This window comes from Amycolatopsis sp. NPDC023774, from assembly GCF_040639695.1.
In the GTDB taxonomy this organism is placed as follows: Bacteria; Actinomycetota; Actinomycetes; order Mycobacteriales; family Pseudonocardiaceae; genus Amycolatopsis.
Genome location: NZ_JBFAAJ010000039.1, coordinates 1 through 55,977 on the forward strand (window position 1 = coordinate 1; position 55,977 = coordinate 55,977).

54 protein-coding genes and 5 pseudogenes (1 of these 59 only partly in view) are annotated in these 55,977 nt (G+C 69.5%); 28 read left to right on the forward strand and 31 right to left on the reverse strand.

The window, feature by feature from the left end; translation table 11 throughout:
* Positions 1–247 (forward strand): annotated as a pseudogene (locus tag AB0F91_RS41365) (transposase); the annotation flags it as partial.
* 804 nt (positions 248–1,051) lie between these two features.
* Here AB0F91_RS41365 and AB0F91_RS41370 read toward each other — a convergent pair.
* Positions 1,052–2,704: an FAD-dependent oxidoreductase gene (locus AB0F91_RS41370; RefSeq protein ID WP_360607005.1), complete on the reverse strand. Its 1,653-nt coding sequence runs from the start codon at positions 2,702–2,704 to the stop codon at positions 1,052–1,054.
* A 143-nt stretch (positions 2,705–2,847) separates the two neighbouring features.
* On the opposite strand from AB0F91_RS41370, the gene AB0F91_RS41375 reads away from it, so the two are divergent.
* Together AB0F91_RS41375 and AB0F91_RS41380 are read left to right on the forward strand one after the other, a co-directional pair.
* Positions 2,848–4,542 (forward strand): helix-turn-helix domain-containing protein, encoded by a 1,695-nt coding sequence (locus tag AB0F91_RS41375; protein WP_360607007.1) that lies wholly within the window; start codon positions 2,848–2,850, stop codon positions 4,540–4,542.
* Positions 4,543–5,019: 477 nt separating this feature from the next.
* The gene (locus AB0F91_RS41380; RefSeq protein WP_360607009.1) at positions 5,020–5,205 is read left to right on the forward strand and encodes a hypothetical protein; all 186 of its coding nucleotides are present in this window, start codon (positions 5,020–5,022) and stop codon (positions 5,203–5,205) included.
* A 702-nt stretch (positions 5,206–5,907) separates the two neighbouring features.
* Here the strand turns inward: AB0F91_RS41380 and AB0F91_RS41385 are convergent.
* The 9 genes and pseudogenes from AB0F91_RS41385 to AB0F91_RS41425 all read right to left on the reverse strand — a co-directional run bounded on the left by AB0F91_RS41385 (position 5,908) and on the right by AB0F91_RS41425 (position 12,613).
* Positions 5,908–7,692, reverse strand: coding sequence for an FUSC family protein (locus AB0F91_RS41385; RefSeq protein WP_360607011.1), 1,785 nt, complete (start codon positions 7,690–7,692; stop codon positions 5,908–5,910).
* A gap of 65 nt (positions 7,693–7,757) precedes the next feature.
* Positions 7,758–8,501, reverse strand: coding sequence for a hypothetical protein (locus AB0F91_RS41390; protein WP_360607013.1), 744 nt, complete (start codon positions 8,499–8,501; stop codon positions 7,758–7,760).
* 75 nt (positions 8,502–8,576) lie between these two features.
* Positions 8,577–8,963 (reverse strand): annotated as a pseudogene (locus tag AB0F91_RS41395) (recombinase family protein); the annotation flags it as partial.
* Between the two features lie 18 nt (positions 8,964–8,981).
* Positions 8,982–9,113: a hypothetical protein gene (locus AB0F91_RS41400; RefSeq protein WP_360607015.1), complete on the reverse strand. Its 132-nt coding sequence runs from the start codon at positions 9,111–9,113 to the stop codon at positions 8,982–8,984.
* Between the two features lie 253 nt (positions 9,114–9,366).
* Entirely contained in the window at positions 9,367–9,546 is a 180-nt protein-coding gene (locus AB0F91_RS41405; RefSeq protein ID WP_285967472.1) for a hypothetical protein, read from the reverse strand.
* Positions 9,547–10,229: 683 nt separating this feature from the next.
* A complete protein-coding gene (locus AB0F91_RS41410) occupies positions 10,230–10,574 on the reverse strand; it encodes a hypothetical protein (protein ID WP_360607017.1) in 345 nt (114 codons plus the stop codon).
* A 346-nt stretch (positions 10,575–10,920) separates the two neighbouring features.
* Positions 10,921–11,544, reverse strand: coding sequence for an ANTAR domain-containing protein (locus AB0F91_RS41415; RefSeq protein ID WP_360607018.1), 624 nt, complete (start codon positions 11,542–11,544; stop codon positions 10,921–10,923).
* Positions 11,541–11,717: a hypothetical protein gene (locus AB0F91_RS41420; protein WP_360607102.1), complete on the reverse strand. Its 177-nt coding sequence runs from the start codon at positions 11,715–11,717 to the stop codon at positions 11,541–11,543. Before AB0F91_RS41420 ends, AB0F91_RS41415 begins: the two co-directional genes overlap by 4 nt.
* Before the next feature lie 275 nt (positions 11,718–11,992).
* Positions 11,993–12,613: a TetR/AcrR family transcriptional regulator gene (locus AB0F91_RS41425; RefSeq protein ID WP_360607020.1), complete on the reverse strand. Its 621-nt coding sequence runs from the start codon at positions 12,611–12,613 to the stop codon at positions 11,993–11,995.
* 170 nt (positions 12,614–12,783) lie between these two features.
* On the opposite strand from AB0F91_RS41425, the gene AB0F91_RS41430 reads away from it, so the two are divergent.
* Both AB0F91_RS41430 and AB0F91_RS41435 read left to right on the forward strand, forming a co-directional pair.
* Complete coding sequence (locus tag AB0F91_RS41430) at positions 12,784–13,965, forward strand: erythromycin esterase family protein (RefSeq protein ID WP_360607022.1); 1,182 nt, start codon at positions 12,784–12,786, stop codon at positions 13,963–13,965.
* A 139-nt stretch (positions 13,966–14,104) separates the two neighbouring features.
* The gene (locus AB0F91_RS41435; protein ID WP_360607024.1) at positions 14,105–14,602 is read left to right on the forward strand and encodes a nitroreductase family deazaflavin-dependent oxidoreductase; all 498 of its coding nucleotides are present in this window, start codon (positions 14,105–14,107) and stop codon (positions 14,600–14,602) included.
* A 192-nt stretch (positions 14,603–14,794) separates the two neighbouring features.
* On the opposite strand, the gene AB0F91_RS41440 is transcribed toward AB0F91_RS41435, so the two are convergent.
* On the reverse strand, positions 14,795–15,463 hold the full coding sequence (locus tag AB0F91_RS41440) for a hypothetical protein (protein WP_360607026.1): 669 nt from the start codon (positions 15,461–15,463) through the stop codon (positions 14,795–14,797).
* 441 nt (positions 15,464–15,904) lie between these two features.
* Positions 15,905–17,479 carry a hypothetical protein gene (locus tag AB0F91_RS41445; protein ID WP_360607028.1) on the reverse strand — a complete coding sequence of 525 codons (1,575 nt, stop codon included), beginning with the start codon at positions 17,477–17,479 and terminating at the stop codon, positions 15,905–15,907.
* A 159-nt stretch (positions 17,480–17,638) separates the two neighbouring features.
* Between AB0F91_RS41445 and AB0F91_RS41450 the strand changes: the two genes are divergently transcribed.
* The 3 genes from AB0F91_RS41450 (at position 17,639) to pip (ending at position 20,221) form a co-directional block, all read left to right on the forward strand.
* Positions 17,639–18,088, forward strand: coding sequence for a group II truncated hemoglobin (locus AB0F91_RS41450; RefSeq protein ID WP_360607030.1), 450 nt, complete (start codon positions 17,639–17,641; stop codon positions 18,086–18,088).
* 352 nt (positions 18,089–18,440) lie between these two features.
* Entirely contained in the window at positions 18,441–18,917 is a 477-nt protein-coding gene (locus AB0F91_RS41455; protein ID WP_360607031.1) for a DIP1984 family protein, read from the forward strand.
* A gap of 356 nt (positions 18,918–19,273) precedes the next feature.
* Positions 19,274–20,221, forward strand: coding sequence for a prolyl aminopeptidase (gene pip / locus AB0F91_RS41460; RefSeq protein WP_360607033.1), 948 nt, complete (start codon positions 19,274–19,276; stop codon positions 20,219–20,221).
* 60 nt (positions 20,222–20,281) lie between these two features.
* Here the strand turns inward: pip and AB0F91_RS41465 are convergent, their stop codons facing one another.
* Entirely contained in the window at positions 20,282–21,361 is a 1,080-nt protein-coding gene (locus AB0F91_RS41465; protein ID WP_360607035.1) for a D-alanine--D-alanine ligase family protein, read from the reverse strand.
* Positions 21,354–22,502, reverse strand: coding sequence for an alanine racemase (gene alr / locus AB0F91_RS41470; protein WP_360607037.1), 1,149 nt, complete (start codon positions 22,500–22,502; stop codon positions 21,354–21,356). Before alr ends, AB0F91_RS41465 begins: the two co-directional genes overlap by 8 nt.
* Before the next feature lie 274 nt (positions 22,503–22,776).
* On the opposite strand from alr, the gene AB0F91_RS41475 reads away from it, so the two are divergent.
* Entirely contained in the window at positions 22,777–23,406 is a 630-nt protein-coding gene (locus AB0F91_RS41475) for a TylF/MycF/NovP-related O-methyltransferase (RefSeq protein WP_360607038.1), read from the forward strand.
* Between the two features lie 848 nt (positions 23,407–24,254).
* On the opposite strand, the gene AB0F91_RS41480 is transcribed toward AB0F91_RS41475, so the two are convergent.
* The 8 genes from AB0F91_RS41480 to AB0F91_RS41515 all read right to left on the reverse strand — a co-directional run bounded on the left by AB0F91_RS41480 (position 24,255) and on the right by AB0F91_RS41515 (position 31,329).
* Complete coding sequence (locus tag AB0F91_RS41480; RefSeq protein WP_360607040.1) at positions 24,255–24,470, reverse strand: hypothetical protein; 216 nt, start codon at positions 24,468–24,470, stop codon at positions 24,255–24,257.
* Between the two features lie 376 nt (positions 24,471–24,846).
* Positions 24,847–26,388, reverse strand: a complete 1,542-nt coding sequence (locus tag AB0F91_RS41485) for an FAD-dependent oxidoreductase (RefSeq protein ID WP_360607042.1) — start codon at positions 26,386–26,388, stop codon at positions 24,847–24,849.
* Positions 26,385–27,122, reverse strand: coding sequence for a class I SAM-dependent methyltransferase (locus tag AB0F91_RS41490; protein ID WP_360607044.1), 738 nt, complete (start codon positions 27,120–27,122; stop codon positions 26,385–26,387). The genes AB0F91_RS41485 and AB0F91_RS41490 overlap by 4 nt, the downstream gene beginning before the upstream one ends.
* Positions 27,119–27,439: a lycopene cyclase domain-containing protein gene (locus tag AB0F91_RS41495; RefSeq protein WP_360607046.1), complete on the reverse strand. Its 321-nt coding sequence runs from the start codon at positions 27,437–27,439 to the stop codon at positions 27,119–27,121. The genes AB0F91_RS41490 and AB0F91_RS41495 overlap by 4 nt, the downstream gene beginning before the upstream one ends.
* Positions 27,436–27,777: a lycopene cyclase domain-containing protein gene (locus tag AB0F91_RS41500; RefSeq protein WP_285967628.1), complete on the reverse strand. Its 342-nt coding sequence runs from the start codon at positions 27,775–27,777 to the stop codon at positions 27,436–27,438. Before AB0F91_RS41500 ends, AB0F91_RS41495 begins: the two co-directional genes overlap by 4 nt.
* Positions 27,778–27,779: 2 nt before the next feature.
* Positions 27,780–28,739 (reverse strand): phytoene/squalene synthase family protein, encoded by a 960-nt coding sequence (locus tag AB0F91_RS41505; RefSeq protein ID WP_360607048.1) that lies wholly within the window; start codon positions 28,737–28,739, stop codon positions 27,780–27,782.
* Positions 28,736–30,235, reverse strand: coding sequence for a phytoene desaturase family protein (crtI, locus tag AB0F91_RS41510; protein WP_360607050.1), 1,500 nt, complete (start codon positions 30,233–30,235; stop codon positions 28,736–28,738). Before crtI ends, AB0F91_RS41505 begins: the two co-directional genes overlap by 4 nt.
* The gene (locus AB0F91_RS41515; RefSeq protein WP_360607052.1) at positions 30,232–31,329 is read right to left on the reverse strand and encodes a polyprenyl synthetase family protein; all 1,098 of its coding nucleotides are present in this window, start codon (positions 31,327–31,329) and stop codon (positions 30,232–30,234) included. Before AB0F91_RS41515 ends, crtI begins: the two co-directional genes overlap by 4 nt.
* A 155-nt stretch (positions 31,330–31,484) precedes the next feature.
* On the opposite strand from AB0F91_RS41515, the gene AB0F91_RS41520 reads away from it, so the two are divergent.
* The 6 genes from AB0F91_RS41520 to AB0F91_RS41545 all read left to right on the forward strand — a co-directional run bounded on the left by AB0F91_RS41520 (position 31,485) and on the right by AB0F91_RS41545 (position 37,578).
* A complete protein-coding gene (locus AB0F91_RS41520; RefSeq protein ID WP_360607054.1) occupies positions 31,485–32,534 on the forward strand; it encodes a DUF5914 domain-containing protein in 1,050 nt (349 codons plus the stop codon).
* A gap of 733 nt (positions 32,535–33,267) precedes the next feature.
* A complete protein-coding gene (locus AB0F91_RS41525; protein WP_360607056.1) occupies positions 33,268–33,615 on the forward strand; it encodes a TraR/DksA C4-type zinc finger protein in 348 nt (115 codons plus the stop codon).
* Positions 33,616–33,761: 146 nt separating this feature from the next.
* On the forward strand, positions 33,762–33,890 hold the full coding sequence (locus AB0F91_RS41530) for a hypothetical protein (RefSeq protein WP_360607058.1): 129 nt from the start codon (positions 33,762–33,764) through the stop codon (positions 33,888–33,890).
* Positions 33,845–34,012, forward strand: coding sequence for a hypothetical protein (locus AB0F91_RS41535; RefSeq protein WP_360607108.1), 168 nt, complete (start codon positions 33,845–33,847; stop codon positions 34,010–34,012). Before AB0F91_RS41530 ends, AB0F91_RS41535 begins: the two co-directional genes overlap by 46 nt.
* Before the next feature lie 180 nt (positions 34,013–34,192).
* Positions 34,193–36,694, forward strand: a complete 2,502-nt coding sequence (locus tag AB0F91_RS41540) for an alkaline phosphatase D family protein (RefSeq protein WP_360607060.1) — start codon at positions 34,193–34,195, stop codon at positions 36,692–36,694.
* A gap of 413 nt (positions 36,695–37,107) precedes the next feature.
* Positions 37,108–37,578: a hypothetical protein gene (locus AB0F91_RS41545; RefSeq protein ID WP_360607062.1), complete on the forward strand. Its 471-nt coding sequence runs from the start codon at positions 37,108–37,110 to the stop codon at positions 37,576–37,578.
* Between the two features lie 636 nt (positions 37,579–38,214).
* On the opposite strand, the gene AB0F91_RS41550 is transcribed toward AB0F91_RS41545, so the two are convergent.
* On the reverse strand, positions 38,215–38,496 hold the full coding sequence (locus AB0F91_RS41550; RefSeq protein ID WP_360607063.1) for a hypothetical protein: 282 nt from the start codon (positions 38,494–38,496) through the stop codon (positions 38,215–38,217).
* 303 nt (positions 38,497–38,799) lie between these two features.
* On the opposite strand from AB0F91_RS41550, the gene AB0F91_RS41555 reads away from it, so the two are divergent.
* On the forward strand, positions 38,800–38,982 hold the full coding sequence (locus tag AB0F91_RS41555) for a hypothetical protein (RefSeq protein ID WP_360607065.1): 183 nt from the start codon (positions 38,800–38,802) through the stop codon (positions 38,980–38,982).
* A 488-nt stretch (positions 38,983–39,470) separates the two neighbouring features.
* On the opposite strand, the pseudogene AB0F91_RS41560 reads toward AB0F91_RS41555, so the two are convergent.
* Positions 39,471–39,829, reverse strand: a pseudogene (locus tag AB0F91_RS41560) (error-prone DNA polymerase); the annotation flags it as partial.
* Positions 39,830–40,329: 500 nt separating this feature from the next.
* Between AB0F91_RS41560 and AB0F91_RS41565 the strand changes: the two are divergent.
* Positions 40,330–40,719, forward strand: a pseudogene (locus AB0F91_RS41565) (alpha/beta hydrolase); the annotation flags it as partial.
* 580 nt (positions 40,720–41,299) lie between these two features.
* Here the strand turns inward: AB0F91_RS41565 and AB0F91_RS41570 are convergent.
* The 3 genes from AB0F91_RS41570 to AB0F91_RS41580 form a co-directional block, all read right to left on the reverse strand.
* The gene (locus AB0F91_RS41570; RefSeq protein WP_360607067.1) at positions 41,300–41,932 is read right to left on the reverse strand and encodes a GAP family protein; all 633 of its coding nucleotides are present in this window, start codon (positions 41,930–41,932) and stop codon (positions 41,300–41,302) included.
* Between the two features lie 357 nt (positions 41,933–42,289).
* Positions 42,290–43,843, reverse strand: a complete 1,554-nt coding sequence (locus AB0F91_RS41575; protein ID WP_360607069.1) for a GMC family oxidoreductase — start codon at positions 43,841–43,843, stop codon at positions 42,290–42,292.
* Between the two features lie 37 nt (positions 43,844–43,880).
* Complete coding sequence (locus AB0F91_RS41580) at positions 43,881–44,273, reverse strand: cytochrome d ubiquinol oxidase subunit II (RefSeq protein ID WP_360607104.1); 393 nt, start codon at positions 44,271–44,273, stop codon at positions 43,881–43,883.
* A 354-nt stretch (positions 44,274–44,627) separates the two neighbouring features.
* On the opposite strand from AB0F91_RS41580, the gene AB0F91_RS41585 reads away from it, so the two are divergent.
* The 3 genes from AB0F91_RS41585 to AB0F91_RS41595 all read left to right on the forward strand — a co-directional run bounded on the left by AB0F91_RS41585 (position 44,628) and on the right by AB0F91_RS41595 (position 46,014).
* Positions 44,628–45,056, forward strand: a complete 429-nt coding sequence (locus AB0F91_RS41585) for a hypothetical protein (RefSeq protein WP_360607071.1) — start codon at positions 44,628–44,630, stop codon at positions 45,054–45,056.
* 215 nt (positions 45,057–45,271) lie between these two features.
* The gene (locus tag AB0F91_RS41590) at positions 45,272–45,769 is read left to right on the forward strand and encodes a cupin domain-containing protein (RefSeq protein ID WP_360607073.1); all 498 of its coding nucleotides are present in this window, start codon (positions 45,272–45,274) and stop codon (positions 45,767–45,769) included.
* Between the two features lie 113 nt (positions 45,770–45,882).
* Positions 45,883–46,014 carry a hypothetical protein gene (locus AB0F91_RS41595; protein WP_360607075.1) on the forward strand — a complete coding sequence of 44 codons (132 nt, stop codon included), beginning with the start codon at positions 45,883–45,885 and terminating at the stop codon, positions 46,012–46,014.
* Here the strand turns inward: AB0F91_RS41595 and AB0F91_RS41600 are convergent.
* Positions 46,007–47,590, reverse strand: a complete 1,584-nt coding sequence (locus AB0F91_RS41600) for a glycosyl hydrolase family 65 protein (RefSeq protein ID WP_360607077.1) — start codon at positions 47,588–47,590, stop codon at positions 46,007–46,009. The genes AB0F91_RS41595 and AB0F91_RS41600 overlap by 8 nt on opposite strands.
* A 306-nt stretch (positions 47,591–47,896) precedes the next feature.
* On the opposite strand from AB0F91_RS41600, the gene AB0F91_RS41605 reads away from it, so the two are divergent.
* Complete coding sequence (locus tag AB0F91_RS41605; protein WP_360607079.1) at positions 47,897–48,538, forward strand: hemerythrin domain-containing protein; 642 nt, start codon at positions 47,897–47,899, stop codon at positions 48,536–48,538.
* Positions 48,539–48,687: 149 nt separating this feature from the next.
* Here AB0F91_RS41605 and AB0F91_RS41610 read toward each other — a convergent pair.
* Together AB0F91_RS41610 and AB0F91_RS41615 are read right to left on the reverse strand one after the other, a co-directional pair.
* Positions 48,688–49,107, reverse strand: a pseudogene (locus AB0F91_RS41610) (DUF418 domain-containing protein); the annotation flags it as partial.
* A gap of 193 nt (positions 49,108–49,300) precedes the next feature.
* A complete protein-coding gene (locus AB0F91_RS41615) occupies positions 49,301–49,519 on the reverse strand; it encodes a hypothetical protein (protein WP_360607081.1) in 219 nt (72 codons plus the stop codon).
* Positions 49,520–49,650: 131 nt separating this feature from the next.
* Here AB0F91_RS41615 and AB0F91_RS41620 point away from each other — a divergent pair, with 131 nt between their 5' ends.
* From AB0F91_RS41620 to AB0F91_RS41630, 3 genes are all read left to right on the forward strand, one after another.
* On the forward strand, positions 49,651–50,577 hold the full coding sequence (locus AB0F91_RS41620) for a helix-turn-helix domain-containing protein (protein WP_360607083.1): 927 nt from the start codon (positions 49,651–49,653) through the stop codon (positions 50,575–50,577).
* 97 nt (positions 50,578–50,674) lie between these two features.
* Positions 50,675–51,556 (forward strand): dioxygenase, encoded by an 882-nt coding sequence (locus AB0F91_RS41625; protein WP_360607085.1) that lies wholly within the window; start codon positions 50,675–50,677, stop codon positions 51,554–51,556.
* A gap of 232 nt (positions 51,557–51,788) precedes the next feature.
* Positions 51,789–52,406, forward strand: a complete 618-nt coding sequence (locus AB0F91_RS41630; protein ID WP_360607087.1) for a hypothetical protein — start codon at positions 51,789–51,791, stop codon at positions 52,404–52,406.
* 42 nt (positions 52,407–52,448) lie between these two features.
* On the opposite strand, the gene AB0F91_RS41635 is transcribed toward AB0F91_RS41630, so the two are convergent.
* On the reverse strand, positions 52,449–53,066 hold the full coding sequence (locus tag AB0F91_RS41635) for a TetR/AcrR family transcriptional regulator (protein WP_360607089.1): 618 nt from the start codon (positions 53,064–53,066) through the stop codon (positions 52,449–52,451).
* 96 nt (positions 53,067–53,162) lie between these two features.
* Here AB0F91_RS41635 and AB0F91_RS41640 point away from each other — a divergent pair, with 96 nt between their 5' ends.
* From AB0F91_RS41640 to AB0F91_RS41655, 4 genes are all read left to right on the forward strand, one after another.
* Entirely contained in the window at positions 53,163–53,831 is a 669-nt protein-coding gene (locus AB0F91_RS41640; protein ID WP_360607091.1) for a nitroreductase family protein, read from the forward strand.
* A gap of 54 nt (positions 53,832–53,885) precedes the next feature.
* Entirely contained in the window at positions 53,886–55,112 is a 1,227-nt protein-coding gene (locus AB0F91_RS41645; RefSeq protein ID WP_360607093.1) for an MFS transporter, read from the forward strand.
* A gap of 132 nt (positions 55,113–55,244) precedes the next feature.
* Positions 55,245–55,478: a hypothetical protein gene (locus AB0F91_RS41650; protein ID WP_360607094.1), complete on the forward strand. Its 234-nt coding sequence runs from the start codon at positions 55,245–55,247 to the stop codon at positions 55,476–55,478.
* A gap of 278 nt (positions 55,479–55,756) precedes the next feature.
* A protein-coding gene (locus AB0F91_RS41655) for a hypothetical protein (RefSeq protein WP_360607096.1) crosses the window boundary here: on the forward strand, positions 55,757–55,977 show its 5' portion. It continues 70 nt past the right edge of the window; the window shows 221 of its 291 coding nt (coding positions 1–221); its start codon is at positions 55,757–55,759; its stop codon lies off the right edge, out of view.

The following is a 55,977-nucleotide window of genomic DNA, read 5'->3' on the forward strand; positions in this document are numbered from 1 at the left end:
CCGGAGATCCGGCGGGTGATCTGCTCGACCAACGCGATCGAAAGCGTCAACGCCCGCATCCGCCGCGCCGTCAAGGCCCGCGGTCATTTCCCCAAACGAGCAGGCCGCGCTCAAGTGCGTCTACCTGGCAATCATGAGCCTGGACCCCACCGGCGCCGGCCGCAAACGCTGGACCATGCGCTGGAAACCCGCATTGAACGCCTTCGAGATCGCCTTCGACGGCCGCCTCGCCGCCGGACGCAAGTAGTTCACTCAACCCGAGTTACACCGCTCGTTTGACAGACCCGGATCCACGGGCTGTTCGGACCTGGGAAGCCCGCCGATCACGAGAGGGTAGGGTCGATCACGAGCTCCTTCACTAGTTTCTCGTCGATGGTGCCCCGCCATCCACCGTGTCCAGTGCCTCTTGTTCATGTGATAGCCCGGGATAAGTGACCTTGAGATCGCGGACAACGGCGCGCTGACGTTGTTCGTTTCGAAGCTGTAGGCATGACGAACCTCTTGAAGGTGGTCTCGGTGCGGGCTGACCACACGTGGGGACACAGCCCGGAGGACGTGCTGGGGTCCAGCGCGGACGATGACCTCAACGCGACGACGGCCAGTACCGCCGAGTGCCGCGAACGTCCCGGAGCCGTGACCCACCGCTTGATGTACCGCTTGTTCCGTGCGCTCGGGACCGCCGGCCTGTCCCCTGAGGTCTTGCGGCGGAAGGCACAGGGTGGCAGCGAGCAAAAAACTCGAATATCTGGAGTAGAACCATTCTTCCAGTCAGGGGATCCCGGGCTTGAGGAATCTCGCGAACGCGCTCGGGTAATAGGTTTAGCAATCGTCGGCGGTCCGCCCGTTTTGAACAGGTGAGGGCGGACTGTTTCACGTCGGAGAGGGAAACACTTGAATCGAACTCAAGTGATGCAATTCTTCGAAGTGGAAGATTCGGTAACCTCAAGGTGGGTATGAGTCCAGCTGCAGTGCTGAAAATTCTGGCGGCGGAGAATCCTGCGCGAGTGACGAGTTAGCGGGTATCGGTGTGAACGAGGACGTGGCGGGTGGGTCAGGATCGCACGTCGGACCGGTCGACGGCGCGGGCTGCGCGGTACGCGAACGCGATGATCGGGCCGAGGGTTGCGCCGCCCGCCCAGTAGGCGCGCCCCGATGCGGAGGCCACGCAGTTGCCGACGCCGTAGAGGCCGGGGATCGGCGCGCCGAGGTCGTCGAGCACCTGCCCGTCTGGGTTGGTCCGTGGGCCGCCCTTGGTGTCCAGGGTGCCGCCGGTGACGAGTGCCGCGTAGTAGGGGCCGGTGTCGCTGATCGGCCACATCGTCGGGTTGATGCGGCCGGGTTCTTCTCTCACCGGTCCGTTGAACACCAGCTGGATCGCGGTATCTCCCCGGGCGAAATCCTCATCCTTGCCGTTCGCGGCGAAGCCGTTGAACCGGTCGATCGTCCCTGGCAGGTTTTCTTCGAAATCGTCGGCGAGCGCGAAGCCGCCCGTTTTGGCAGCGAGGGCCGAAAGCCGCTCGCGGATTTTCACCGTCAGCTCGGCGAGCGTCTGAGCCTTGATGACGTGGGCGTCGTCGGTTCCGGGCGGGACGATCAGCCGGCCGTACTCGTCGCTGGCGGAGTGGTCCTGGCTGCGTTGGTCCCACAGCTGCACGAGCACCAGGTTCGGGTAGCTGCCGGTAGCCGGGTCCCAGCGGAAGAACGTGCGCGCGGCTTCGTTGTAGGGCTGCTTCTCGTTGGTGACGCGCTCGCCGTGACGGTTCACGAGGATCATCGAATCGCCGGCCACCGAGAACATGCCGACCAGATCGGATCGCCCAGCCTTCTCCAACGGCACCGGGCACATCCAGGCGTGGTTCATGGTGCCGAGCTGCGTGCCCAGCGGCGAAGCGATGCGCACGAAATCGCCTTCGTTCGTCACGGCCGCGCACCCCGGGTAGGCCGGCACGCCGAGGTGGTCACGGCGCAGCTGGTCGTCGTGGGTGAACCCACCGGTCGCGAACACCACGCCCTTGCGCGCGAGCACCCGGACGGTGTCCCCGGCGTCGGTCGTGGCCTCGACCCCGGCGACACGTCCGGCGTCGAGGATGACCCGCTGGACCCGGTGCCCGGTGCGCACGTCCACTCCGTCACGCTCGGCGGCGGCGGACATCTGCTCGACCGCGCGCGCACCGCCGTCGGACATCGACTCCCGCGCATCCGCCGGTACCAGCACGCGCCCCTTGGGCGCCTTGTCCTCCGGCAGTTCCGACCAGTAGTCCGGCACGTCCGGGCAATGCCGGTAGGTCAGCGCGCCGCGTTCGGCGAGGAGCTCGGCGGCGGGGCTCGCGCTCTCGTGGAAGGCGCGCACCATGTCGGCCTCCCACTCGGTCAGGCCGGCCGTCGGGCTTTCCGGGTCGTACCTGGTCGGCTGGGAAAGGCGCGCGACGTAGCGGAGGAAGTCCTCGAACCGGTCTTCGATTCCGAGGGCGCGCATGGGCTCGTTGTTCGGCACCCAGTACCAGAACGCGGCCTTCTTGACCGTGCCGCCAAGCTCAGGCGCCTTCTCGAGTAGGACCACCTCGTTGCCGAGCCACCTGCCGAACAGGGCGGCGGGCAGGCCGCCCCCACCGCCGCCGACCACGACCACATCGGTTTCGACGTCCGCGGACGTGAGAGGTGCGGGCCGGGCGCTCTCCCTCGGGGCAACTGAATCGATCGTCATGCGCCCACTGTGGGGCGGCCCCGCGTTGCGCGGTTGTCTCACAATGAGACACCAGGGACACGGGGTCCGTGGAAGAGGATGGGAAGAGCGCGGAGCGCCGGTACGGTGAACGAAATCCGGTGAACACAATGGAGTGACTACGGATGGGCTACGAGATCGAAACCCGGGACGGGCTGGCCCGCCTGCGCCAGGCCAGGGAGCTCTTCCTGACCGAGCGGCGGTTGCCGGAAGACCTGCCGACGTGGTTGTCCGCCGCGTGGCGCCGTTCGTGGTTCGCCGAGCTGGACGTCACCCGCGACCACGTGCCCGCTTTGCCCGTCTCGCTGGACACCCCGCTGGTGCGCGCCGCGACCCCGGTTCTGGCCAAGCTCGCCGACGACCTCGCCGGGCTCGGGGCCGCGCTGGTGCTCAGCGACCGTCACGCTCGCGTTGTCGGCTGTTGGGCCGACGACGAAGCAGTGGGTGCCCACCTCGCCCGGATCGACACCCGTCTCGGCACGGACCTGTCGGAACGCTCCACCGGGACCAACGGGATCAGCCACGTCCTGAACACCGGCGGTCCGTGCGTGATCGGGGGGCCTGAGCACCTGTTCGGGCTGTACCAGAACACGGTGTGCGCGGGCGCGCCGGTGACCGACCCGGTCACGAGGAAGGTCAGCGGCGCCGTCGCGGTGGTGTGCGAGCTCGACGCGCCGTTGCGGGTGCTGCACGCGGTCGTGGCCACGGCGACCGGTGCGATCGAGACGGAGCTCGTGCACGCGGCGTCGGCGCACGAGCACCGCCTGCTCGAGGCTTACCTGCGAGCCGGGCCGGCCCAGTACCCGATCGCCGTGCTGGACGGTCGGACCAGGCTCGTCAGCGACTCCGCCGCCGGCTTGCTGCGGCCTCGCGACATCGACACCCTGGAGTCATACGCGATCGAGGCGGCGCGCGACGGCGCGCTGCCCACCACCGAACTGATCCTCGACGACGGGGTGAAGGTCCGGCTCAGGCTCGCGATACCCGGCGACAGCAGGGGTGTGCTGATTGTCGTCGAGCCGCCGCGGCCCCGCGCGGGGCGCCGGCGCGGCAGGCTTTCGCTGTTCGCGGACGCGGGGCTGGCGGGTACCTCGCCGGCCTGGCGCTCGCTCGAACGTTCCGTGGCGCGGGCCGGCACCCGGCCGATGTTGCTGCTCGGCGAGCCGGGGGTGGGCAAATCCGGCGTCGCGCGAGCGGTCCTCGGCGATTCTGCTGTCCTCGAGGCAGCGGACGACGACGCTTGGCTGGAGGACGTCGCCGACGCGCTGGCGACACCCGCCGTGCTGTTGCGTCATGTCGAGCGCTTGCGGCGCAGCCGAGCCACCCTGCTCGCCGCCCTTCTCGCCGAGGAGCATCCCGCGCGGGTGATCGCGACGTTCACCACCGGCACCGGTTCGGGCTCCCCGGAAGTGCTTCGTACCGGCTGGTCGCCGGTTGAGATCCTGGTTCCGAGCTTGCGTGAGCGGACGGCCGACATCCCCGAACTCGCGCAGCGGTTCGCCGCGGGCGTGTACTTCACGCAGGACGCGCGCTCGACGCTGCAGCGCCACGACTGGCCGGGCAACCTCGCCGAACTGAAGGCCGTGGTCGCGTCGGCGGAGGCGGAAGCCGGTGGGCCGACCGTCGGCGCACGCCACCTGCCGGGACGCCTGCGCTCTTCACCGGCCCACCCACGCCTGACAGAGCTGGAAAAAGCCGAGCGGCTGGCCATCTCGGACGCGCTGCGCACGGCGAACGGCAACCGCGTCCAGGCGGCCGCACTGCTCGGCATCGGTCGCGCGACGCTCTACCGCAAGCTGCGCCGCTACGGACTGGGGTGAACACGCGCCGGCCTCGTCCTCCTACGGATCCCCTCAGCACCGCGGCTGCCGTCTTTCACGAGGGCTGGGTTCCTCCCGAAAGGTCCGTCCGTAAGCGGTCCTGGGCATACGAAGCCTTGTCGACACCTTCCCGAGCGACCTCAGGCTCCAAGCCGCGCTGGTCTCGGCCCGGCGTCAGGCGCAGGCACGGGCGACCGTTTTGCTGAAGCCACCACAGATGATCGAACTGCTGGCCGATCCGGGGCGACGGGTGATCCGGACTCCGCTGCAGCTGGCCGAACCGCTCAGCGACGGACTGACCGAGATCGAACGCGACTTGCCGACCCACTCGAACCTCTTGTGGGACTGCGGACGTGAGCCGGTGCCTCCCGGATCTCCGAGGGGTACGTGCCGCCAACTGGTCTGGCGACCCAACTCGAAGGGACACTTGCTGCCTACCTCGTTCACGAGTTCACCATCCGGCTGGTCTGCCGAGCCGTGGTGATCAACCGCGAGGTCGTCGTCAAGCCCACCGACGCGGGTGACTCAGGGGAACGACCGGACCTCCTCGGGCAAGCGATTGCCTTCGAAGGCGAACTCGACGCTGCCGAGACTGTGAGCGTCCCGGTGGAGATCAAGGGCTCGTGGCACACAGGCCAACGCAAGGAAGCACGTCGGCCCTGAACCCCTTTTGGAGACTCTGCGCAGTCAGGCAGGCGAGATCTTCGAAGAGCACGTCCTGACGATCACGAGAGCGGCCCCAAGCTAGTCCACCAAGAATTATCCGGCCAAGGCCGTTCTCAAGCTGACCTGGGGCGACGTGGACGCTGACGCCCGATATGGCGTCGGGGGAGTCGGCGGTCTACGTGTGAAGTGCGGTTTGGAGCAGCCGTTCGTTGATTCGGGCTGTCTCGGCGAGCGTGCGGACCGCCGCCGGGAGAGGGCGGATGTGTCTTGCCACCGGAGGGCAGCCCTTCATCGCCGGTGAGTAGAGAGAAGGGTGTACTCATCGGAGATAGCGGGTAGACACGCCAGCGCGGGGCGGTCGACTCAGCGATCGCGAGCGTCCGGCCTTCGCGCAGGACAATGGTCGTCTTTGATGCCCCGCAAGGAAACTCTCTACTGGCTCCGCCGCAAAACCGGGCGCGCTGACCTGGCGGGGCCGCTGATCGACGCGGGTAATCCGGAGTTCGCGAAGAGGGTGCGCGGCTACCAGAGTCAGCTGTCGCTGCCAGCCGAGGCGAGGGAACGGCGAGCTGAGTGGTGCGCAACGACATCGCCGCAGGTCCCGTCGTAGAACCGCACGCGCGTTCGAAGCTCGACGACCGTCTGGCGAGTTTTTCGTGGATCGGGGGGTCGCACCGGCGATCACCCGCGATCCGGGTTCTAGGGGGTCGCGCCGAGGGCGGTGACCAGCACATGGTTCGCCGCGCTGAGCCGCGGAAAGCCGGGGATCGGGCCGTGGTCCGCCACTGGTGCTCGGGTCCCCCGCTCGAGTGCCTCGGCGAACCGGTCGAGCCCGCACAGGAACTCGTACCCGCGATCCAGTGGCGGGGCGGGCCGGTCGAGGGGGATCGCGAGCGCGAGCAGCGCCATTTCGTCGGCGGCGTAGGTGACCTGGGCGGCACGTTCGGCTCGCCGGTCCGGCAGCCGGTCGGCTCGCGCGTCTTCGGCGATACTGCGCAGGTCCAGTACGGTTTCACGCAATCGGCCGCGGGGTTCCTCCGCGTCGCCGACGTCGAGCCAGCGCCGGCGGAACACGTCCGCCACGATCCGGAGGGTCCGGGCCTGCACCTGGGGCAGCCGGGCGGCGGTGGCGCGCGGCCACAGCACCATGCGCAGCACGACGGCGAGCGCCGCACCGATCGCGGTGTCCAGCAGCCGCGCGCCGAGGGCGCTGCCGAACTCGGCACCCGGCACGGCCAGCTCGTACTGGAACAGCGGCATGAGCGTCACGAAGGCGACGCCGACGCCGTAGACCACGGGCAGGAACAGCTCGGCGACGAACTGCGCGACGATCGCCACCAGCACGATCACCAGCGGCGACGGCGCGCCCGCGAACACCGCGGCCGCCAGCGCGACACCGCCGGCCGTGCCCAAAGTCCGGTGCAGGGATCGGCGCAGCAGCAGCGTCACGTTCGTCGCCTGCAGCACCGCCGCCACCGTCAGCCCCACCCAGTAACCGTGGGCGAGACCCAGCAGCCGGCCCACCAGCACCCCGATGGCGACCGCCAAGCCGATGCGCACCGCGGCAGGCAGCGCGACCGCACGCGGAGTCAGCGCTTGTTTGAGCTTTGCACCGGCACCGGGTTCGGTCACTGTCGTGTCACCGACGCCGTGGCCGGCGAGCACCAGGTTCGCGTCGTCGAACGCCCGCGCGAGGCCGGCGTGGCCGGGCGGGGAAGCCGGATGTCCCCGGCGGAGGTCGGCGAGCTGCGGCCGCCACGACTGCGCGGCGAGCGGCGTGCCGGCGTCGAACGAGACCGACAGGGCGGCGGCGAGCATCAGGTCCGCCGCCGCGAGCGAACGTACTATCTCGTCGGAGCCGACCCCGGCCTGGCGGGAGGTTTCGAGCCCGCGGCCGAGCACGCCGACGGCCTTGGCCCGGGTGTCCGCCGCCGCAGGGGTGCCTGCCGTCCGGAGGACGTCCGCGACCGCGTCCCATGCCTCCTCCACAACGTGCCCGACGCCGGCGCCGGGCCCGACCACACTGGACACGACCAGCCCGGTCAGGGCGCCGGCCGCGACGAGCGCGCCGTGCACCAGCGCTTCTCCCGGAGCGACCGGCTCGCCGGAGGCGACGAGCACGGCCAGCACGATCAAGTACTCCCGCGGCGGCGGCACGCGCAGCGCCAGGCACACGAAACTCGCGCCCGCCGCGACCAGGCCGGCGAACGCGATCGACACCCACGGCACCCAGGCCGCCAGCCCGCTCAGCGGCACCAGCAGCGTCAACGCGAGCCCCACGGTGGCGACCACCCGCAATCGGTGCCGCCTGGGCGCGTTCCCTGCGTACGCCCCCGCCATCCCGCCGAGCGACGCGATCGCACCCAGATCCGCCCGGCCGGCGAGCACCCCGACCAACAGCGGCACGCCGACGCTGGCCGCCCCGCGCACCCCCAGAGGCCACCTGGTCACGAACGCCTCCGGCAACGCGCGCAGTGTCGGCATGGCAGGGTCCTCGGCGGTCCGGCGGGTTCGTCGCAGCCACCGTAATCGCACACGGCGCCGCATCCTCAGCAGGTAGCCGCTGGCCGTCGAGCACGGCGAGCTTCTGGAGCTCGTCGTGCTCGCTGCCGACCGCAGACCGCTCGGCCCGTCGAGGTGCCGCGGGTGTGCGGGATGGAAACTCCGGCCCGCGCAGGGGGTGGCTCTGCGCGGGCCGGGGGTTCGGCCAAGGGCATCGTGCCCGCTGGTGATGGCGATCGACGTCGACGGCCAGGACGTGCTGGGGTGCCGATCGTCGTGGGGCGGTGAACACGCGCCCGTGGCTGCCGTTCGGCGAGGTGTCCTCCATGACGGTCGTTCGGCGACGTAGCGGCTGCGGGCTGGCCCGGGTGCCGCTCGGCGAACTGGGTGACGTGGCAGGCCAGGGCTTGCCGGGCGCGGTCCGCGGCTGCGGCGACCTGGTTGCGCTGGGCTCGCCAGGCCGCCAGCTCGGTGACCAGGGCGGCCACGGCGAGCAGGAGTGCCAGCACCGCGGCCGCGCTGGTGACGCGGCTGGGGCGTGCCCGCGCGAGTGGCGAGGCCGCGGTCCGCAGGTCGAGGGCCGCGCGGCTCCAGATGGCGGGCCGGCGGGCGGCGCGTTCGAACTCGGCGGCCGTGGTGTCCAGCGGCGACCGGCCTGTCGGGTCGGTGACGTGGGCCAGGACCAGCAGCAGGTCGCCGGTGGCGTGGGCGATGCCGGCGGAGTCGGTGGCCAGCTCGGCGCGGGCCTGCTCGGCCGCGGCGTTCCACGCGCCGCTGCGCCGCTCCTCCAACCGGCGGACCGGGGCCGGCGGAGGCAGGGCGCTGGCCCACCGCTCGGCCAGCTGGACCGCGCTGGGTGAGGTCGATCAGTACCGCCTCGCCCTTGCGGTAAATCGGTGCTGCGGAACATCAAGAGCGGCGTCGGGCGCGGGCGGAGTCGAGGCCGTTGCGGGTCTTGCGGGCGATGTCGCGTCGGCGATCTTCGGCCAGCGCGAGCGCCAGGTCGAGGATGAGGTTGCGTTCGGTGTGCTCACCGGCGGCGATGCCTTCGAGGACCTTGACGGCGATGCCGCGGGGAGAGCAGGTAGGAGGCCTTCGAGGAGGTCGCGGGCGAGCCGGTCGACTTCCTGCACGGTGAGCATGTCCCCGGAGCGCATATAGTCGAGCGCGGCCGTCAGCGCGGGCCGGGCGTCGACGGCGAGCTTGCCGGAGATCTTCTCCTCGAACACGCGCTCGCAGATCGAGTCGAGCGCGTCGTGCTGCCGAACGGTCTACCAGTGCAGACAGTCGTCGACGGGGTAGGGCGCCGCGATCGCGGCGCGCAGATCGCGCCCGAGGCCGGCGGCGGTTCGTCGGCCGCGCGGCGGGTGGCCCAGAGCGAGGATGAGGTGGCCCTGGGGCACCCATCGCGGACCTGGCCTATGGGGCGGAGGAGGTGTCGGCGCCGCGGACGATGTGGTTCGGGCCGATGTCGATCTGAAAGACGTCCATCGTGCGCAACACCGCGATGATCAGCCCGGCTGCGACCGTGGCAACCGTCGCTGTGAACTGTGGAGGTGGCGCTGCCGGCCGCTGCTTGACCGGCAGCGCCCTCGCGCGCCGCGCGTGCGACGCACGGTCCTCGGGCCGCCCAGGGCTCCGTCCGGTTTCCGTCGGCTACTTCCTAAGTTCGGTTGCCTTGCGGTGTGCCGCTGCGGCGGAGGCAGCTGCCAGCGTGCTGCCTTCGGCGGCCAGGGCGTCCAGCACGAGCGCGCGGCGCTCGTGCCAGGCGGCCCAGGTGTCCGGCGCGGCGGCGGTACCTGGGCGGGTCAGGTGCAGCGCGCCGAGCTCACTCAAGGTGTTCGTCGGTTTTCCTTCCTCGTGCGGGGGTGTTTCGTACCCATTCAGAGTGGCTGGCGGCTTCGGGGTTCGCTTCGGAAGAACTACGGAAGAGTTACGTACGCAGCGTCAGAGGGGTCTCAACCCCGTGCGTGTGGATCAGGCCGATCCGGCGGGGAGATCGGCACGGCGCTGGGAATAAGCGAGAAGCGGGGCCCAAGACGAGCGGGGCGGCGGGGCCGCCCCGCTCGTCCTTGTTTCGGCGGCCGTCGACGATGCGGAACACGGCAGCGCAGTGCGTCTGGGACGGCATCGTGTGTTCGCAGTCCGCGACGTCCACTCAGGAGCGCCCAGCGCGCACCGCCCGCACTGTGGCTTGAATGATCTCCGCCAAGAAGGCCAGGACGTCATCGCACTGGGAGCGGACCGCCCCCAGCCCACGAAGGCGCCGCGTCGACGTTCCTGAGCCCGTGGCATCGACCAAGTCCAGTGCGTGAACGATCTCCGTGCGGGCAGTGAAAAACGAGCGAAGGTCGTCGACAACCTTGTCGCTGACCGCTGATCGGTGAGGTCGAGAGCATCGCGGACGGCAAGCAGGTCGCTCGTCGCTTGCAAGCTGGGCGTGGAGATCGCCTACACGTACAACTCCACGCGCCTGCTGCGCGGATCGCGATCAAGTACCGCCTGTCGCAGTTCACCGGTCACTTTGCCGTTCGCGTCCAACCGTAGGCCGACGCACTTCTTGAATTGTTCGGCAGCGCTGTCCGTCGCGACGAGTATCGGCAGGTGTCGCGGAGCAGCCTCGTCAGGCATGCGTCCAAACCGCTGGAGGTGAAGACCAGCGCCGCCCGCAGCAGGTCCTGTTGGTCCGCTGACAGCTTTCCCGGAGTCTCTTCCTTCGCCTGCTGTCCCTTCGCCAGCAGAACGTGCAGCGCGTCCAAAGGCCGCTGACGCTTTGATGCGCGGCAACGCGTCGGCTGCGAGCGTGCAATCAGCCCCAGCTGGGCGCTGAGGCGGTTCAGCTCTTTGTGGAAGCTCTCGCGCATGTCCCGACCGTGTCCCTCGTCGGGCAGCCGAATGCCGGCCTTGCGGTGTTGTGGCGACACTCGCGTAGTGCGGCCCACCGGCAGGTGCGGGGGAGATCCCTGCCGGCGGGTCCGCCGCGCGCCATGCCGCCGCGCCGCGGGTCCATGATTGTCGTCGCGGCGCGGGGTACCGGCGTCGTGGTGTTACAAGATCTTTTGTGGTGGATCGTCTGCGTCCGCGCGTTGCACCTGCGCCGCTCGGTGTGTTTCGCGCGGGAATGTTTGGGTAGGCCCGGGGCGGCGCGCCGGCGAAGACCACAGTGCGGTCTGCGGTCTGGAGGGGGCGTGTCCGCAGGTGGCCTCGCGGTCAAGCGGAGGCTGTGGGGCCGCCGTGCGGTTCGGCGGGCAGGGTGGCGCGGAATTCGTCCAGGAATGCTCGCGCGACGTCGCGGAGCTTGACGTTGGTGTCCTGAGACAGCGTCACGAGCACGCCGAATGCCTCCTGCGGGCTGCAGCGGCGCTGGGCCATCAGCGCGCCTTTGGCCTGCTCGATCACCACGCGGTTCTCCAGAGCCTCCTGCAGCTGCCGGTTTTCCTCGGCGAGCACCTCCGAGGGATCAACGTCCTCGGCCGCGTGCCGAGGAGCTGACACCGACCAGGCTGTTTGCTGAGGCTGTGACTCCACCATGGACATCGTCGCTCCCCTCGCTCCGCTGATCACCCCGCCACGCAAGGACGCCTCGAATTTACCCCGTCGGGTGGTCGCGTCAAACCGACGTTCCCGCTGGTGGAGGTTCGGGTATTCATCCGGAAGGAGGTCGCGTTGGGCGCGCCCGACGAAGAGGGAGGAAGGCGCGTGAAGGGTGCCGTCGAGAGCTACTACGAGGCCGGCCAGCGGAAGACCAAGATCAAAAATCCGCCACATGGCAACATCCCTGGCTGACACGCCGCTGCGAGGTTGCCCGGCCTCGCGGTGCGGGCCGGCGGTCATCGACCGGGCAATGCCACCCGGGTGTCGGGCAGCTCGTCGACAAGGTCGCCGTGCTCGTCGACGCGGTGCAGCACGTCGTCGGCGGTGAAGGTCAGCTCGGCCGGGATGCGGCAGGCGCGAACTTCGTCCCAGGTGAAGGGGGTGGAGGCGGTCCGGGTGTCGCGGCCGCGCAGCGACTACGGAGCGATCGTGGTCTTCGCGGCGTGATCCTGGGACCAGTCGATGAACACCTAGTTCACGCGCATGTCCTTCGCCAACTTCACCACCACCAGCTCAGGCTTTTCGCTGTCGAGCTGCTCGGCGATCGCTTTGGCGTAGGCGGAGGTGCGGTTGAGCCGGCGGGTGCTGACGCCGCAGCAGACTTTACCGGACTACCGGGTGTCGCGACGCATGTAGCCGCGTGTCGATCGAGACTCTAGCGTCGCGTTTGGTTGAGATGTCGGAGTGATCAATCCATATCTGGCGCGGCGGCGAGGTGGTCGACGCCGAGGACGCGGCTGAGGGAGCGGCGGAGTGCGCGGAGAGCGTCGTCTGCGTTCATCCGATTGGCCCTGACTTCGTCGCCTGCAGCGTGGGCGAGGGCGAGGAAGGTCGCTACCAGCCAGGTGGCTGGTAGCCGGGGGTCGAACGCGCCCTCGTCTTGGCCCAGGGTGATCAACTGCTTCAGGCGGTCGACGATCGGCTGGTGCTGCTTGCGGGTGGCCTCGCCGGTGGCTTGCGTGGACGGGATCTCGGGCAGGGTGTGGCGATTCCCGGTCTGCCACGCGACGGTGAGCAGGCGGTCGAGCGCCGCCGCGGGGGAACCGTGGTCGATGTCGGCGGCGTCGATGGCTGCGACAACATCGGTCAGGGCGCGCTGCTCGACAGCGTGGATCAGGGCCGCTCGGGATGGGTAGTGCGTGTAGACGGTCTGACGGGTGACGCCGGCGGCGGTCGCGATCTCGGTCATGCTGGCGCGGGGTCGGTCGCGCAGGATGATCGCCGCCGCGTCGAGGATCGCCGCGCTACTGCGCTCGGCGTCTGCCCGGCGATGCTGGCGCGGTGAATGAGGAACTCCGTTTGTGGACATCACTGTCAATGTTAGCAGGCTGCCGCGCGTTTTCGGCGAGTCGGGCTCGCACGACAGGATCAAGCTGAAGACGCTACTTGTCTGTACAGGTACCGGGATGGCACGCGTCGAAGAGCAAGGACGAAGAATTCGGGGTGACAGCAACTTTGACAGCTATGTAAGCTATCAAGATGAAGCTCGACAGCATGGGGTTCGCCGACTGGGTGCGTTCGCACGCGTTGTCACTGGACACCCTCGATCCCGACGCCGGCCTGGACGACCTCGAACCTGTGCGTGAGCTCATCGGCAATGCCCGCGTCGTCGCCATCGGTGAGGCCGCGCACCGTGTCCGGGAATTCTCCCTGGTGCGGCACCGGTTGCTGCGCTTCCTGGCGGAACGCTGCGGTTTCACCGTGCTTGCGTTCGAGGCCCCCACCGTCGGGTCAGGCGCAATCGACGCCTGGCTGCACGGCGGAGCCGGAACCGTGGCCGAGATCGCCTCCCGCGCCAGCATGGTGGGTCTGCTGGAGTGCCGCGAGGTGCACGACCTGCTGGCCTGGAGCCGCGCGCACGACCGCACGGCGTCCCGTCCACTGCGGTGGCTCGGTACCGTGCCGGGCGGAGGATCGCCGCTGCCCGGGCTTGAGGCGGTCGCGGGCCATCTGCGGTCAGCCGACCCCGATGCGTTGCCGCTGCTGGAGCAGCCGGCCGAACGGGCGCGGAAGTATCACGACAGCGAGATCTTCACGACGCTGAGCCGCTACGCGGCCCTGGAACCGGGCGACCAGGACGTCCAGACCGCCACGCTGAGCCGCCTGCGGTTTCGGCTTGAGACGATGGCCGTCAGCCAGCGCGGCACGCATCGCGAGCAGGAGCACGCCGCGGCGCTGCGGCATCTCGGCTTCGCGTGGCGTCTGGACCACTTCCACCGCGACGTCGCTGGACGTGGCCTACCCGTTGGCTCAGCCGCCCTCGACGAATGCATGGCCGAGGAGGTCCTGCAGCTCATCGAGGACGAGCCGGAGACCCGAGTCGTGCTTGCCCTGCACAACGTGCACATCCGCAAGGTGCCCCTTGCAGGTCCCGCCGGGCTGTTCCCGCCGGCTACCACCTCGCCCAAGCTCTCGGCGACGACTACCGGGCCATCGCCGTCACCGGCAGCCACGGTCGAACCGTCCGCGTCCGCCGCGCCCCTGAACGCTTCCCCGGGTTCGAGGTCTCCGATGTCCCGCTGCCGTCGCTCACCGAGCACGCCATCGAGAACGCGTTCGAGAGTCAAACCGCACTCACCATCGCCATCCTCAGCGCCGCCCGCCGCGACATCAACGACGCCGAATCCGTCCAACAGACACGAATGGAGGACTACTGCATGAACGTCCCCGTCTTCGACGCCTTCGACGCGGTCGCCCATACCCCCCGCACCAGCTGCACCGACTACGTCGCCACCCACTCAGCACGCCGGGCCGCGGCCGAGCCACCACCCCACAATCGACCCATCCTCGAGGAGTCCCGATGAGTACTGCGTCTACCCACCCGACATCCGCGTCGTCGCGGCTGAAGCATGTGTTCTACAAAGCGGCGACGAAGATGCATGCGGCCGTGTTCATGAGGTCCAGAGGACGGGTGCTCGGCCACGCCATGGGCATGCCGGTGGTCGGATTGGTGACGATCGGCAAGAACACAGGTGAGCGGCGGATCACGACACTCGCTGCGCCGATCGTCGACGACGACCGCGTCGTCCTGGTGGCCTCCTTCGGAGGGGACGACCGGCACCCGGCCTGGTACCACAACCTGCGCGCCAACCCCCGGGTCGAGGTCACCCTGCGCGGCACGACGCGGCCGATGGTCGCGCGCACCGCCGCGGGAGACGAGAGGACCACGCTCTGGGAGAGGAGCGTCGCGGTGTACTCCGGGTACGGACGGTACCAACAGCGCACCGATCGCCGGATCCCTGTCGTCATCCTGGAACCGGTGGACGCGTCGGGTCGGCCTCGTGCCGGATCGCGGTGACGTCCCGCTCAGCCTCGTCGAAAACCTGCGTCCTCGTCCCAGCCGAGAACGGCGTCTTGTGGCGCCATCGTGTGTACCTCGCTTCGCGGTGCAGGGCCCGGTCCAGGAGGGATGCCGGCGGGTCGGCGGGCGGTTACAACAGGAGCTCTGGAACGCCTTAACGGCGGCCGGATCACCCTCGGCCGCGTCACCTCACCTGCGGCCGTTGATAACCGAGTCCTCGATCAGCGCCCGCAATGACCACCGCCGAGGCCTACGCCGCCTTTTCCTACGCCGCGGTCGCGAGTGGCCAGTAGTCCTCACACCATCGCTGATCGATCCGTTGTAGTGGAAGAGTCCAGTGCCAGGAAGCACGGGGTACAGCGGCTCCCAGCTCGAGACCGTGGCCACCACCGCGGGGTCGGTGAGGTGATCGCGCATCTCGAGGCCGAGCCTGACGAGCTGATTCCACCGCCGCAGACCGCGGATGTCCGACCGGGGCAGCGAAGTCCAGTTCGGACTCAGCCGTTCGGCCTCCGCGAGCCGGTCCGGCGCGACGTCGGCCAGGATCAAGCCGATGACCCGCTGGGGCGCGAACGCCGCGTCCGGCACGGAAAACCCGGCCTCCGCGAGCGCGAGGGCCAGTACCACCCGCCGCCCCAGCAGCTCCTCCTCGTCCATCAGCCCGCGCCGTGCCAGAGGGGAGAACAGTTCGTCGGCCGCACCCACGTACCGGCGGACCTCGGTGGCCGACAACCGGTCCTGATCGGAGTCCGGCTGCTTCAGCCGCGTGGTCACTGCTGGTATGAGCAACTGCACCAATCCTCGCCAGTTGCGCGTGTCGTCCTCGAGGCGCCCGCCGGCGAGCCACCACTGACTCATACAGGCAGGCGCGTGCGGGCCGGCCGCTACATCGCGAAGCGCACCTACGTTCCGGCGCGCACGGCGTTACCCGAAAAAAGCTTGGCGACGCCGAGGTTGCTGAGTGCGGCCATGGAACGTCCCCCTGTACGGAGAAGTGGACATCACTGCGACCGCGAAAGAACTGGCGCACTTGGCAAGAGCGGCTATGCGAGAAGGCTGCGCGCCTGCTCGGCGAAGACCCGAACCGGGAACCATTGGAATTGAGAAAACAGACGGTGACGGCTGTCCGCCATGATCGATCCGGCGTCGAGTCCCCGGTTGAGCGAGTCTCAGAAACGATCGTTCGCGAGACACACGTGGCTGATCGACGTTTCGCAGGAGAGATCTGTAACGCATGCCGCGTCCGCGCCAATGTCACGTTCTCGGTGGTTTGCGATACGGTCTGGACCATTCTGCGGGTCAGCCTGTTACGTTCCACCAGGCATTCGGTTGCTCGCCGGGCTGCTCGACTGTCGCCCGGTCGGCCGCGCCCGCGGTGGCGGGGGCGGCCGGTGTGGTCGGGAGGTCGAACAGCTTTGGAAGTCGGGCGTTCACCAGCTCGTCGTCCGCCCGTTCGTGCTGTATCACGCGGACCACGCGCGCTTGCTGCGCCGGGTCGTGCAGGTTCGCCCGCCGGCGGGCGCGGCGCACCTTGCGCGTCCACCGCGCCGCGGCCGACCACCGGCGCTTGCCATCGCCCTGAGGTTTGCCCTCGCTCAGCAGCCGGGCGTACCGGTCGGCGGCCCGCTCGCGGCGACGTTGCAGCGCGTCCCGCTCCGGCTCGCCCAGCCCCGTCCAGGACAGTGCTGCATCGCGCAGCTCGCGCAGCAGGCGGCCAAGGTAGGACAGCTCGGTGGTTGTGCCGCTGTGGCGGCGGGCTTCGCGGACGTCGACGCCGAGGGCCTGATGGATCGCCAGCAGGCCGAACACGGCGAAGACCAGACGCACGACCAGCTCTCGCGGATCGATGTTCAGCGCCACCGCGACAACCGCCTGGCCGCCGAACAGCATCCACAGCAGCGCCCGGGCCTTACCGAGGCCGGACCGCCCACCCTCAGGCCGGGTGAGGATGTCGCGCATCTCCAGAGCCGCTGACAGCAGACCGATCTCGATGAGCAGGAAGACCACGGCGGTCTCCCACGGGTGGAAGTGCAGCACCTGGGTGAAGTACCGGGCGGACGTGTCGCCAGACAGGAACAGCGCCCCGGCGAACATCGCGTACCAACCCTTGGCGTGCAGCGGCGACCCCGCCTGCACCTCGACGGTCCGCTTCGGCGCGAGCGCCACCAGCACACTGCCGGCTGCGAGCAACACGACCACCGCGCCACCGGCCGCGATCAGACCGAGCCGCCAACCCGGGCCCTCGATGAACCACGCGAGCCAGCCCGGTGCCGCGTTGAGCAGCCGGAGCGCGATCACCAGCGCCAGCGCCACGAAAGCCACCAGGCCCAACGTGACCATGGCCCCGCCAACGGAGGCGCGCCAGCCCGTCCGACGCGCGCGAGTCTCCACGGGGACGGCTGCGAGCGAGGGCTCGGTGGGCACCTCTGCAGTCGGCTGCCCGGCGGGCTGGTCATCGGTCGACACGGCAGGCGCCCGGTCAGCTAGGGCGGTCGGCGCGACCCTGGGAGCCTCGACGTCCTCCTGGTGGAGCGGCAACTGGGGGTCTGTGTGCGGCTTTGACGGGGCGACCCGCGCGTCGAACAGCGGATGGGGCCGGTCAAGGCTGGTCGGGTCGGCCCGACCGGCGACAGGATCGGCCTCAACCTGCGGAGACGTCATGCGCAGCTCCTCGTTCCTCTCGATGCCTGCGGTTTGCTCACCCACCAGGGACCTCGGCTCCGGGCGGGCCGGTCGATTGTGGCCGGACTCCCCGCCCGCGTCCGGTCGGGGTAGGGCTTTGCCGGCTGGTTCAGCCTCGACGACGCGGTAAAAGCCGTGCAGTGGGATTTCAACCGCACCGCACTGTGGGAACTGGACCACCGACTGCGCCACAGCCTCGTTCGCCGCCTCCCCTGAGCGACAGGCGTGGCCGGACGGAAGCGGCACGCAGGACTGAGCTTGCCCACGGCAACCGGAGCAAGGTGGTTCATCACGGGCTAAGCCGACAGCGAACGTGTCCGTTATGCGGCGTGTGGACCCTACGCTGGACGCATGCCCTCACTGTTCGAGCACGCCGGCGGGGAAGCCGCCCTGCACCGGTTGGAGCAGGTTTTCTATGACAGCGTTCTGGCGGACCCGCTGCTGCAACCCTTGTTCGGCGCGGGACAGCCGCGCCACGTCGACCACCTGACCTCGTTCACGGCCGAGTCGTTCGGCGGGCCGGGCCGCTTTTCGCGCGAGCTGGGGTTCGCGCACCTGATCTCGGTCCACCGCGGACTGAAGATCACCGAGGACCAACGGCAACGGTTCGTGCAGCTGTACCTCGCGGCCCTCGACTCGGCGGACCTGCCCCGCGACCCCGCCTTCCGCGAGGCCGTCCGTGAGCACGTCGAGTTCGGCTCCCGGGTGGCACTGCAGAACTCCCACGCCGAATCCGACGACGACCTCCACCCCCTGCGCGAGGTGCCCCGGTGGACCTGGGCGGGCGACGATCCGCGGTAGCCAGGCAGGAACTCACCGGGCCAGGCTGGTGGCGTGGCATCATCGCGCCGCTGTGACCACACCACCACGACGGCGAGATCAGCGAGCTGACCGCGAAGCCGGTCCGGGCGTATCTCCGACATCGCTCGGGGTGGGCCTGAACCCGGCGTCTCCGGCCGCGAGAACATCCTCATCCGCGGTCTGTTCGATCGACGACCGCATGACGTGATGCTTGCCGCATGGCTCCGCGAAGTTGACTCCGAGCCACTCGCGCCATCGCTGGACATCGCCACGACGCGCCGCCGCTGGCTGCGCCTCACGATGCCGCCAGGCCGGAGTGGGAACCGAAGTTGATCACCGTTACCCTCGCGGCATGAGCGAGGAGATGAAGCTCGCGGAGGCGCTGGCGCTGCGTGCCGACGCGGCGAAGCGGATCGAGCAGCTGCGCACGCGGATCGTCGCGAACGCCCGCTACCAGGAAGGCGAGCCACCGTCTGAGGACGCGGCCGAGCTGCTCACTGAGGCCGGGACCGTCCTGACCGAACTCGAAACGTTGATCCGGCGCATCAACCGGACCAACGCGCAGACCCCGCTCGGCGACGGCACCGTCACCGACGCCCTCGCCCGCCGCGACGTGCTGCGCCTGCGCCACTCCGTGCTCACCGCCGCGGCCGATGCCGCGGCTGGGCGCGGGCAGGGTGTCGGGCGCCAGCTGCGGTCCGAGCTCAGGCAGCTGGCCGCCCTCCCGGTGGCCGAGCTGCGCGAGCAGGCCGACCGCGTCGCCCTCGAGCTGCGCCACCTCGACATCGACATCCAGCGCACCAACTGGGAGGCCGACCTCCTGCACTGACCGGCGGCACGGAAGCAGGTAACCGCCCGGGGAAAGCGAGCACAAGCCGAGCCGGCGGCCAATCCGGCTCCTGGTGCGTGGCGGGCAACGCAGGGGTTCGATTCCCCAGTGGACAGCGCAGCCCAGCACCGCGCACAGGTGACCGCGCACGCGGCACACTTCACCACCACGTGCTGGTTCCCCGGGAAGGTGAGGGCGGGCAAGGGGTTTTCCGTGTCAGGGCAGGGGGCAAGCTCGCCCTCCGGCCCGCGCAGTTGTGAGAGGAACCTGGGTGCTGAGCCGAAAAGGCCATGCGTGAGCGTTCCGTTGGCCGCTAATGTGACAGCGCTGTTGTATCCCGGTGTAAGGACGCGCTGATGGCTGGGCTGTGCCCCGAGATCGAACCGTACGAGCACGGCCTGCTCGACGTCGGCGACGGGCACGAGATCTACTGGGAGACCTGTGGGAACCCGGCCGGGAAGCCCGCGCTCGTCGTGCACGGCGGCCCGGGCTCGGGCTGCTCGGCAAACCTCCGGCGCTACTTCGACCCCGAGCGGTACCGGGTCGTGCTTGTCGACCAGCGCGGCTGCGGCCGCAGTACCCCCCACGCCGGCGCCCCGGTCGCCGACCTCTCGACTAACACCACCGACCACCTGATCGCGGACTTCGAACTCCTCCGGACCCGGCTCGGCATTGAGAAGTGGCTGCTATTCGGCGGTTCCTGGGGCTCGGTGCTCGGCCTGACTTACGCTCTGCGCCACACCGAGCGGATCAGCGAGATCGTCCTGATGGGCCTGGCGACCGACCGCCACCTCGAGATCGAAATGCTCATCCGCGGCCTTGGCGCCTACTTCCCGGAAGCCTTCGCCAAGTTCCGCGAGGGCGTTTCCGAGAACGAGCGCGAGGGCGACCTGTCCGCCGCCTACCACCGACTGGTGATGGACCCGGACCCCGCGGTCCACCACAAAGCGGCCGCGGATTGGTGTGCCTGGGAAGACGCGATGCTGCCGGGCGTGCCGCCACACGACGTCTACGAGGACCCGACGTACCGGCTCTGCTTCGTCCGGCTCGTCACGCACTACTTCAGCAATCGGGCGTTCCTCGAGGACGGCGTCATCCTGCGTGAAGCGGGCAAGTTGGCGGGGATCCCAGCCGTGCTGGCGCAGGGTGTGCTCGACACCGACAACATCGTCGGCACACCGTGGCTGCTGCACCACGCCTGGTCCGGCAGCGAGCTGGTGATGCTGGACAACGTCGGACACACGACGACCGCCGCGTCGATGCAGGACGTGCTGGTCAGCGCGACGGACCGGTTCGCCCAGTGACGGACGGCCTGCGCGGCACCCCGGGCGCACGTGCCGGCGCAGGTTGTGCTTCAGGCTGCGTCACCGGTGTGCTGTGGAGGTCTGGGCCGCGCGCGAGCGAGCGGTGGCGATCAGCTCGTCCAGCAGGTCGCTGTAGCTCAGTCCGGCAGCCTGCCACATGCGCGGGTACTGAGACGCGCTGGTGAATCCCGGAAGTGTGTTGACCTCGTTGACGACCCGGCGGCCGTCAGGGCGGAGGAAGAAGTCGATCCGCAGCAGCCCGGAGCAGTCCAGCGCGCGGAAGAGGCGCACCGCGTCCTCGGCCAGCCCCGCGCCGGTGGCCGGGTCGACGGTCGCCGGTACCTCGAGCACCGTCGCGCTGTCAGCGTATTTGGCCGTGTAGTCGAAGAAGGAGCGGCTGTCGGCCAGCCGGATCTCCAGGGGTGGGCTTACCTCGAGTTCCCCATCAGGATGCTCGAGAACCCCGAGATCGATTTCTCGGCCGGCGACCGCCGCCTCGACGAGTACCTTCTCATCACTCTTGCGGGCAGTCTCCACAGCCGCGGGGAGCTCGGCCCAGTCGTCGACCCGGGACACGCCGATGCTGGAGCCGTCCCGCGCCGGTTTGACGAACACCGGGAGTCCCAGTCGTTCGCGGTCCACCGGCGCCACGTCGACCTCGCCCCGGCGGAGCACCACCGAGTCACTGACCTCAAGGCCGATGCCGGCCGCGATCTTCTTGGTGTATTCCTTGTCCATGGACAGAGCGCTGGCCGCTACGCCGTTGCCCACAAAGGGAATGCCCAGCGCGTCGAGAAGCGCTTGAAGCTTGCCATCCTCGCCGAAGGGGCCGTGCAGAACGGGGAATACCACGTCGCACCGGCTGAGCTCGTGAAGCGTAGCGAGGATGCTGGCGGCCGGCGTCGTGTCGCCGGCATCGAGGAAGTGGTTGTGCTGCCAATCCAGGACCGCGTCGATCGTGCCCAGCTCGGGCAGTGGTGCGGTGGTCCAGACACCGTCGTGGTTGATACGGACGGGCATGATGTCGTATCGCGACCGATCCAGGCTGGTCAGAATGCCGGCGGCCGAGCGGACCGACACATCGTGTTCTCCGCTCTGCCCGCCGAAGAGAACAGCCACTCGGATTTTCTGGTCAAGCACGGGATGGCTCCTTCATGTTCCGGGGAGCGCACGAGATGTAGTGACGTCGTACCCGAAGGCCAATGCCGGTCACGATCTCATGCGGGAGTGTTCCTGCCCATCGGGCCCATTCTGCGACGGTCGGTTCGCCGTCTGTGCCCGGTCCGAACAGAACGACCTCGTTGCCGGTCTGTGCGGTTGTGTCGCCGAGGTCGACGACGAACTGGTCCATGGCGATGCGGCCCGCAGCCGGGTGGCGGCGTCCGGCGAACCACACTTCTGCCCTCCGGGCCGCGGCCCACGGCACGCCGTCCGCGTAACCCAGCGGCACCAGCCCAAGGTTGCCTTCGCGTTCGGTCACGTACTCGTGCTCGTAGGAGACACCGCTGCCCGCGGGCACCCGCTTCACGAGAATCAAGTTGGCGCGCAGCGTCATCGCGCCGCGTAGCCCGTAGACGCGGTTCGGGTGTGGCTCCACGCCGTACAGCCCGATGCCGGGGCGAACGAGGTCGTAGTGCGTGTCCGGCGCGCCGAGAGTTGCCGCGGAGCCGGCGAGATGGCGGAACTGCGGCCGTAGCCCGGCGCGGCGCGCGCACGTGACGGCTTCGTCGAAGAGCCGTAGCTGCGTGTGGACCGAGGCTGCGGCCGCATTTGTGCCGCTGATCAGGTGTGACCAGACGCCACGGACGTGGACGTGCCCTGCCTTCTCGAGTGCCCGGGCCAATCGCACGAGTCCGGGCCACTCGTCACTCGGCGCGCCGTTGCGGCGCAACCCGGTGTCCACCTTCAGGTGAACGGCGGCGGTGATCCGGAGCGTCTCCGCACTGGTAGCCACGGCGCGCAGGTGGTCCGACGACGACACCGACACGTCGATATCGGAGAGCAGGGCAGGACCGAAGTCGTCCTGCGGGGTGTGCAGCCAAGTGAGGATCGGGGCCGTGATGCCGTCGGCACGCAAGTGCAGTGCCTCGGCAGTGGTGGTTACCCCGAGCCAGGTCGCGCCGGACGAGAGCGCGGTGGTCGCCACTGGGACAGCTCCGTGGCCGAACCCGTCGGCCTTGACGACTGCCATCACCTGGGCCGTGGTGCTGTCGGCGAGAAGCGCAGTGTTGTGCGCCACAGCATCAAGGTCGATGGCGGCATGCGCGTGTGGCGACACCATAGAACATTCGAGTGACATCAACGGCGATCTTCACTCATATGGAGGACATGCGGGGCCTACGGTGCGCAACTATGACCGCAAGTCCCTGCTTCGCTTGTACTAACGGGCTCCGGTCCAGCGAGACCTCGACCTGGGCGTGGTGACTCGGCATCCTGCACAGGTGGAACCATCCAACTCCGTGCAGGCCCTTGCCTCCTTGACGTCCATGCTGACCGGCTCTGCCGGGGACTGGACCTCGGCGCGTGACCGCGTCACCTTTCCGTCCCGGGCGCAGGTGCTGGCGCTCGCCGTCTCGGTGTCTCGCGCCGTGCCCGGCAACATCATCGAATTCGGCACGTGGAACGGCGCATCCACCAGGGTCCTTCGCGACGAGCTCTGGCAGGCCAAGATCTGGGACCACCGCCAGCGCCGCAAGCAGATCTTCGCATGTGACTCGTTCGAAGGCCTGGCCGAGAACTACGAACACCTCGCGAAGGGTACGTTCGCGACGATCGTGCCCAAATTGCGCGGGGTCCGGATCGTCAAGGGCTTCTTCGAGAACTCGCTGACGCCGCAGCTCGCGAGCGAAGTCGGACGGATCAGCCTGGCCCACTTGGACGCGGACCTCTACGGCTCGACCGTGACTGCGCTGAACTGGATGACCCCGATGTTGCAGCCAGGTAGCGTGCTGCTGTTCGACGAACTTGTCGGTGAGGATCCTGCCGAGGCGCGGGCGCTGGTGGAGTGGCAGCAGAGCACCGGCATCCGGCTGGCCATGCTCGCGTTCTTCGGCCGCGAGCCAAGCGGCAAAGGCGACATGACCGACCGCCGCGCGATCTTCCAGGTCGTGGGCGAGAAAACACTCCGCAAAGCGCCGCCGCTGTTCCCGATCAGGTTGCGTCGGCGCCTCGCCGCTACGTGGTGAGTCACCTGCCCGGTGACCACCTGGACTGGTTAATCGCTGGCAGTGCCCGGCGCTGGACGGGCAGGGGACGCCTCGTTCGTTGAGTGACCCGGCGATGCTGGCGACACTATGCCCGGCGAGACGTTGCGGGTCCAGCTGACGTGGGCTGCGGTGCGTGGGTCGGGGGAGAGGCGTTGGAGGCGTCGACCCGGCGGGCGTCGGCGGGGTCGGCGTCGACGAGTTGGTAGCCGTAGGGTGGTCGTCCGCCGAGGTATCGGCCTTGCTGGGTGGCTTGGTTGTGCATGGCCGCCAGGATGCGTGGCAGGCGCGGAGGACTTCGCGTTGAGATTGAGTTGCCAGCAGCGACATCAGTGCCCGGTGATCACGGTCGCCGAGGTCGGCTGGGTCGTCTGTTTCGGGTAGCCAGAGCTGGATGCCGTGCTCGGTAACCGGCACGCGTGTGAGACGGCCTCAAGACCGCCGAGCAACAACGCATCCTCACCACCAACGTCCGACATCGCCGGTGACCACTTCTCCGTCTCGGAGGCCAACCGGATGGCCGGCTCGTGCTACCTGTTCCTCGGGCTCAGCAAGCTGGCAGAAAAGCCGCTGGCCGCCGCGGCTGACGCAGTGACCGGGAAAAAGTCGTCGGTCGGGGTTGGCCTTGACGACTCCGGCTGATCGCCAGACGTCGAGTGCGGCTTAGGCCGCGCGCCGCTTGGTCGGCGCCGTTAAACGAGGGGATGTGGCCGGCGGCGCCGGGCGGGGTCACGGCTTCGGTGTCGTCGAGGATGCGCCAGACTCGGTCGCGGACGGCGCGCTTCTCCTCGTCGATCTGTACGTCTCAGTTGTACCGCGCGAGTCGGCGTCTACGCCCCAGACATCGGAGAGAACAGTCGCTCGACGGCAGTCTCGACCGCGGCGTGGTCGCGCCATGGGCGGAGTTCCTGGCCAGCTGTGAACGCCACGTTGAGGCCACCACAGCCGCGGGTGACTTCGAGCTCGTCGATCGCGCGGTGCAGTGCGTCGACGGCACCATCGACTTCGCCTTGCCGGAGACGGGCCAGCGAGAGGTTGCCGAGCACGATCGCTTGCGAATGGCGTTGGCCTCGGCGACGTGCAGGAGCGCGAGTCCGCTCGGCGCGGGGCTGACGGGTTCGGCGAGGGAATCTGCTGCCTGCGCGACGGCCAAGCCCGCGGCGGCGTCCTTGTTCTTGCCTGTGCACTGCGAAAGTCGCGCTGGGTGAACGCGGCACACCTTGGTGGGAACACCACTCTGCCGACCGGCGGCAACGCTGGCGCCACGGGCTCGACGAGCGCGAGCCCACGGCGACGGTGGCCTCGCCGTCCTCATGATCACCACTCGCGGTGCGCGGCGGTGCGAGGCCGCCGACCCGCAGAGCGGCCGGTGACCATCGTGCCCGCCGGACACGAGCCGGGACGGAGAACGAGACCGTGTCTTCATGGTCGGCCGTGTTCGAGCCAGGGGACGAGGTGGTTGAGCAGGGCGAGCCGCCCGCGGTTGGGGACGGAGTGGAGCGGGTGTCCCGCGATGCCCCAGCTCGTCAGCAGTGTGGTCGCGGCGGCCCAGCCGGTGGCCGCGGCCCGTTCCATCAACGCGACCGGCAGATCGATCCGGATCCCGTCGCCCGCCAGCACCAGTCCCGGGGTGGTCGTGGTGACGGTCGGACGGTTCGCGAAGCTGCCGATCCCGAACAGCGGACAGTCCTCCCGCCAGAGGGTGATCTCGCCGACCGCACGGGCGGTGGCGATTTCCGGGTAGATCCCGCGGAGCTGTTCGTCCATCTGCTTCGACAGGGCGTCGACGTCGGTCGTGGTGGCGGCGTAGGCGTGCAGTTCCACGACGGAACCGCCGGTTTTCCGCGCCCAGCATCGTGCTTCGCTCTCGTAGCGGTCGAGGACGCTGATGTTGTCCACCGACTGGATGCCGCCCGTGCCCAGGAACGGTGGCCGTCCCGCAGCCACCGCGCGGTCGAGCCACAGCCTGCGGACGAGAAAACCAGGCGCGGCGCGGAGCCCGGTGACCTTCCTCCGCCAGGCGTCGGTGCCGAGGCGCGGCGACGCCTCGACCAGCGACTGCAGGCCGCCCACCTCGCACGCCAGCACGACGGCGTCGAATTCCTCTTCTGCCCCTGCAGTGACGCGGAAAAAGCCGCGGGACTTGTCGATGTTTTCGACGTTCGTTCGGAGATGGATCGCCACGTCTCGGGCGGTCAGGTATTCGGCCAAGGGCGTCCACAGCGACTGGGGAAACGGGTCGGCCGGCACGTCGAAGAGCAGGCCTTCGCTCGACCCCAGGAAGTACAGGTGGAACATCACGGCAAGTTCCGCCGCGGACAACTCGCGCGGATCGGCGAAGAAGCTTCGCGAGAACACTGCGAACGCCAGGTGCCGGGCCGCTTCGGGGAATTTGATGCGCTCGAGGAAGGCCGCGGCTCCGACGTGGTCGAGCCGCTGGTAAATGCCGGGCACGTCGACGGTCGCCAACGGCAACGCGGCGCGTCCGTCGAGGGCGAGCAGATCCCGGAGCCGGAAAGTGGGGCTGCGCAAGGCGAACGCGAGCGCGTTCAGCAGGGGGGTGGTGGGCAGACCGTGGAAGGTGTCAGTTCGTCCTCCGGCGTCGAGCAACGGGTAGTCCTCGAGCGGGGTGAGCCGTTCGAACCCGGGGTCCGTGCGGCTCAGCAGCGCTCGCAGGTTGTAGTACTGCCGGAAAAAGGCGTGAAAACCGCGGCTCATCGTGACGCCGGTGCCGTCGGGCAGCCGGGTCGGCCAGCCACCGGCGCGGCCGCCGAGGTGCGCTTCGCGCTCATACAGCGTCACCTCGGCTCCGCGTTCGGCCAGTCCGGTCGCCGCGGTGAGGCCTGCGATGCCGGCACCGACGACAGCGACGCGGGGCCGCCGGTCGAGCTTGCCGGCGGAGTCGAGCCCACCCGGGGCCGGGTGGACCACAAGCCGGCGATCACGGCCGAGGGGTGCGCTCACGGGATCTCCCCGGGCCGGATGCCGACGACGGTGTGCACGATCCCGCGCTGCCAGCCGGGCACGGTCGCGCAGCGGGGCGCGGTGAAGCCGGCGGCGGCGACGCGGGTGGTCAGTGCGCTGATGCCCTCGAATCGCAGGACGCTCCTCCGGAGGTGCCGGTAGAGCGTCGCGTCGCCGGTGGTGATCTTCCCCAGCGGGATGATGATCGTGGCGCACACGCAGTTCCAGACGATCCTGGCCCGTCGGGAGTCGGCGACGGAGTACTCGTGCAGCGCGATCGGCGCGCCTGGACGCAGCAGCGCGCGCAAGGTGCCGAGCTGGGTGTCCGGCTCGGCGAGATTGCGGATCAGGTAGGCCGCGAGGACCGCGTCGAACGGCCCGGTGATTCCCGAGCGTCCGAGGTTTTCGATCGTGCTGTGCACGAATCGCACGTTCGGCGGCCAGTCTTTGCGCCGCGCCTGTGCCAGCATCGCCGCCGACCCGTCGAACGCGGTGATCTCGGCTTCCGGCAGCACGTGGAGCAGGGCCGCGGTGGATGCGCCGGTGCCGCACCCGGCGTCGAGCACCCGCAAGCCCGCGCCGTCACCGGTGAGGCCGAGGCGCCGGGCGGATAGTCGGAGGTGGTCGTGGTAGCCAGGATTGGCACCGACGAGCCGGTCGTAGAACGCGGCCTCGGTGTCGAACGCCCCCGGCACCCGCGCACGGGGCAGGCCGTCTTTGGCGAGCCGGTTCACTCGGGGTCCTCCTTCTGCGCGGCGCGCTCCCACAGGAGCAGGACGGCCGTCACCAGTGCGTACCCGAAGAGGAAGTCCTCGATCGGGATGTCCCAGGGGAAGCGGAGCCCGGAGATGTGTTCGGGGGCGTATCGCACGATCGCGCGGGAGGTCTTGGTCAGCCATCCGTCCACCGGGATCTGGAAGCCGGTCACGACGGCGATGGTGATCCAGTAGCCGGGCTTGCGGAACAGGCCGGTCCGCAGGGCCAGCAGCTCCAGTGCGACGACCGCGAGCACCGCGGCGACCGCGGGCACGGTGTAGCCCCAGGGGATCATCGCCGCATCCGCCGCGCGGCGCGGTGCCGCAACGCCGTCAGCGTCAGGCCCACCGCCTCATAGGTCAGGACGCCGCAGATCGGGATGACGACGAAGAACAGAACCTCTTCGAGCGGGATGCCGAATGGTGCCCGGATCCCGGTGAGGCTCTCGGGCGCGTAGTCCCACACCCCGCCCGCGATGGCGAGGGCGTCCCACACCAGGAACACGAGTGCCACGGGCACTACTGCGCGGGCCAGCCGGCGCGGGCGGCGGTACACCCGGGCTCCCGCCAGTTCGAGCGGCAACGTGACCAGGACGCATGCACCGAGCACGGCCAGGTATTCCAGCTTACCCACGGTCACGCTCCCGCGGGCGGTAGCGGCGAAGAGTTTCGCAGCTGCAGCCACTGGGCTCGGCCGAGCGCGCCGGCCGCGACCGCCAGCCGACGCCGGCGCGGCACTACCGCCCGGTGGGCGAAGACGTTGTACCCCGCGCGCTCGATGCGGTCGAGGATCTCCGCGTAGAGCCGGGAAGCGGTGGCCACGCAGGCCCTGGACACCGGATGCAGCATGGCGATCCCCGGCCGCGCCCGGTCGTAGAGGGTCCGGGTGACGGCGATCTGGGCCGCGAGGGCCTCCCGCACCCGCCGGTCCACGAGGCCGCGGTCGGCGCACCAGCCCAGCCGGTCGCGGTCCACACCGAACGCGGCGAGCTCGTCGGCCGGGAGGTAGACGCGGTCGCGGGCGAGGTCCTCGCCGACGTCGCGCAGGAAATTGGTGAGCTGGAACGCTTTACCCAGCGCCGCGGCGTGTGGCGCCGCCTCGTCGCGGCCGGTGACGGTGCCGAGCACGGGCAGCACCTGCAGGCCGATGACCTCCGCCGAGCCGTGCACGTACTCGTCGAGCGCCGACCGCCGCGGGTAGTCGGTCACCGTGAGGTCCATCCGCATCGATCGGAAGAACGCGCGGAAATGCCGGTTCGCGATCTCGTAGCGAGCGGAGGTGTCGATGACGGACGCGAACAGCGGATCGTCGCTGTGACCGGCGGCAAGTGCCGAGAAGAACCTTTGTTCGACCGTGTCGAGTTCCGCGGTGATGGTGGCGGGGGTGGCTCCCGCGGCCGGCTCGTCGACGATGTCGTCCAGCCACCGCGCGAACCCGTACAAGGCGTGGACGGGAGGGCGCTGGGGCGGAGACAGCAATCTGGTCGCGAGAAAGTAGGTGCGGCCGTGGCGCGCGTTGAGCGTCCGGCATCGCTGGTAGGCCGACCGCAGGGCCGGGTCGTGGATGCCGGCGGCGTCGAGTTCCTTGCGGGTCATCGCGGGTCCTCCGCTCCGCGGCGGGGCGCGGACCCGGTGATGCGGTCGGCGGCCAGTCGCCCGGACAGCAGCACGGTCGGCACACCGACGCCGGGTACCGTCCCGGCGCCGGCGAGCACGACATTCTCCGCGCCTCGCGGCAGGTTCCGCGGCCGGAAGGGTCCCGTTTGGCCGAACGAGTGCGCGTAGCTGAACGGCGTGCCCGCGACCATGCCCCGGGCGGCCCAGTCCGCCGGGCTGATCACGTGCGAGACGTCCGCTTCGAGTCCCGGCAGCAGGCGCTTGCGGACTTCGTCGAGCAGCGCCGCCGCGGCCGGGCCGGCTGCGCGGCTCCAGTCGATCGGCCCGCGTTCGAGGTTCGGCGCCGGTGCGAGGATCGAGAACAGGTGCCGGTGTGCCGGGGCCAGCGCCGGGTCGCTCGCGGTGGGCCGGGTGATGAGCAGCGACGGGTCGCTCATCTGCCGTCCCTCCGTGATCAGCTCCCGGAAAGTCGCGGCCCACGCGTCGCCGAAGGAGACGGTGTGGTGCCCGACGTCGGGCCAGTCCCCGGCCGCGCCCACGTGCACGACGAGCGCGGAGGGCCCGGGGGAGAGTCGGAGCGGACGCAGCGGGGCTCGGCCGAGCAGCCGGTAGCTCTCGGGTAGTTCGCCGGTGAGGACGACGGCGTCGCACGGGATCCGGTCTCCCGAGCCGGTCAGCACCGCCGACACCCGTCCGCCGCGCCGTTCGAGCGTGTCAGCCCCTTCGCCGTAGCGGAACCGCACGCCGGCGGACTCGGCGGCCGCGGCGAGCGCCCGGGGCAGGGCGGCGATTCCGCCTTCGGGGAAGTACACGCCGCCGACGGTGTCCATGTAGGCGATCACGGCGTAGAGCGCCAGCGCCCGCATCGGTGATTCACCCGCGTAGAGGGCTTGGAAGGTGAACACGCGGCGCAGTCGCTCGTCGCCGAGGAAGCTGGAGACCTTCGGGTCGAGCCGGCGGAACCCGCCGAGCGCGACCACCCGGGCCAGGTCGCGGGAGACGAGGCCCAGCGGCGAATCGATGTTCGACGCGACGAACCGGTCGAACTCGGCCCGGTAGAGCCGCGTGAGCCACCTCCGCAACCGGCGGTACCCGGCGGCCTCGGCCGGCCCGGCGAAGTCGCGGACCGCTTCGGTCATCTCTTCGGCGTCGGAGTGGACCGGCAACCGGCTCCCGTCGGCAAACCAGGCGGTGTAGGCGGGATCCAGCCGGCGCATCGGCAAGTACGTGGTCATCTCGGCGCTGCCGCCGGCGAAAGTGTCCCGCACGATTTCGGGCATGGTCAGCACGGTGGGCCCGGTGTCGAGGCGGTAGCCGCCCAGCTCCAGCCGGCCGACGCGGCCGCCCGGGCCGGGACCGCGTTCGACGACCGTGACGCGCCGGCCGCGCCCGGCCAGGTGCAAGGCCGCGGAAAGTGCCGAAAGGCCGGCGCCGACGACGACAATTCGATCGGTCCTGCCCGGTACTGTCCTCATCGGACACGCTCCGTGCAGCGTGCCGCGAGCACGGCGAGCGTTTCGGCCATCCGGGCCGGCACGTCCGCACTGTCGATCGCATCCAGGGCTCTTCGCACCTGATTGTCGATCAGCTTCTCCAGCTGGTCCGGCGCACCGGACGCGGTGATGGCGTCGCGCATTGCGACCACGGTGTCGTCGTCGACGGCGTCGCTGCTCAGGAGGCGCTCGAGCTCTCGCCGAAGCGTGGTGTCGGCCATCGTGACCGCGAGCGCGACGACGCTGGAGGCCTTCCGGTCGCGCAGGTCCTGTCCCACGGGCTTGCCGGTCACATCCGGGTCGCCGAAGACGCCCAGGACATCGTCGCGGAACTGGAAAGCCTCGCCGACCAGTCCGCCATAAACACCGAGGGCACGGGAGACCCGGGCGTCGCAGCCGGCCAGCGCGGCGCCGAGCTCCAAAGGCCGCCGGACGGTGTAGTTGCCGGACTTGCGGCGGAGTACGTCCAGAACCGCCTCCCAGCTCGGCACGGTTCGGGCGTCGTTCACCAAGTCGGCGAGCTGTCCGGTGGCCAGTTCCGAGCGCATGGCGTCGTAGAGCGGCCACCCGCGCGACAAAGTTGCGGCCGGTAGCCCGCTTTCGCGCAGCATCTGTTCGGACCAGACCAGGAACAAGTCGCCGGACAGGATCGCCGCGGACTCGCCGAAACGGGCCGGTGAACCACTCCAGCCGTGGTCCTGGTGCCAGCGGGCGAACTGCGTGTGCAGCGCCGGTCTGCCGCGGCGCAGATCCGCAGCGTCCATGACGTCGTCCTGAGCAAGGGCGAAGCAGTGCAGTAGCTCGAGACTGGCGACCGCCCGCACGGCGGCGTCATCTTCCGGCGCGCCGCAGCACCAGCCGACGTAGGCGAACATCGACCGGAGAAACTTGCCACCGCGTACGAACTCCGGCAGCGCTGTGACGGCGAGCGTGCCTTCACACCGGCCGGTGAACTGCTCGTCGCAGCGGCTGGCGACGAACTCACCTACGTTGGCGGAAAGTCCCTCACCGAGCGCGGTCAGCCAATCGCGGGGACCGGCCGCTGCCGGGATGACGCTCTCCGCCGTGGTCGCCATCCAGTTCCTCTCCGTGTCGGCCGGTCTGTTCACGCGGAAGTTCGCCGGCTCCCGTCGGGACCGGTTACCCCGGGCGCGGCCGGGTATGCGTATCGGGGCGACCGACTTCGAAGACGGCCCGCAGCGGATGCGGGGCGCAGACAGGAGCGTGGTGCATGAGGTTCAGGCATCGGCTCGACCGGCGGTGGCCGGAGGGCTGGCCGATCCGTCCTTTCGGGGAGCCACGGTGGGCCGCGCAGCGACCGACGTTCGCCGAATGCAGTCCGGCTGTGATCGACGCCGCCGTGGAACGGGCCGAGGCCCGGCCGTCCGGGAACTGGTACGTGCTGGCCGCGAGCCGTCAGGTCCGGCCGGATCGGCCCTTCGGCCGGCGCATCGGCGGCCGGGAACTGGTCGCCTGGCGTACTCGCTCCGGCGACGTACGGGCTGGGCCGGGAACGTGCCCCCACCTCGGTGCGCCGCTGGCCGAGGCCCGGCTCGACTGCGATGAGCTGGTGTGCCGCTGGCACGGCCTGCGGGTCGGCGACCGGCGACGGGCGGGCTGGTCGCCGCTCCCGGTTTTCGACGACGGTGTGCTGGTCTGGGCACGGCTGGATCAGCTTGGCGGCGAACCGCCGACCGCGCAGCCCGCCGTCCCGGCCCGGCCCCGGCAGAGCGGCAGCGTGGACGCGGTGGCGACCGTGACAGGCGCGTGCGAGCCGGCCGACGTCGTCGCGAACCGCCTCGATCCATGGCACGGCGCCTGGTTCCACCCGTACTCGTTCGCTCGGCTCAAGGTGCTCGAAGCACCCCTCGGCACAGACGTCGACGACCGGTTCCTCGTCGAGGTGACCTTCCGGCTGGCGGGGCGATGGGGAGTACCGGTGGTCGCCGAATTCTTCTGCCCCGGCCCGCGCACCGTGGTGATGCGCATCGTCGAAGGTGAAGGAGTGGGCAGTGTGGTCGAGACCCACGCCACCCCGTTGGGCGTCGGCGTGGACGGGCGGCCGAGGACTGCGGTCATCGAAGCGGTTGTCGCGGCTTCCGAGCGGGCCGGGTTCGCGGTCGCGCGCAAGGCCGCCGGTGCGCTTCGCCCGCTGATCCGCCGCACCGCCGAGCGCCTCTGGCGTGACGACCTCGCCTACGCCGAGCGCCGCTACTTGCTGCGCACGACCGATCCTGTCCGGGGGACTCCTGCCCGATCCTCGGAAGCCGGGGATGACTGAGTCGAATACCACCAAGCCCGATGGTCGTTTCACGCCGCGTTCTTGCGCCCGATCGGCTCAGCAACACCCGCTGGAGCCGCAGAGTCGGACTTGCCTGCCTTGGTTTCGAGCGACCGGAGCGACCGGACGTGCTGGCACGGCCGCCTTCGGTGGGCGCATCGGAGGCGCGCGGCGGGGGAGGACGCACTTCGCGAGCTGCGGACCCGTACAGTTCGATGATCTTGCTGCTCTGCAAGATGGAGACCAGGAATCCTTTGATCAGCACGGCACACAGCCGGTTCAAACCCTCGTCCAGCAGTATCAGGCCCGTCGCGTGGGAAAGCCGGAGGTGACCCTCGCCCGAGTGCCCGTACTCGGAGCCGAAGTGGACGAGGACGCCGCCCACGGCGAGCCCGGCGCACCAGCTCCTCGGCAGATAGTCCACTTCGGACTCTCGGGAACGCGTAGAAGGCGCGACATGGCACCTCGACCTCGGCCCCTGGCAGTCCGGAAAGCCGTTGCACCACACGGTCGCGACGTTCCCGGTGAGCGATGACCAGGCCCGCAGCGAACGCGCCGCAACGGCAGCGCGGCGTCCTGCACTACGGTGGGCTGTGCTGGTTGTTCGAGGGTGGGCGTGCCACTTGCCCGGAGGAGCTCCGGTACAAGAGCCTGGATGTTGTCGTGGAGCCGAGGTTGGTCGTGGCGCCGCGTGAGAGATTCAAGCCGGGCTGGAATCGGACGGTCCCGCGTCATGGATGAGCGTTCCGCGATGGGGCTGATCGAGAGGGCGCACGCCGAGACCTCGCGACGGGCGTCGGCGTTGGCGCGGCAGTGGGACGAGATTGTGGCGGCCTCGGAATTCACCAGTGGCGACGACGAACACGACCCGGAAGGCGCTACCATCGCCTTCGAACGAGCGCAGGTCCAGGCACTGCTGAGACATGCCCAAGATGAACTCGTGGCACTCGGCCACGCCGCCGAGCGGGTGCACGCGGGCGTCTACGGGACCTGCGAACGCTGCGGCGGCCCGATCTCCGAAGGCCGGCTCGCCGCGCTGCCGGCGACGCGGACCTGCATCGCCTGCGCGAACCGAATGTGACGCAACCACTCCACGGCAACGCAACGCGTCAAGACCCGTTCCTTCGCGTTGAACCACCACCTCGCTCGGCGGTTCAAGGTCGGCCGGGTCGTCCTCGCGGGCGACACTCGTGTCCGCCGGTCGGGGGCCAGGGCGGGAGCCTCGCCGTGCAGGACGGGTACGAGCTCGCGTGGCGGCTGGCCCTGGTGACCGACGGCCGGGCCGGAGCCCGGCGCCGCCGGACGCCTGGGTGGTCGAACGCCGGTCGATCGTCGACATCACCCTCGACATCGTGACCAGCCCCGGGCATCAAAGTGCCCTGTCGGCACGCGAGCGCTCCGGCGGCCATCAGTTCCTGCAGGCTGCGCACTTCGAAGGAGGTCAAAAAGAGCTCCGCGCCGCTGCCTTCGAATTCTGATGAATCCGCGGTACCCAAGCTTTTCCGGGCGATCGCTGGGGGCGGACTGGGAAGTCTTCTGCCGACCACCGACACCGGACGTCCGGTGTACCGGAGCCGTTCACGTCGCCGCCACGAGGTCGGCACCTGGGTGCGGCACGCTCGCCGAGGTTTGAGCGACAGAACGGACGAGACGGACAGATGACGACGTTTTCTCTGGATCGGCGGCGGTTCCTGACGCTGGCCGGTGGCACGGTCGGTGCGGTGGCGCTGGGGGCGGGGCAGCTCGCGGAAGCGGCGGAGCTGGACCCCGCGCCGTTCACTCTGGGGGTGGCTTCCGGCGAGCCCGACCACACGAGCGTGGTGCTGTGGACGCGGCTCGCGCCGGACCCCCTGGACGCGGCGACCGGCGGAATGCCGGCCGAGCCCGTGCAGGTGACGTGGGAGCTGGCGCGCGACGAAGGGTTCCGCCACGTGATCGCGCGCGGGGCGGTCACCGCGGTGCCCGAGTCGGCGCACACCGCGCACGTGCTGGCGACAGACCTGGCGCCGGATCGGTGGTACTGGTACCGCTTCACGGCTGACGGCGTCCGCAGCCGTACCGGCCGCACGCGCACGCTGCCGGCGCCCGGGGCGAAGCCGGACGTGATGCGGTTCGCGTTCGTGTCGTGCCAGTCGTGGGCGGGCGGGCCGTACCCGGCCTACCGCGACCTGGCCGGGCAGGACCTCGACTTCGTCGTGCACCTCGGCGACTACATCTACGAGACCACCAAGGGCGGCCTCGACGAGTTCCGTCGGCTGCACGCGCTGTACAAGACCTCCCCGGACCTGCGCGCGGCACACGCGAGGTTCCCGTTCTTCCTCACCTGGGACGACCACGAGGTGCAGAACAACTACGCCGGCGACGTCGCGGGCGGCGCCGGGGACGGCCGGCCGTTTCTGGAGCGGCGCGCCAACGGTTACCAGGCGTACTACGAGCACCTGCCGATGCGCCCCGAGCAGCAGGCACACGGTCCGGACGCGCTGATGTACCGGCGGATGAGCTTCGGCCGGCTCGCGGAGTTCAGCATCCTCGACACGCGCCAGTATCGCTCCGACCAGGCGCTGGGCGACGGCCGCAAGGAACCGACCGGCGAGGTGTTCGACCCGGCGCGCACGCTCACCGGACCCGAGCAGGAGCGCTGGCTGCTCGACGGGCTCGCCGCGTCGAAGGCCACCTGGAACGTGATCGCGCAGCAGACCATCATGGCGCAGTTCGACTACGACCTCGGACCGGGCAAGATCGTCAACCTGGACCAGTGGGACGGCTACCCGCCGGCCCGCGCGCGCATCCTCGACTTCATCGCCCGCGAGCGGCCCGCCAACCCGGTGGTGCTGAGCGGCGACTGGCATACGCACTGGGTGAACGATCTCAAGACCGACTTCGACGACCCGCACTCACGCACGATCGCCACCGAATTCGTGGGCACGTCGATCTCGTCGGGCGCCGGCTGGGACGCCGACGTCCGACTGGGCCTGCCGGCGAACCCGCACGTCAAGTTCTACAACGGCACCTACCGCGGCTACGTGAAGTGCGTGGTCACCCGAGAGAAGTGGCGCAGCGACCTGCGGATCGTGCTCAACGCGAGCGACGCGGCGTCGCCCGCCTACACGATCGCGGCCTACGAGGTGCACGACGGCGTGCCGGGCGCGTATCGCGTCGACGACGGCGACGGCCTGGCCGGGGTGGTCACCGACCGCGCGAACGGCAAGCCGCTGGGCAATGTCGAGGTCGCCGTGCACCGGGAGGACGGGTCGCGCCTCGTCGCCGTCACGACCGACCCGGCCGGCGAGTATGTCGCCTTCGCCCCTGCCGGCGCCTACACCTTGCGCGTCAACGGGGTCGGCTACGACCTGGCGTCCGTGCCGGTGCGGATCGGCGCGACTGGCGGGTCCACAGTGGACTTCCGGCTGACGCGGTCGGTGGCCGGCGCGGCGAAGGGTCGCACGGTGCCCGGCCCGCAGTCGCAGGCCACCGCGTCGGATTTCGTGCTGGCCAACGACCTGCTGGCGCTGGCGATTTCGGCCGGCACCACCGACCCGCAGCTGCCCGGTGTCACGCTGGGCAAGCCGCTCGACCTCGCCGCGCTCGGGCACCTCGACCAGCTCGACTGGATGAACCTGCCCTACGCCTCGGCGGCGCAGCCGCGGGGCGGCAACGCGTGGCAGCAGCTGACCGTGCGGGCCACCGCCGTCGAGCTCATCTCGCCGACCGCGGTCCGGGTGACCGGCGCGAGTACCGCGGTGGCGGGCATCGGCGTGGTGACCACGTTCGGCGTGCGCACGGGCGAGCCGTGGGTGCGCGCGGAGACCGTGTTCACCAACACCGCCGACGCGGCCCGCACGTTCTGGCTCGGCGACGTCCTCGACCACGACGGCACCGGCCAGCGCAGCGGCATCGCCGGCCACGGCACCATCACCGCCTCCGCGCCCGCCGACTTCACCCCCACCGCCCCGTGGCTGGGCATGACCGGCTCCGACCGCCAGACCTACGGCTTGCTCTACGACGAACCGGGCTTCACGGTGTACGCGTGCGGCATCTGGGCCATGACGCAGCGGCAGATCACGCTCGCCCCTGGCGCCGCCTTCACCTTGGGCCGCCGCATCGCCGCCCTCGACAACGGTGGCGCGGCCGATCCGTTCGCGGTGCTCGCCGGTCTCTGATCGCCGGCCAGGGTGGGGCGCCGCAAATTCGGTGCTCCACCCTTGGCCTCTTCCCGGGCGTAACGGCGGCGTGCTGGCCCGGCGACCTCGTGCTCGCCGGGCCGTCGGCGCGGGTTCCGGCACGGTCATGCTCGTCCTCGCGGGGACGGCTGGCGCTGGGCGAGTCTGACTCGGTTCACCCGGCGTAACGCGTCGACCAGGATTGCCGGTGAGGTGGTGAAGCAGAAGCGCCGCCCTGTTCCATACCGGCTGATCGACCGCTATCCCGTGCTCGAGGCGGCACATCTGCCGCCGTTCGTGGGCTCCGGGGTCGACCTGCTCGGCCGCTCCTCGTTCCTGTCGACAACGACCCCCGTGCCATCGCCGCGCCGGGCGTTCGGGTTTCGCCGGTGTGAGTGCGGGCACCCGTCGGCATGATGAGATCGATTTTCCGCGGCCTCGCCGCGGGGGCGGCGGGTACGACGGCGTTGCACGCCGTCACCTACCTGGAAATGGTGCTGAGTGGCAGGCCGGCCAGCCGGACGCCGGAGCAGAGTGTGACCCGGCTGGTCGACTTGGCCGGCATCAGGATCCCCGCTGCGGGGCGGGAAAACCGGGTCTCGGGGGCGGGTGCGTTGCTCGGCATCGTGTCCGGTCTGGTGGTGGGGACGGGTTACGGCGCCATCCGGGCGGCGGGCTGGCGGCCCTCCGCGACGACGGCCGGAGCGGCCACCACCGTGGGCGCCATCGCCGTGTCGGCCGCGCCGATGGCGGCGATCGGGGTGTCGAACCCGCGCAACTGGTCGCTGTCGGACTGGGTGTCCGACGTGGTGCCACACATCGCGTACGGCTGGGTCATGACGGCGGCTTACGCGGCGATGTTCGACCGCGACGAATCCGGTTAGCCCGGGCGGACGGTCCGACCTGGTTCTGTCATCGGCTGCGGAGGAGTTTCCTGAGCCCCGCGACGACGAGGCCGCCGGCCAGCACCCAAGGTTCGGCCACGATGACCGGGTCCAGCAGGTGGTGCTTGACGTCCGCGCGTTTCTTACCGACCCGGGATGAAAAGCCGTGGCGGGAAACTCGCTGCGGAAACCGGTTTCGGTGACGGGTTGTCCGGGCGGACCGTGGCGAACGAGCAAAGGTGGTGTTCCCACGCGTCGATCCGGTCGGCGGCCAGCAGCAGTGCGCCGCGCGGGCCTCGCTGTACCTGCGGTAAGCCAGTTTGCGCACCGCGCCGGAGAGACCGCGGGGTGGGCCGCGCGGCCGCCAGGCAGCGCCGGCAGGCGCGGTCGGGGACAGCTCCGGGTACAGCGGGCCGAGGTCGAGGAGGATCGGTCCCGCTGCGCAGTCCTCGGCACAGCGCCTCGCCGGCCTGCTTCTCGAGGAGTGGCGATTCAGGCCGCCGCTGGCGTACGACCATCAGTTCGGGGCTACCTGGTCCGCCGGGCACCGTGCCGGGGATCAGCACGGCCGGCCTGCCGGGACGTCGCTACGTACAGTCGTCGTGGCGCTTTCACCACCAGGCCCTGAGCCCCAAGTCAGGGGTTCGTCGGTGCCTCACCGCGTTTCAGGGCGGCAATGGTGGCCCGGATTCTCTCTTCTTCATCGTCAGCGGCTGAGCTCATGCCGGTGACCCGGTCGAGGTGGACGACCAGGAGGGCTTCAAGCCGATTCAGCCATTGGGCGTTCGATTCGCCGGGTCTCTGCTGTACCTGGTCAGCCATGCCCTCAGAGTACGGCTTCGCCGTGACCCGCGAAGCCGCGTGGAAGCCGATCTTGGCTGCGAAATTAGGGTCTTTTTGTTCCGCACGCAAGCGCACGCTACGGAGTGGCGGTAATGTCGCGTTTCGCAGCTGGCTTAATGCACTTGCTCGAACGGCGGCAGTATGCGTCCTTGCTGCAGGTCGAGCGTGCGCGCTCACCAGCACGCGCCGGGCGCCGGGCGGTCCGCACAGGGGCCGAACGCATCCTTGCCGTAACGAAACAGCGCGGACGCATGCTGTAGCGACCGTGCGCAGATTTTCTCGTGATCTTCGGTGCTCTCGTCCTTCTCGCCGGCTGCGGCGGCCAGCCGCCCGCGCCGGCGCCGGTGGCGCCCGCGGTTTCGGCTTCGGCTCCGGCGCGTGCCGGTGGGGTCGGCGGGGCAGCGCTACCTCGACGCGCGCCGTTCGATCGCCCCCCGGCTCGTCGCGCCCCTTGATCACGCGATCCACCATGCGGCGAACGTGTGCGACGACCTCGCGCAGGGCAAGGACCGCGCGACCGTGGTCAAGAACGGGGCTTTGCGCTTCGGTGTGTTGCCGTAGTCGAGCACCAGCGGGGAACAGGGCCGCGGCCGGGTCGGGGTGCAGCCGCGCCGGTGGCGCGGACTCGGGCAGCGGTCGCAGCGTGGAGGTGTGGGTCATGGTCACGACCGTCGCACGCGCGGCTGCCCGTGATCAGCGGTTTCGTGCGGCTTGTGGATAACTCGCGGTTCGCGGTCTTTCGCTGAGCCGCCGGTCATTGGATGGGGGGCGGGGTCGACGCTGGTCAGCAGGAGCGCGGTGAGGAGGATCAGCTGGGGAAGAGGAGGACCAGCTGGGGAAGCAGGGTGCTGCCGGGTTCGATGGCAGGGTGCTGCCGGGTTCGATGGCGGCGTCGAGGAGCGTGGTGGCCGGGGCGGGCTCGCCGGCGAGCAGGTGCGCGATAGCGGTGAAGATCGTCGTGGTGTCGGCCCCCGCGCGCGGTCCGAACCCGGAGAGCGGGCCGTGGAAGAGCTCGGCGAGGGTTTTCTCGGGGTCGCCTGGGGCTGCGAGTAGCGCTGGAACCAGGCCGAGGCGTAGACCAGCAGCGCGACGCTCATGGAGTGGGCTTCGGGGAAGCCGTAGCCGGAGAAGGCGTGGATTTGCTCGAAGACCCGTTTCGCGAGGTCGTCGGACACGCCGTTCGCTTTGGCGCCTTCGAAGAACCGGCCGGCCAGGCGCCGCATCTTCGCGCTGGAGCGTTTCGAGCCCTGGCGCGGCGCAGCTGGTCGGCTTCGGTGGGGGTGAAGGAGGCGACGTCGCGGGCCATCTGCATCACCTGCTCTTGGAACAACGGCACCCCCAAGGTGCGCTCGAGCGCCGGTGCGAGCAGCGGATGTTCGTGTTCCCACGTTTCTTCGCCGCGGCGGCGGCCTCGACATCCGCCCGCGGCCGCAACCCGATGGGCGGCCGATAGCCCTCGCGCTTGTGCGAGCGCGGCGCCTCCTCGGCACCCGGCGGCGTGGCCGGCGCGCCGCGGCCGGAGGCGATCCGCTCCAGCTCCGATCACGGCATCGGGGGTTGTTGAAGGCCATCGGCCGCTCCCACTACGTCTTCGCCGTGGGGAGCCGGCAACAAGGTTCTGTCTCGAACGTGTTCGTATACGTCGTTCTGACGTGAGCTGATCGCAACATGCCCATCTTCACGTTGCTCTTAACGGGTGAGACGGCGACTAGCCAGGGTGGTGGGCGCCGGATGCCGCGAACGCCATACCGCGCGAGGGCATGTCGAGCCCGGTGGCGCCGCGCGGCGCGGCCTACGGTCGTCGCGACGAGGCGAACACGAACAAGCGCAACCGGAATGCCCGCTGCGCTAATTCCGCTGGTGGCGTAACCGATTCGCAGCACGCTGACGCGGATCTACCGTGCCGACATGCACTCACCGATCACAGGCGCAGCCGCCGGCGTGCCGTTCACCGCCCTGCCACCGGCCGGCAACGGCCCCGCGCCGCTGATCGTCACTTGGCACATGCTCGACGCGCTGAGGTCCGACGCCGCGTTCGCCGCCGCATTGCCGATGAACGACCTGCCCGCGTGGCGGGTGTACCTCGGCATGCCGATGTGCGGGGCGCGCATGGTCGACGGCAGCATGGACGCCGGTTTGGAGCTTCTCCGCAAGGACGTCTTGATGGCCGCTCTGTTCCCGTTCGTCCGGCAGGCGACCGAGGAATTCCCCGCCGCGTTGGCGTCGATCCGTGCGCAGTTGCCGGTCGATGATGGCCCGATCGGCGTGCTCGGCGGTTCGCTGGGCGGCGCCGTCGCGAATGGGTGACGGCACAGCGGACTCCGATCGGGCCGGCAGTTGTGGCAGTGACGGGTCCGGGGCGGACACCGATCGGCCCCGGCTCATCCGGCAGTGCACCGCCGTACGACGGTCCGACCGAGCCGTAGACGGCTCGGCACCGCCCGCACCGTGCGGTACGGCATCAATCGGGACGACGGACCCGACGAGCGCGTAGTGGCGGTAACCAACCATGTGCGGGCGACGCTCACGGAGGGGCCAGACGGGGCGCTCTGGGTTGCCGTAGACGGGGCGGATGTCCGGCAGGTGGCTACAAGGATCTCTGCGGCGTGACGTGCTGATCCGTGCGCAGCTGTCCCGAGAGCGATCCGCTAACCAGGGTTAATGGCTTATCGTTTGGCCCCGATGACAGAGAGGCTCTCTCACCCGGTGCGGAACTCTCTGTCATCGGTGTAGATCATTGGCAGCATGAGAAGCGCGACCGGACATCCGCCGAATAGGAAGACCGGTCCGTGTCACGCCGTAACACCCCGCTGTTCGTCGCGTGCTGCCGGCATCGTCTGACCGCGCACGGCGCCGCCGAGATCGGACTGCCTGTCGATCACACGAGGTGGGCGATACCGGAGCCGATGAGGTAGATGCCGAAGCCGGCCGCCACGACGACGATGATGGTGCGGCCGTGTTTTGCCAGCCAGGCGTTCACGGCGGTGACCCAGCGGATCGTCGCCTCCGGCCAGATGGCGTGGGCGACGATCGGTATCTCGATCAGCAGCATGTAGATCACGGCGACGAGGATGATGCTCAGCACTGTCACCACCAGGCTGGCGTGCGCCTTGGCGACGGCATGCAGCGAGGCCACGTACAAAGCTGTCGGCGTGTACATCAACAGACCGATGCTCAGCAACCCGATCACGCCGAACTCGCGGCGTTTTTTGGCGGCCTTGGGTCCGCGCGGCGGCCGGAAGTAGACCACCAGGGCGAAGGTCACCAGCACAATGCCGATGGAGAGGTCGATCCAGGCCGGCACGGTGCGGTGCTTGGTGCTCTCCGCTCCGCTGCTCTGCAACACCAGCACCGAGAGGAAGCCGAAGCCGAGGGTGATGAACACAGCGCCGGCCAGGAAAATCAGCGCCCGCTTTCTGGGTTGCGGGTTGACCAACAGGAATGCCATGAACAGCAAGGCAGGCGGGTAGATCGCCGCACCGAACGCAGCAGGAACAGCTTCGGCCAACATCGCCGTCCGTCACCTCCTCGTGCCCTCGTGCATTGCGACCAGATGGGTTCTTCAGTGACCGCAGGTGACCCGAAGAGGGGGTCGGGTGTGCGCGGAACTACTTCGTGAGGCGGTCGTCGGGCCCGGCGGCAGCCGCGTTCACGTGGTGAGGATCAGGCTCGTTCGTCGGCTGGAATGGTCGTTCCTGTGCGTGATCGCGCCACTGCGGCTACCTACTGCCACCGGTTCCCCCGTCAACCCTCTCGCGATCCTGTGACGCGCCGACCTGAATCGCCGGAAACCTCCGCCGCGGCAACGTCGGTGAGTCAGGCGGCCTCCACGGCCGGCACCGACGGCTATGGGCTCGGTCGGACGTGATCACCGGATCCGCTCGAGAATGTGGTCGCCGACGCGGATGGCGTTCGCCATAGTGGTGAGCGCCGGGTTCACCGCGCTGATGCTGGGGAAGAAGCTGGTGTCCACCACGTAGGTGTTGTCGAGTTCGTGCGCACGGCAATCAGAGTTGAGCACCGACGTCGTGGGATCGGCGCCGAACCGGGCAGTGCCGGCCTGATGGGCGCAACCCGCGATCGGAATGTCGGTCTTCATGTACGCGAATCGGTTGATGAGGTGGTCCGGGTGCATGCCGAGCCCACCGAGCATGGTCTTGAGCTGGTGATATAGGCGTTTCGCGGCGGTCGGGTTACTCGGGGTGTAGGCGAGGGTGACGTTGCCGTCCTTGCCGAGTGTTACGCGATTGTCCTGGCGCGGAAGGTCTTCGGTGGACAGCCAGAAGTCGACGGCGTGTCCAGCGATGTCGCGTAGCGCCCACGTCGGCGCGAGTTTCGTTTCGATGGGCTTCTCACCGCGGAACATCTCCGCCTGTGACTTGCCGATCATCTGGATGTTGCCCATCGGGTAGTCGAATTCGGGCCCGCTGAAGTAGAAGTCGTTGACGCCCAAGGTTTTCTGGAAGACGGTGGGGTTAGGTTCCTTCGACAGCGCGAGCACGGCCTGGCTGTCGTGGTACATGAAGTTGCGGCCGACCTGGTCAGAGCCGTTGGCCAGTCCGTTGGGGTGCTTGTCGTTGGCGGAGGCCAGCAGCAGCTTCGCCGAGTTGACGGCGCCGCAGGCGACAACGACGATGTCGCCCCCGTAGGCGAACGTCTCACCTTCGTGCTCGACCAGCACGCGGGTGACGGCGGTTCCTGCCGCATCGGTTTCGAGCCGGATGACCCGCGCATTCCTGATCAGTGTGACGTTGGCGTGCTCGAGAGCGGGCCGGACGGCGATAACCTCGGCGTCGGATTTGGCGTGCAGCGGGCACGGGAAGCCGTCGCAATCCGGGCAGCGCACGCACGTGCTGAACGGCATGTTCGCCTCGTTGAGCAGAATGCCGCACGGCGCGTGGAAGGGGTGGTAGCCGTTGGCGGCGAGGTCGTCCGACAGCTGCTGGATACGTGGCTCGTGTGACACGGCCGGATACGGGTAGGGCTGGCTCGCGGGTGGCTCTGTCGGGTCCTCGCCGTGCACACCGTGCACCTGGTAGAGCGCTTCGGCGGCGGCGTAATACGGCTCCATGTCCTGGTAGGAGATCGGCCAGGCCGGTGAAACACCGTCGTGGTGCTGCAGCTCGCCGAAATCCTCCTGCCGCATGCGGTAGAGCGCCGCTCCGTACAGCTTGGTCGCGCCGCCGACGAAGTAGTGGACCTGCGGCTGGAAGGACCGGCCGTGGCCGTCGTACCAGGTGTCGGGAGAGATGTAGCGGCCGTCGACGAACACGTCCGTCGTGGACCAGTTCGCGGGCTCTCGTGGCAGCCAGTCACCGCGTTCGAGCAGCAGGATGTTTTTGCCGGAGCTGGCAAGGTGGCGCACGAGTGTGCCGCCGCCGGCCCCGCTCCCGATCACGATGACGTCGTAGTGCCCGGTCATCCTGGACTCCTTCCTAGCCGGATGGGCGCGCCCCGGATCAATCCGATCCTGGATCGGAGGCAGCGTGACCGCTCTGCGGGGCGGTACCCGATGGGGTCGGCGCTACGGGGGCGGCGAACGGTTCTCTGCTGATCCGTTTGTGAAATAGGGGGTAGGGCCAGGCCTGGTAGGCGAGCACGATCGGCAGGGAGATGACCTCGATGAAGGTCAGCACCCTCAGCGCGTATTCGCCAGCCGCGGTATTGGCCGTGGTGAGGCTGTAGGCGGCGTTGGTGCTGGACACCATCACATGCGGGTAGAGCTCGGCGAAGAACGACCCGATGCGGGCAGCGCTCGCGAAGGTTGTCGCCGCGAACGCCCAGCCCTCGGCGTGCTCGTCGACCAGCCATGTGGACGCAATAATCGCGCGCGCCGCGGCGAGCTCGGCCAGACGGAGGAAGAACCCTTTTCGCGCTGTGACCTGGTTCCAGAAGGGGGCGGTCGCTGCTGTTCGTCAAGTGGTAGATCGATGTCATCGCGAACTGCCACTGGGACAGAATTAGCACCATCGTCCCCCCTTCTGATGGGTGTCGCGGGCTGGACGTGCGCTGTCGGCCACCATCGTCGCCAGTACGTCAGGCGGTTGCATCGCCCGAAGCGGGTGATTGGATCTGCCGGTCGCGCCCGGCGGCGTTTCACTCCTCCGGGGTGCGCGGCCGCGCCGGCGCTGTGCTGCCACTCACGCGGGCGATGTGGTCGGCTCCCGCCTCTTTGCTGGCGGGTAACATGGCACGAGGAGGATGCGATGGCGACCGACCGGGTCGACGCGGTGGTGATCTTCGGTGCGACCGGCGATTCGGCCAAGCCGGAAACCTCTCCGGCATTGGTCGGCCTGGTCGACCGCGGCGTGCTGGACGTCCCCGTGGTCGGGGTCGCCAAGAGCGGCTGGGGGCTTGAGCAGTTCCGCGACTACGCGGCAGCGTCGCTACGGCTCACCGGCATTGACCCGGAGGGGCTACCTCGTCTCCCTGGTGAGCACACAAAGAGACGACGAGGGAATGCTCGGGAGCAGATGCGCTCGACCGAGCCCCTCGCCGTAAGGAATTTCACGCAACCCATTTCTGTTCGAGACCGAACCACCGGTGTCGCGGAGCGGTCCTTCGCGAACCTGCCCCACCCCACGCGGCCCTGTCGGGTGGCGTCGTCGAACCGGGGTACGGCACCACCGGCCTGAGTGTCGGCCGGCGCAGCGTTCGGTGGTCCGGCCGCGTCAGTCCCTTCCTCGAACGTCAGGCCGAGCCCCTCGCGCGCGTCAGCGGCACGCTCGTCAGCATCGCCGCGCCGTCTGAGGTCCAGCCCACGAACGCGCGCCTCCTTGCACCCGGGCGAGCGCATACCCCAGTAAGACCAATTACCGTCGGTTACCAAGAGCTGAACAGGAGATCCTTCATGATCGGAATGCGGATCGCCGGTGGCGTCCTGGCCGTTGCCACACTGGCCGGGGCCACGGCCTGCGCTTCCTCGGACCAGCCCGCCGCCACGGTGGCGACGGCCACGACGGCGCCGATGCCCGCTATGTCCACCATGTCCACCGGGGCCGCGCAGTCACCCACCGAATCGCTGACTCCGCTGCTGCAGCAGGCGCTGCCGAATGTGCAGGGCAAGACCTTCACTTCGGCGATCGTCACTTTCCCGCCCGGCGCGCGCGCGGCGTCGCACCGGCACGGCGAGGCGTTCGTCTACGCCTACGTTCTCGAGGGCACCGTGCGCAGCCAGCTCGAAGGCCAACCCGCGAGCACCTTCCACCAGGGCCAGAACTGGTTCGAGCAGCCGGGTGCGCACCACGTCCTCACGGAGAACACCAGCTCGACGCAACCGGCCAGGCTCCTGGTCGTGTTCGTCGCCGATCCTGGAGCCCAGCTCAAGATCGACGACCCGCACTCGTAACCCCGCACCGCCTACGGCGGCCATTCTCAAAGAACAACCCAACCGGCCGGCAAGGCCACGCACAACGAACCGGCGACGCGTCACCCGAGCTGGACGCGCCGACGGCCGCTCGCGTGTTCGTCTGGGGCGGGAGCCAGGCCCTGGCCAACCAGGTGCTGACCGGGCCGCCCGAGCAGGACGAGATCGTCGCGCGCGAGATCGCCCTGATCGAGTGGCACGGCACGTTCCGGCGGCCGGCTACTTGAGCGTGAGCTGGACGTCGTGGTGGCCCGACAGCGCTGCCGGGAGCTTCGGCGGTGCCGGATGACCGTCCACAGTGCACGCCGTGACCCGTGTGCCGGAGCCGTGCAGCGTGATGTCGAGCGTGGCGTCGCGATAGGACAGACCGCGCAGCGTCGCCGTGCCCCAGCCGGCCGGCAGGCACGGGGCGAACCGCAAGCCGTCCGGGGTGAAGGTGAGTCCGAAGAGGCCGGCGAAGACCATGCGGAGGTAGCCGGTCGCGGACCATGCCTGGTCGGGCTGTGACGTGAACTGCTCGAGGTTGCCGGAACCGCCCGTCTGCCAGCCGCCCTGCACGGCTCCGGTTTTGCTGTCGTAGATCTCGTAGAAGTTGCCCTTCGTGGCGGTGACGAGCGACGCGAGGTCGGTGACGGCGCGGCCGAACAGGTCCGCGCGGCGGGCGTACGCCGTGGCGTGGCCGAAGAACGAGTGCACCATCGGCCAGACGACCACGTTGTGCCGCCCTGGTTTCTCGTCGCTGAACCGCGCGAAGTGCGGGTAGCTGTTGACGATCCCGTGCGGTTCCCAGTGCGCGGTCCGCAGCAGTGACGCGACCTGGTTGTCGTCGGCGACGCCGAGCAGGATCGCGAACGCCAGTCCCGCCCCCTCCTGCGACGCGTCGAGCTGCCCGGCGAGCGGGCCGGTGCCGTGGATGAAGTAGCCGTACGTGCCGGCGTCCGCGCGCCAGAAGTGCGTGTTGATCGCGGTGCGCAGCTTCGCGGCGTCGGCTTCGTGCGCACGGCTGTCCTTGTGCAGCGCACGAGCCATGTTCGCCAGCGCGAGAAGAGCGCCGTGGTACAGGCAGTTCGTGCTCAGGCACAGCAGCTCGGCCGACTGCGGGTAGTCGAGCACGAACGACGAGTGGATGCCCGGCTCCCACGGCGGCGCGGGATAGCCGGCGATGCCGTCGTTCATGAAGCTCGGCCCCTTGAACAGGCCACGCGTGGTGTCGTAGCTCTTCGCCTTGCGCTGAGCGAGCGTGGCGACGCCGATTTCGTAGGCGGTGGCGAGGAAATCCGCGTCTCCGGTGACCGTGTGGTGGTGCCACGCGCCCAGCACCCACACGATTTGGTCCCACCACTGGTTGTCCTGCTGGACGATCGGACCTTCGTCCACAACGGACAGCAGCGTGTTCCGCCCGACCGGCGGACCCAGCAGGCTCACGGCGTTCCACGCGTTCACGGCGGCATCGCGCGTCCAGCGCTGCGGTGCGGGATAACCGCCGCCGGCTCGGACGAACGTGCCCGGCGGGTAGCTCAGCAGGCCGGCCTTGTCGTAGGTCGGTGGGTCGGCGTAGGCGGTGTTGATGCCGACGACGTCGGTGAGCGCGTCTTCGTATCGCGCGCCGATGAGGTGCTGGGTGGGTTCGTCGGAGAACTCGAGTGTGGGCAGGGTGTAGACGGTCCGCAGCGCCGGGCGGGGTGGTGGCACCGCGGCGGCCGGTGGTGCCGCGGCGAGCCCGGCGGCTCCCGCCGCGCCGGCCCCGGCCAGGGCGAGGAACCCCCGTCGGCCGACTTTCGCTTCCCCCGTGCGCTCGGACATGCAGGCTCCGTTCCCCGATGATGACATCGTTGTCGGCTGCTGTGCTGACGATGCTAGGGACGAAGATCGGGCCCGGACAACGGGCCGGGCGGTTCCTGTCCCAGGGCCTGTCCCGCGATTACGCCAATCGCGTGGCTCGCCTCCCGGACGCACCGCCGCCCGCTGAAAAAGCCGTCGACCGGCGTGAACGGATCTCGGCGGGGAACGGTTCACCCAGGTCATCGGGGGTGCAGGAAGGGGCAGACGTGCGGTCCGAAGGGGCAAGCAGATTGATCAGAGGGTCCTATACCCAACACAGTGGACACCATGAGTGAAGCCCTGACCGACGTCGTGGCGGTCGTCGAGACCCGCCTGACCCACGACCTGCACCGCCGCGCCACCACGCTGCTGGCCGACGGCGCCGCCGACCCCACCGTGCCGCTGCCGGCGCTGGCCGAACTGCGCGACTTCCTCGTGCAGAACCTGCACCACCACCACGAGTCCGAGGACGACGAGCTGTGGCCGCTGATCACCGCCGTCGCCCCGGACGCCGGCCAGGGCCTCGCGGACCTCGGTGACGAGCACGACGAACTCGACCGCAAGCTCGACGCCCTGGCCGCAGTGCCGCTCGAGAGCGACGCCGGCCGTGAGCCGCTGCGCGCGGCGGCCGCTACCGTGCGCGACCTCATCCACCGGCACCTGGAACACGAGGAGCCGGTGCTGTTCCCGGCCCTGCGCGAGCAGCTGCCCGCCGAGAAGTGGGCGAAGTTCTCACAGCACGTGATCGCGACGGCCCCGCCGGTCGCGCCGCACCTCATGGTCGGCTTCTTCGACCAGGTCGGCACGCCGGCCGAGGTCGATGTCGTGCTGTCCGGGCTGCCTGAGCCGGTGAAGCCGCTGCTGCCCGCGCTGCGCCAGCAGGGAAAGCAAGCCCTGCAGGTCCTCGCGGGAGCCGGTGCGCCCGCCTGACCCCGCTGAGCAGGCCCGGTCCGGATGTCGCGGACCGGGCCTTGCCGCGTCGGCACGCCCGGTGAGCACACTCGCCCGGCCGGGTGATTCCAGTACGTCCCGGCGCACCACAGCCATGCGAACGGGCCGTAGGCGAAGCGCGCCAGCCAGAGGTGGCTGAACACCAGCTGCACCACCCAGATCGGCAGGCACAGCAGCAAAAGCAGCGCCGTCGGGATCGTCCGGAACGACCCGAGCGCGCCCACCATCACGAGCCCGAGGATCGCGTGGGTGAGGTAGCTTGTGAGCGCCATGCGGCCGTAGCGCTGCAGTGGCGGCAGCGCGGCGCGAAGCCGGTCCGAGCGCGGCAGCAGCACGAGCCCGCTGAGGTAGGCGACGGCCGGCACGACGGCGTGTCCGACAGCGACAACGCCCACACCCACAAGGCGATCATCGCGATCCCGGTCACCACGAAGTGCTTCCGGATCGCCGGCACGTGCTGCTCGTCCGTCAGCAGACCGGCGCGCAGCGCCCAGCACCCGAGCACGGTGTGGCCGAACGACTGGACCGCGACGCCGGTCGCCAGCCACGAAAACCTGGTCGATTCCGGTGCCGGCGTAAAGTCCGAGACGGTGCCGCTGGTGCTGGCGAGGTCGGCTCCGAATCCCACGACGAGGCCGACGGTGAGCAGAACCCGTTGCGGCGCCCGGAAGAGCAGCGTGAGCACGGCGCCGTTGAGCGCGTACACGGTGAGCACGTCCGGTGCGTGCGGTACGGTCAGGTTCACCAGGCCGAACACGAGCAGGATAACCATCCGGCGCAGGTGCGGTGCCAGAAGTTCCCTCGCCGCGTCATGTTCTCGTACTGGATGGCTGCGCTGACGTCGAAGAGGAACGCGAAGGTGAAGTGGCACTTGTCGAGCACCAGCAGATCGACGAGCCGGCTCGCCACCGTGTCCACCGCGACGTTTCGGGGGCGGGCCGGCCACCGGGACTGGTGCATGTGTAGACGCCCCGATGTTCACGATCCCGAGGAGATCCGACGTTGCCCGAACGCGCTACGCAGCACGATCATTTCGGTGATTGGCACGGGAACGGCTGGTCCGGTGGGGAAAACTGATCTACCGTCGCCGCGTGGAGTTCTATCCGTATCGCACCTTCACGACCTGCGGGCTGGGGGAGACGCGCCGGTTCGCGTTGTGGGAGCAGCACAACGAGGAGACGCTGGTGCGGCTCGCGTGCCGGACGCTCACGCAAGGGTCGTTCGAGGGCTGGGAAACGTCGCTGCGGGTCGGCGAGTTCAAGCTCGCGAACATCACCGCCACGGCGCACGTCGTGGAACGCGACCGGCGGCTGATCCGGCGTGACGAAAGCGGCCGGGTGGCGCTGTACTTCACGCTGTTCGGTGAGGCGTTCTTCTACCACGACCAGGGGATCCGGCTGCAGCAGCCGGGCACGCTGCTGGTGTGCGACCTCGACCACCCGTTCCTGCGCGGGTTCGCCCAGGGGCTGCGCGAATACGTGCTGATGGTCCCGAAGCCCACGTACGAGGAACTGACCGGCAGTGCCGCGCCCCTGACGCCGACCACGCGCCGGTTCTCCCTCACCGACACCACCGGCAGCCCGGCCGCGGAGCTGGCGCGCCTGCTGCGCGACCTGCTGGCCGCCCCGCCGCACGCCGGGCCCGGCGCGGAGGCGCGGATCCGCGCGCTGCTGGCCGAGCTGGCCGAGGGGGAGCGCCACCCGCTGGCCGCCGAACACCGCCGCCGCGTGCTGGCCCACATCGACGCCCACCTCGGCGACCGCGGGCTCACGACGTCGACGCTCGCAGCCGCGGTGGGGCTCAGCAACCGCCAGCTCACGCGCGTGTTCAGCCAGGGCGGCGTCGGCCGCGTGATCCGGGAACGGCGGCTGCGTTGGGCCTACGAGCAGCTCACCAGCGATCCGACCGCGCCGGTCTCGCGTGTCGCGCACGCGTGCGGGTTCGCCTCCCATGCCCATTTCTCGCGCGTGTTCCGCGAGCACTACGGCGTGGCACCGTCGGCGATCCGGTCCGCTTGACCGTGTCGGCCGTCTCTTTGCCTCCTCCGGCCGCGGCACCGGCACGCACCTTGCGCCGCCGCGATGCTGGCGTTCGGTAACCCAGAGAGGACTGCTGATGAGTGAAGCGCTGTCGCCCGGCCAGGCCGGGCTCGAAGAAGGTCTGGTCGAGGAGGTCGTGGCGTCGTTCGCGAACACGCCGAACGCGCGGCTGCGCGAGGTGATGACCTCGGTCGTGCGCCACCTGCATGCGATCGTGCGGGAGACGCGGCTGACCGAGCAGGAGTGGAACACGGCGATCGAGTTCCTGACGCAAACCGGGCACATCACCGACGACCGCCGCCAGGAGTTCATCATGCTCTCCGACGTGCTGGGCGTTTCGATGCAGACCGTCGCCGTGAACAACGAGCTCTTCGGGAGCGCGACCGAGGCGACCGTGTTCGGGCCCTTCTTCCACGAGGGCTCGCCCGAGGTGCCGAATGGTGGCGACATCGCGGCCGGCGCGCACGGGCAACCGTGCTGGGTCGAGGGCACGGTCACCGACACCGACGGGAAGCCGCTGCCCGGGGCCCGGCTCGAGGTGTGGGAGAACGACGAAGACGGCTTCTACGACGTGCAGTACACCGACGGCCGCGTGGCCGGGCGCGCCCACGTCTTCGCCGACGAGAACGGGAACTACAGCTTCTGGGCGCTCTCGCCGACGCGCTACCCGTTGCCCACCGACGGCCCCGTCGGCCGCATGCTGGAAGCCGCCGGACGCTCGCCGTGGCGGGCCGCGCACCTGCACTTCATGGTGACCCACGAGGGCCACCGCAGGCTCGTCACGCACATCTTCGTGAAGGGCGACGACCTGTCGGACGTCGTGTTCGCCGTGCGGGAGTCGCTGGTGCTGCCGTTCGAGCAGCAGCCCGCGGGCACGCCGACGCCCGACGGGCGCGACCTCGGCGACGCGACGTGGAGCCGGGTGCGGTTCGACGTGGTGCTGGCGCCCGAGCAGTAGGCGGGTCCGGTTACGTCCTGGTCCAGGTGATCACGACGTGAGGACGACTGCCGAGCGGTGGCCGGCGCCGCACCTCGGCGCGGCGCCGCTGGGAAAGAGTCCGATCGTCTGGTCAGGCGGCGCGCCCCACCCGGACGGGCACGCCGCCTTCCTGAACGTCCCCGTCGTCGCGGCGATCGGGTGTGTTCCAGCCGGACGACCTGCCACGGTCGTGGGCATGCGATTGCCTTCAGTGAACAGAAAAACGGCGTGGCGAGTGGCGTTGACGGCCGTCCTGGGCTTGACGCTCACCGCCGGGCACGCCGCTGCGGCCACGTCCGCGCCGGCGACCCGATCGTCGCTCACCCAGCCATCTGACGTTGCCGTGCCGCCGCCTGGTTCGGTGTGGGCCTCGTGGACTCACTCGCCCGACGAGCTGGCGGACCTGGTCCCGAAGGCGCGCCCGTCCGATGTGTCCTCACCGCGGGCCATCGTCACCGCCCTGCACGAGTCGCTGAACGGTCCACAGGGCAAGTGGAACAGCGACCGGCTGCGCTCGCTCGTCGTGCCCAACGTGGTGTTCATGTCGCTGGGGCAAAGCGACGCCGGCGCGACGACGATCAGCAACAACTCGCTCGCCGACTTCCTGCAGGCCGTCCAGGACGTGCACAACCAGTCCGGGTGGTACGAGTACGTCACCAAGGTCATCGACGTGTCGACGGTGGCGAAGAAGGGCGGCGAGCTGGCGATCGTGCACTACGCCGGCACCGCCTCGACCACGCCGCACGGGAAGCCCGTGGAGCAGGGTGAATCCCAGGCGTCGTTGCTGTTCGACGGCACCCGGTGGTGGGTCGTCAGTGACACGTGGTGAGGGGTTGCGGGTCCACCGAGATCAGCTCGCTCCGGCCTGAACTCAGATCCCGACGCGGCGGCGGTAGTAGTCGTGGGCGAGTTCGCGGATCTCGGCCACGACGCGCTCGTCGCCGCGCGGGTCGAGGCTGAACGCGAAATCCCACAGCGCGCCGACCATCTCGATCGCGATCCGGCACGTCATCGCGTCGACCGGCTCGCCCTTGAACTCCGTGGCCTTCTGCCGCCACAGCTCGGTGAGCGTCTCGCGGTAGTGGGCGTGGATGAGGACCACGTTGTCCGAGGCACGCCGGTCGAACCACAGCTCGCGCAGGCCCGGCCATTTCGCGAAGTGCTTGCGGTAGGAGGTGATGTTGGCGTCGAGCAGGTCGTGGAACGACTCGTAGCGCTTGCCGTGCACGCGTTCCACGGCCACGATCAAACCCTCCATGTACTGCGCGGCGACGGCGGCGATCACGGAGTCGACGTCGGGGAAGTAGTGGTAGATCGTGGCCGCCGAGGTGCCGGCGCCGTCGGCGATCGCGCGCAGCGTCACCTCGGGGCTGTGCGGACCGTGTTCGTCGATGAGCTTCGTGGCCGCTTCGACGATCTTCGCGCGGCGGGCGCGCCCGCGTTCCTGAGGGGGCAGCAGCTGCTGCCACGGTTGCTGCCCGGCGGTCACGCGGTGAGTTTACACAGCTCGAGTGCTTGACACGGGCAGCTTGCGCGCCCAATATTCAAACCCGATTCGGGTTCGACTATTGAGGTTTGGTGAGCAGTGGACGTCTACGAAGCGCTTTACACCACGCGGGTCATGCGGCGGATGAAACCCGACCCGATCGCGATGGAGAGCCAGTGCCGCATCCTCGACGCCGCGATCCGCGCGCCCAACGGCGGCAACGCGCAGCCGTGGCGGTTCGTGGTCGTCGACGACCCGGACCTGAAAGCTAAGCTCGCCGACATCTACGCGCGCTGCCGCGAACTCGAGTACGCCGACATCGTGGCGGGCCGGCTGGGCGTGGTGAAGTACCAGAACCGCGACGAGTGGTGGGAAACCACGCGGTCGCAGATCAAGCGCTCCGGTGACTACTTCGGGGAACACTTCGCGGAAACCCCGTTGCTGGTCTTCCTGTTCACCGCCGAAGCGCACTACGGCGCCAACGTGTTCCCGGCCGTGTGGAGCGCGATGCTCGCGGCGCGCGCCGAGGGTATCGGCGGCGTGCTGAGCACGTTGCTGCGGTTCGAGGAGTCCACGGTGTGCGAACTGCTGGGCGTGCCGGTGGACGAGGGATGGAGCCTCGGCGCGATGATGGCGTTCGGTTACCCGCTCGGCCGCTGGGGTGTCGCGGCGAAACGGCGTCCGGTGCACGAGGTGGCGCGGCGCAACGGGTGGGACGGCGCGTTCGGCGCCGAGGTCCCGGAACCCTTGTGGACGCCGGAGTCCTGAGGTTTCGAGGGGGTTTTCGTACACCAGGGGGGCTTGGTCGTTCGGAGGCAAGCTGTGCGGTTCAGAGCTCTGGTCCTGTCCTTCCTCGCGGTTCTCGTCGACGGGTTCGACACGGCCGCGCTATCGTTTTCCATCCCCTCGCTGGCGCACGAGTGGCACGCGACGGCCGCGGCGTTCACGATCGCGATTGTCGCGACGAACGTCGGCACGGTCGTCGGGTACCTCGCCGCCGGGCGGCTGTGCGCCCGCTTCGGCCGGCGGCCCGTGCTGCTGACGGGCGTCGGGCTGTTCGCGGTGGGCACGGTGCTGACCGCGGTGGTGCTGCCGTCGCATTCGATGGTGTTGCTGGCGCTGATGCGCCTGGTGTCGGGCCTCGGCCTCGGCGCGGTGCTGCCCGCCGCGGTTTCGTTCGCGGTCGAGCACTTCGCGCCCGAGTACCGCTCGCGGGTTTCCGTCGGGGTCACCCTCGGCCTCGCCGCCGGCGCGACGCTGGGCGGCTTTTTCGGCGGCAAGCTGATCACCGCCCTGGGCCCGACGGGCGTGTTCTGGCTGGCCGGCGCGGCGACGGTGGCCGTGTTCGTGGCGATGCTCGTGGGGTTGCCTTCCGCGGTCACCGTCGCCGTTTCCCCGCGCGGGGCTTCGGTGCTGCGGCTGTTCAGGTCCGAACTGCGCGCGAACACCGGGTGGTCGTGGGCGTACTCGTTCCTCGTGTTCTCCTCGTCGTACACGCTCATCTCGTGGGCGCCGACCCTGCTGACGAGCTACGGGTTCACCCGAACGCAAGCCCCGCTGGGCCTCGCGTTCGTCAGCCTCGGCGGCATCATCGGCGGCCTGGTGCTCATCCCTGTCGCCGCCCGGATCGGCATCATGCGCGCCCTCGTCGCGCTGCCCGCCCTCGGTGTGGTCTTCATGCTCGTCGCCGGGCTGACACACCTCTCCGGCACGCTGCTCCTGCTCTTCCTCACCATCGCCGGCATCGGCATCATCGCGGGCCACATCGGCCAGACGGCCCTCGCCGTCGCCCTCTACGACCTCGACGCCCGCACCACCGGCGTCGGCTGGTCCGCCGCACTGGGCCGCCTCGGCTCCGTCGCCGGTCCGGCAGGCGCGGGGTTGCTCCTGGCACTGGCGATGTCGGCGGGCAACATCCTGCTGGTGGCGACGATTCCGGCGCTGGTGGCGATGGGGTGTGCTTTCGTGTTGTGGCGCCGCAACCGAGGTGCGCAGGTTGCCGTGAGTGCTGCCACGGAGGTGGTGGCCGGCGAAGCTACGTCGGCGTGACTGCCAGCGCCCACCCCAATGACCGTCCGGGCATGGCAGGTACGGATCGGCATTGGACGGGCATGGCTCGGGACGCGACGATGGACGAAGATCGCCGCTGGCGAAGGGTGGCTGAAGTCGAGGACGACGCCCGTGGGTACACCACGCAGCACGTACGCGCCCACCGAACCGCACGCCTACCAGGTCACCGTCACCCGCGAGGGCAAATGGTGGATGGTGCATATCCGCGAGGTCGACGGGCTCACCCAGGCCCGCCGTCTCAGCGACGCACCTCGCATGGCCCGCGAATCCATCGCCGCCGCCCTCGACCTCAACCCCGAAGACATCACGGTCGACGTCCACGTCGAGTCGTACATCAGCTGGTAGGTCACGACTCGGGGTGCTCGGCGGCCTCGCGCAACGCCGCGGTGCGCTTGCCGATCTCCGCGAACGAGGGACTGGTTGGGGGCGGGGACACGGATTCAATCCAGTCCCCGGCCCCGATGCGGGGGACCATCTCACACCCACCCCCCAAGGCCGCGAGTCCCTCACGATCTCCGTCCGGCGCCGCATCGTATCCAGAGTCACCGACAACATTCGCAGCCGGCGCGGCGGGTAACGGGGCAGGCGGACGTGGCGATCCTCCTCTGGGAAATGAGGAGATCATGCGCAAAGTCCTTCTGGTCGGTGTTGCCCTGTTGGTATCCGCCTGTTCCACTTCGCAGGCGCACAGCGGGGATCGGGACGATTGCCTCCGGCCCGTGAGCACACCCCCGGCGGCGGTGTCGTCGACACCGTTTGCGCCGCCGGACATGTCTGAGTTCGTGCCGACCGAAGACGCCATGAAGCCGTTCGGGCTTGCCTGGCACCGCGACCCGGTGCCGTG

Coding starts and splice junctions, on each gene's coding strand:
- AB0F91_RS41370 (WP_360607005.1), bottom strand. CDS start 2,704: ATGACGATCGATTCAGTTGCCCCGAGGGAGAGCGCCCGGCCCGCACCT.
- AB0F91_RS41375 (WP_360607007.1), top strand. CDS start 2,848: ATGGGCTACGAGATCGAAACCCGGGACGGGCTGGCCCGCCTGCGCCAG.
- AB0F91_RS41385 (WP_360607011.1), bottom strand. CDS start 7,692: ATGCCGACACTGCGCGCGTTGCCGGAGGCGTTCGTGACCAGGTGGCCT.
- AB0F91_RS41410 (WP_360607017.1), bottom strand. CDS start 10,574: ATGCGCGAGAGCTTCCACAAAGAGCTGAACCGCCTCAGCGCCCAGCTG.
- AB0F91_RS41415 (WP_360607018.1), bottom strand. CDS start 11,544: ATGACCGCCGGCCCGCACCGCGAGGCCGGGCAACCTCGCAGCGGCGTG.
- AB0F91_RS41425 (WP_360607020.1), bottom strand. CDS start 12,613: ATGTCCACAAACGGAGTTCCTCATTCACCGCGCCAGCATCGCCGGGCA.
- AB0F91_RS41430 (WP_360607022.1), top strand. CDS start 12,784: ATGAAGCTCGACAGCATGGGGTTCGCCGACTGGGTGCGTTCGCACGCG.
- AB0F91_RS41435 (WP_360607024.1), top strand. CDS start 14,105: ATGAGTACTGCGTCTACCCACCCGACATCCGCGTCGTCGCGGCTGAAG.
- AB0F91_RS41440 (WP_360607026.1), bottom strand. CDS start 15,463: ATGAGTCAGTGGTGGCTCGCCGGCGGGCGCCTCGAGGACGACACGCGC.
- AB0F91_RS41450 (WP_360607030.1), top strand. CDS start 17,639: ATGCCCTCACTGTTCGAGCACGCCGGCGGGGAAGCCGCCCTGCACCGG.
- AB0F91_RS41455 (WP_360607031.1), top strand. CDS start 18,441: ATGAGCGAGGAGATGAAGCTCGCGGAGGCGCTGGCGCTGCGTGCCGAC.
- pip (WP_360607033.1), top strand. CDS start 19,274: ATGGCTGGGCTGTGCCCCGAGATCGAACCGTACGAGCACGGCCTGCTC.
- alr (WP_360607037.1), bottom strand. CDS start 22,502: ATGGTGTCGCCACACGCGCATGCCGCCATCGACCTTGATGCTGTGGCG.
- AB0F91_RS41495 (WP_360607046.1), bottom strand. CDS start 27,439: ATGATCCCCTGGGGCTACACCGTGCCCGCGGTCGCCGCGGTGCTCGCG.
- AB0F91_RS41505 (WP_360607048.1), bottom strand. CDS start 28,739: ATGACCCGCAAGGAACTCGACGCCGCCGGCATCCACGACCCGGCCCTG.
- crtI (WP_360607050.1), bottom strand. CDS start 30,235: ATGAGGACAGTACCGGGCAGGACCGATCGAATTGTCGTCGTCGGCGCC.
- AB0F91_RS41515 (WP_360607052.1), bottom strand. CDS start 31,329: ATGGCGACCACGGCGGAGAGCGTCATCCCGGCAGCGGCCGGTCCCCGC.
- AB0F91_RS41520 (WP_360607054.1), top strand. CDS start 31,485: ATGAGGTTCAGGCATCGGCTCGACCGGCGGTGGCCGGAGGGCTGGCCG.
- AB0F91_RS41525 (WP_360607056.1), top strand. CDS start 33,268: ATGGATGAGCGTTCCGCGATGGGGCTGATCGAGAGGGCGCACGCCGAG.
- AB0F91_RS41540 (WP_360607060.1), top strand. CDS start 34,193: ATGACGACGTTTTCTCTGGATCGGCGGCGGTTCCTGACGCTGGCCGGT.
- AB0F91_RS41545 (WP_360607062.1), top strand. CDS start 37,108: ATGATGAGATCGATTTTCCGCGGCCTCGCCGCGGGGGCGGCGGGTACG.
- AB0F91_RS41570 (WP_360607067.1), bottom strand. CDS start 41,932: ATGTTGGCCGAAGCTGTTCCTGCTGCGTTCGGTGCGGCGATCTACCCG.
- AB0F91_RS41575 (WP_360607069.1), bottom strand. CDS start 43,843: ATGACCGGGCACTACGACGTCATCGTGATCGGGAGCGGGGCCGGCGGC.
- AB0F91_RS41585 (WP_360607071.1), top strand. CDS start 44,628: ATGGCGACCGACCGGGTCGACGCGGTGGTGATCTTCGGTGCGACCGGC.
- AB0F91_RS41590 (WP_360607073.1), top strand. CDS start 45,272: ATGATCGGAATGCGGATCGCCGGTGGCGTCCTGGCCGTTGCCACACTG.
- AB0F91_RS41600 (WP_360607077.1), bottom strand. CDS start 47,590: ATGTCCGAGCGCACGGGGGAAGCGAAAGTCGGCCGACGGGGGTTCCTC.
- AB0F91_RS41605 (WP_360607079.1), top strand. CDS start 47,897: ATGAGTGAAGCCCTGACCGACGTCGTGGCGGTCGTCGAGACCCGCCTG.
- AB0F91_RS41615 (WP_360607081.1), bottom strand. CDS start 49,519: ATGCACCAGTCCCGGTGGCCGGCCCGCCCCCGAAACGTCGCGGTGGAC.
- AB0F91_RS41625 (WP_360607085.1), top strand. CDS start 50,675: ATGAGTGAAGCGCTGTCGCCCGGCCAGGCCGGGCTCGAAGAAGGTCTG.